This window comes from Cryobacterium sp. Y57, assembly GCF_002929505.1.
Taxonomy (GTDB): domain Bacteria; phylum Actinomycetota; class Actinomycetes; order Actinomycetales; family Microbacteriaceae; genus Cryobacterium.
The window spans coordinates 173,014-230,684 of the sequence record NZ_PJJL01000071.1 but is presented as its reverse complement, the minus strand read 5'-3'; the positions used below and the strand labels follow the sequence as shown (position 1 = coordinate 230,684).

The 57,671-nt window shown below is 64.5% G+C and carries 54 protein-coding genes (2 of these 54 only partly in view); 41 read left to right on the top strand and 13 right to left on the bottom strand.

The features are described 5' to 3' along the window. Positions 1-58: the beginning of a hypothetical protein gene (locus CXY72_RS15205; protein WP_104128500.1), read on the bottom strand. 215 nt of this gene lie to the left of the window's left edge; only the first 58 of its 273 coding nucleotides appear in the window; its start codon is at positions 56-58; its stop codon lies beyond the left edge, outside the window. A 208-nt stretch (positions 59-266) separates the two neighbouring features. Between CXY72_RS15205 and CXY72_RS15200 the strand changes: the two genes are divergently transcribed. From CXY72_RS15200 to fdhD, 7 genes are all read left to right on the top strand, one after another. Continuing rightward, the gene (locus CXY72_RS15200) at positions 267-1,469 is read left to right on the top strand and encodes a sugar diacid recognition domain-containing protein (protein WP_158252597.1); all 1,203 of its coding nucleotides are present in this window, start codon (positions 267-269) and stop codon (positions 1,467-1,469) included. A gap of 75 nt (positions 1,470-1,544) precedes the next feature. Next, positions 1,545-2,717 carry a glycerate kinase gene (locus CXY72_RS15195; protein WP_104128498.1) on the top strand — a complete coding sequence of 391 codons (1,173 nt, stop codon included), beginning with the start codon at positions 1,545-1,547 and terminating at the stop codon, positions 2,715-2,717. A 35-nt stretch (positions 2,718-2,752) separates the two neighbouring features. Then, positions 2,753-4,111, top strand: a complete 1,359-nt coding sequence (locus CXY72_RS15190; protein ID WP_104128497.1) for a GntP family permease — start codon at positions 2,753-2,755, stop codon at positions 4,109-4,111. Positions 4,112-4,244: 133 nt separating this feature from the next. After that, the gene (locus CXY72_RS15185) at positions 4,245-6,350 is read left to right on the top strand and encodes a PhoX family phosphatase (RefSeq protein WP_104128496.1); all 2,106 of its coding nucleotides are present in this window, start codon (positions 4,245-4,247) and stop codon (positions 6,348-6,350) included. A 178-nt stretch (positions 6,351-6,528) separates the two neighbouring features. Continuing rightward, positions 6,529-7,746, top strand: coding sequence for a formaldehyde dehydrogenase, glutathione-independent (gene fdhA, locus CXY72_RS15180; protein WP_104128495.1), 1,218 nt, complete (start codon positions 6,529-6,531; stop codon positions 7,744-7,746). A 234-nt stretch (positions 7,747-7,980) separates the two neighbouring features. Beyond that, entirely contained in the window at positions 7,981-8,997 is a 1,017-nt protein-coding gene (moaA, locus tag CXY72_RS15175; RefSeq protein ID WP_233197880.1) for a GTP 3',8-cyclase MoaA, read from the top strand. Positions 8,998-9,045: 48 nt separating this feature from the next. Beyond that, positions 9,046-9,897: a formate dehydrogenase accessory sulfurtransferase FdhD gene (fdhD, locus tag CXY72_RS15170; protein WP_104128493.1), complete on the top strand. Its 852-nt coding sequence runs from the start codon at positions 9,046-9,048 to the stop codon at positions 9,895-9,897. Positions 9,898-9,966: 69 nt separating this feature from the next. Here fdhD and CXY72_RS15165 read toward each other — a convergent pair whose 3' ends face one another. Further along, on the bottom strand, positions 9,967-12,267 hold the full coding sequence (locus CXY72_RS15165; RefSeq protein WP_104128492.1) for an FdhF/YdeP family oxidoreductase: 2,301 nt from the start codon (positions 12,265-12,267) through the stop codon (positions 9,967-9,969). Between the two features lie 208 nt (positions 12,268-12,475). Here CXY72_RS15165 and CXY72_RS15160 point away from each other — a divergent pair, with 208 nt between their 5' ends. The 3 genes from CXY72_RS15160 (at position 12,476) to CXY72_RS15150 (ending at position 17,914) form a co-directional block, all read left to right on the top strand. Beyond that, a complete protein-coding gene (locus CXY72_RS15160) occupies positions 12,476-13,870 on the top strand; it encodes an OFA family MFS transporter (RefSeq protein ID WP_104128491.1) in 1,395 nt (464 codons plus the stop codon). 400 nt (positions 13,871-14,270) lie between these two features. Beyond that, a complete protein-coding gene (locus CXY72_RS15155) occupies positions 14,271-16,604 on the top strand; it encodes a glycosyltransferase (RefSeq protein WP_104128490.1) in 2,334 nt (777 codons plus the stop codon). After that, positions 16,601-17,914 carry a nucleotide disphospho-sugar-binding domain-containing protein gene (locus CXY72_RS15150; protein ID WP_104128489.1) on the top strand — a complete coding sequence of 438 codons (1,314 nt, stop codon included), beginning with the start codon at positions 16,601-16,603 and terminating at the stop codon, positions 17,912-17,914. The genes CXY72_RS15155 and CXY72_RS15150 overlap by 4 nt, the downstream gene beginning before the upstream one ends. Positions 17,915-17,926: 12 nt before the next feature. Here CXY72_RS15150 and CXY72_RS15145 read toward each other — a convergent pair whose 3' ends face one another. The 4 genes from CXY72_RS15145 to CXY72_RS15130 form a co-directional block, all read right to left on the bottom strand. Next, positions 17,927-18,607 carry an NTP transferase domain-containing protein gene (locus CXY72_RS15145; protein ID WP_104128488.1) on the bottom strand — a complete coding sequence of 227 codons (681 nt, stop codon included), beginning with the start codon at positions 18,605-18,607 and terminating at the stop codon, positions 17,927-17,929. A gap of 47 nt (positions 18,608-18,654) precedes the next feature. Further along, entirely contained in the window at positions 18,655-20,067 is a 1,413-nt protein-coding gene (locus CXY72_RS15140) for an amidohydrolase family protein (protein ID WP_104128487.1), read from the bottom strand. 114 nt (positions 20,068-20,181) lie between these two features. Further along, positions 20,182-22,998 (bottom strand): molybdopterin-dependent oxidoreductase, encoded by a 2,817-nt coding sequence (locus tag CXY72_RS15135; RefSeq protein ID WP_104128608.1) that lies wholly within the window; start codon positions 22,996-22,998, stop codon positions 20,182-20,184. Positions 22,999-23,033: 35 nt separating this feature from the next. Continuing rightward, positions 23,034-23,855, bottom strand: coding sequence for an FAD binding domain-containing protein (locus tag CXY72_RS15130; RefSeq protein ID WP_104128486.1), 822 nt, complete (start codon positions 23,853-23,855; stop codon positions 23,034-23,036). Positions 23,856-24,118: 263 nt separating this feature from the next. On the opposite strand from CXY72_RS15130, the gene CXY72_RS15125 reads away from it, so the two are divergent. Next, positions 24,119-25,612, top strand: a complete 1,494-nt coding sequence (locus tag CXY72_RS15125) for an NAD(P)/FAD-dependent oxidoreductase (protein WP_233197865.1) — start codon at positions 24,119-24,121, stop codon at positions 25,610-25,612. Here CXY72_RS15125 and CXY72_RS15120 read toward each other — a convergent pair. Both CXY72_RS15120 and clpS read right to left on the bottom strand, forming a co-directional pair. Then, positions 25,594-26,136: a DUF2017 family protein gene (locus CXY72_RS15120; RefSeq protein ID WP_104128485.1), complete on the bottom strand. Its 543-nt coding sequence runs from the start codon at positions 26,134-26,136 to the stop codon at positions 25,594-25,596. The two genes, CXY72_RS15125 and CXY72_RS15120, sit on opposite strands and share 19 nt — an antisense overlap. Next, positions 26,133-26,417, bottom strand: a complete 285-nt coding sequence (clpS, locus tag CXY72_RS15115; protein ID WP_104128484.1) for an ATP-dependent Clp protease adapter ClpS — start codon at positions 26,415-26,417, stop codon at positions 26,133-26,135. Before clpS ends, CXY72_RS15120 begins: the two co-directional genes overlap by 4 nt. Before the next feature lie 95 nt (positions 26,418-26,512). On the opposite strand from clpS, the gene CXY72_RS15110 reads away from it, so the two are divergent. After that, positions 26,513-27,853 (top strand): aminotransferase class V-fold PLP-dependent enzyme, encoded by a 1,341-nt coding sequence (locus CXY72_RS15110; protein WP_104128483.1) that lies wholly within the window; start codon positions 26,513-26,515, stop codon positions 27,851-27,853. Further along, the gene (gene sufU, locus CXY72_RS15105) at positions 27,850-28,329 is read left to right on the top strand and encodes a Fe-S cluster assembly sulfur transfer protein SufU (protein WP_104128482.1); all 480 of its coding nucleotides are present in this window, start codon (positions 27,850-27,852) and stop codon (positions 28,327-28,329) included. Before CXY72_RS15110 ends, sufU begins: the two co-directional genes overlap by 4 nt. Before the next feature lie 47 nt (positions 28,330-28,376). Here sufU and CXY72_RS15100 read toward each other — a convergent pair whose 3' ends face one another. The 5 genes from CXY72_RS15100 to CXY72_RS15080 form a co-directional block, all read right to left on the bottom strand. Then, entirely contained in the window at positions 28,377-30,158 is a 1,782-nt protein-coding gene (locus tag CXY72_RS15100; protein ID WP_104128481.1) for an HNH endonuclease signature motif containing protein, read from the bottom strand. 149 nt (positions 30,159-30,307) lie between these two features. Further along, positions 30,308-30,703 carry a flagellar assembly protein FliW gene (gene fliW, locus CXY72_RS15095; RefSeq protein WP_104128480.1) on the bottom strand — a complete coding sequence of 132 codons (396 nt, stop codon included), beginning with the start codon at positions 30,701-30,703 and terminating at the stop codon, positions 30,308-30,310. Next, positions 30,700-31,602 (bottom strand): flagellar hook-associated protein FlgL, encoded by a 903-nt coding sequence (gene flgL / locus CXY72_RS15090; protein WP_104128479.1) that lies wholly within the window; start codon positions 31,600-31,602, stop codon positions 30,700-30,702. Before flgL ends, fliW begins: the two co-directional genes overlap by 4 nt. A gap of 3 nt (positions 31,603-31,605) precedes the next feature. Further along, positions 31,606-33,054 carry a flagellar hook-associated protein FlgK gene (flgK, locus tag CXY72_RS15085; protein WP_104128478.1) on the bottom strand — a complete coding sequence of 483 codons (1,449 nt, stop codon included), beginning with the start codon at positions 33,052-33,054 and terminating at the stop codon, positions 31,606-31,608. Between the two features lie 40 nt (positions 33,055-33,094). Beyond that, positions 33,095-33,580, bottom strand: a complete 486-nt coding sequence (locus CXY72_RS15080; protein WP_104128477.1) for a flagellar protein FlgN — start codon at positions 33,578-33,580, stop codon at positions 33,095-33,097. A 290-nt stretch (positions 33,581-33,870) separates the two neighbouring features. Here CXY72_RS15080 and CXY72_RS15075 point away from each other — a divergent pair, with 290 nt between their 5' ends. The 28 genes from CXY72_RS15075 to CXY72_RS14940 all read left to right on the top strand — a co-directional run. After that, positions 33,871-34,695 carry a sigma-70 family RNA polymerase sigma factor gene (locus CXY72_RS15075; protein ID WP_104128476.1) on the top strand — a complete coding sequence of 275 codons (825 nt, stop codon included), beginning with the start codon at positions 33,871-33,873 and terminating at the stop codon, positions 34,693-34,695. A gap of 191 nt (positions 34,696-34,886) precedes the next feature. Continuing rightward, positions 34,887-36,041 (top strand): flagellin, encoded by a 1,155-nt coding sequence (locus CXY72_RS15070; protein WP_104128475.1) that lies wholly within the window; start codon positions 34,887-34,889, stop codon positions 36,039-36,041. 163 nt (positions 36,042-36,204) lie between these two features. Further along, the gene (fliD, locus tag CXY72_RS15065; RefSeq protein ID WP_104128474.1) at positions 36,205-37,584 is read left to right on the top strand and encodes a flagellar filament capping protein FliD; all 1,380 of its coding nucleotides are present in this window, start codon (positions 36,205-36,207) and stop codon (positions 37,582-37,584) included. Positions 37,585-37,589: 5 nt separating this feature from the next. Then, positions 37,590-38,024, top strand: a complete 435-nt coding sequence (gene fliS / locus CXY72_RS15060; RefSeq protein WP_104128606.1) for a flagellar export chaperone FliS — start codon at positions 37,590-37,592, stop codon at positions 38,022-38,024. After that, complete coding sequence (locus CXY72_RS15055) at positions 38,017-38,376, top strand: hypothetical protein (RefSeq protein ID WP_158252596.1); 360 nt, start codon at positions 38,017-38,019, stop codon at positions 38,374-38,376. The genes fliS and CXY72_RS15055 overlap by 8 nt, the downstream gene beginning before the upstream one ends. Positions 38,377-38,533: 157 nt before the next feature. Beyond that, positions 38,534-38,875, top strand: coding sequence for a flagellar basal body protein (locus CXY72_RS15050; protein WP_104128472.1), 342 nt, complete (start codon positions 38,534-38,536; stop codon positions 38,873-38,875). After that, the gene (locus tag CXY72_RS15045; RefSeq protein ID WP_104128471.1) at positions 38,872-39,261 is read left to right on the top strand and encodes a flagellar basal body rod protein FlgC; all 390 of its coding nucleotides are present in this window, start codon (positions 38,872-38,874) and stop codon (positions 39,259-39,261) included. Before CXY72_RS15050 ends, CXY72_RS15045 begins: the two co-directional genes overlap by 4 nt. Further along, positions 39,261-39,575 (top strand): flagellar hook-basal body complex protein FliE, encoded by a 315-nt coding sequence (gene fliE, locus CXY72_RS15040; protein WP_104128470.1) that lies wholly within the window; start codon positions 39,261-39,263, stop codon positions 39,573-39,575. The genes CXY72_RS15045 and fliE overlap by 1 nt, the downstream gene beginning before the upstream one ends. Then, the gene (gene fliF / locus CXY72_RS15035; RefSeq protein WP_104128469.1) at positions 39,575-41,191 is read left to right on the top strand and encodes a flagellar basal-body MS-ring/collar protein FliF; all 1,617 of its coding nucleotides are present in this window, start codon (positions 39,575-39,577) and stop codon (positions 41,189-41,191) included. Before fliE ends, fliF begins: the two co-directional genes overlap by 1 nt. Further along, a complete protein-coding gene (gene fliG, locus CXY72_RS15030) occupies positions 41,188-42,204 on the top strand; it encodes a flagellar motor switch protein FliG (protein ID WP_104128468.1) in 1,017 nt (338 codons plus the stop codon). The genes fliF and fliG overlap by 4 nt, the downstream gene beginning before the upstream one ends. Then, entirely contained in the window at positions 42,194-42,811 is a 618-nt protein-coding gene (locus tag CXY72_RS15025) for a FliH/SctL family protein (RefSeq protein ID WP_104128467.1), read from the top strand. The genes fliG and CXY72_RS15025 overlap by 11 nt, the downstream gene beginning before the upstream one ends. Then, positions 42,808-44,145, top strand: coding sequence for a FliI/YscN family ATPase (locus CXY72_RS15020; protein ID WP_104128466.1), 1,338 nt, complete (start codon positions 42,808-42,810; stop codon positions 44,143-44,145). Before CXY72_RS15025 ends, CXY72_RS15020 begins: the two co-directional genes overlap by 4 nt. Continuing rightward, positions 44,142-44,606: a flagellar export protein FliJ gene (locus CXY72_RS15015; protein ID WP_104128465.1), complete on the top strand. Its 465-nt coding sequence runs from the start codon at positions 44,142-44,144 to the stop codon at positions 44,604-44,606. Before CXY72_RS15020 ends, CXY72_RS15015 begins: the two co-directional genes overlap by 4 nt. Next, the gene (locus tag CXY72_RS15010) at positions 44,603-45,271 is read left to right on the top strand and encodes a C40 family peptidase (RefSeq protein ID WP_104128464.1); all 669 of its coding nucleotides are present in this window, start codon (positions 44,603-44,605) and stop codon (positions 45,269-45,271) included. The genes CXY72_RS15015 and CXY72_RS15010 overlap by 4 nt, the downstream gene beginning before the upstream one ends. After that, complete coding sequence (locus CXY72_RS15005) at positions 45,268-46,851, top strand: flagellar hook-length control protein FliK (RefSeq protein ID WP_104128463.1); 1,584 nt, start codon at positions 45,268-45,270, stop codon at positions 46,849-46,851. Before CXY72_RS15010 ends, CXY72_RS15005 begins: the two co-directional genes overlap by 4 nt. A gap of 12 nt (positions 46,852-46,863) precedes the next feature. After that, positions 46,864-47,346, top strand: coding sequence for a flagellar hook capping FlgD N-terminal domain-containing protein (locus CXY72_RS15000; protein WP_104128462.1), 483 nt, complete (start codon positions 46,864-46,866; stop codon positions 47,344-47,346). Between the two features lie 80 nt (positions 47,347-47,426). Then, positions 47,427-48,638, top strand: coding sequence for a flagellar hook protein FlgE (locus CXY72_RS14995; protein ID WP_104128461.1), 1,212 nt, complete (start codon positions 47,427-47,429; stop codon positions 48,636-48,638). Between the two features lie 163 nt (positions 48,639-48,801). Next, complete coding sequence (locus CXY72_RS14990) at positions 48,802-49,035, top strand: flagellar FlbD family protein (protein ID WP_104128460.1); 234 nt, start codon at positions 48,802-48,804, stop codon at positions 49,033-49,035. After that, complete coding sequence (locus tag CXY72_RS14985) at positions 49,035-49,901, top strand: motility protein A (RefSeq protein WP_104128459.1); 867 nt, start codon at positions 49,035-49,037, stop codon at positions 49,899-49,901. Before CXY72_RS14990 ends, CXY72_RS14985 begins: the two co-directional genes overlap by 1 nt. Beyond that, positions 49,898-50,755: a flagellar motor protein MotB gene (locus tag CXY72_RS14980; protein ID WP_199184056.1), complete on the top strand. Its 858-nt coding sequence runs from the start codon at positions 49,898-49,900 to the stop codon at positions 50,753-50,755. Before CXY72_RS14985 ends, CXY72_RS14980 begins: the two co-directional genes overlap by 4 nt. 72 nt (positions 50,756-50,827) lie before the next feature. Further along, complete coding sequence (locus CXY72_RS14975; protein WP_104128458.1) at positions 50,828-51,739, top strand: flagellar motor switch protein FliM; 912 nt, start codon at positions 50,828-50,830, stop codon at positions 51,737-51,739. Next, positions 51,736-52,443 (top strand): flagellar motor switch protein FliN, encoded by a 708-nt coding sequence (gene fliN, locus CXY72_RS14970; RefSeq protein WP_104128457.1) that lies wholly within the window; start codon positions 51,736-51,738, stop codon positions 52,441-52,443. Before CXY72_RS14975 ends, fliN begins: the two co-directional genes overlap by 4 nt. Continuing rightward, positions 52,444-52,905 (top strand): flagellar biosynthetic protein FliO, encoded by a 462-nt coding sequence (locus CXY72_RS14965; protein ID WP_104128456.1) that lies wholly within the window; start codon positions 52,444-52,446, stop codon positions 52,903-52,905. Positions 52,906-53,024: 119 nt separating this feature from the next. Continuing rightward, positions 53,025-53,753, top strand: a complete 729-nt coding sequence (fliP, locus tag CXY72_RS14960; RefSeq protein WP_104128604.1) for a flagellar type III secretion system pore protein FliP — start codon at positions 53,025-53,027, stop codon at positions 53,751-53,753. Continuing rightward, the gene (gene fliQ, locus CXY72_RS14955; protein WP_104128455.1) at positions 53,750-54,025 is read left to right on the top strand and encodes a flagellar biosynthesis protein FliQ; all 276 of its coding nucleotides are present in this window, start codon (positions 53,750-53,752) and stop codon (positions 54,023-54,025) included. The genes fliP and fliQ overlap by 4 nt, the downstream gene beginning before the upstream one ends. A 1-nt stretch (position 54,026) precedes the next feature. Then, positions 54,027-54,785: a flagellar biosynthetic protein FliR gene (locus tag CXY72_RS14950; RefSeq protein WP_104128454.1), complete on the top strand. Its 759-nt coding sequence runs from the start codon at positions 54,027-54,029 to the stop codon at positions 54,783-54,785. Continuing rightward, positions 54,786-55,925 (top strand): flagellar biosynthesis protein FlhB, encoded by a 1,140-nt coding sequence (locus tag CXY72_RS14945; RefSeq protein ID WP_104128453.1) that lies wholly within the window; start codon positions 54,786-54,788, stop codon positions 55,923-55,925. It begins immediately after the preceding gene. After that, positions 55,922-57,671 carry the 5' portion of a flagellar biosynthesis protein FlhA gene (locus CXY72_RS14940; protein ID WP_104128452.1) on the top strand. 302 nt of this gene lie beyond the right edge of the window, so only the first 1,750 of its 2,052 coding nucleotides appear in the window; the start codon lies at positions 55,922-55,924; the stop codon falls past the right edge of the window. Before CXY72_RS14945 ends, CXY72_RS14940 begins: the two co-directional genes overlap by 4 nt.

Below are 57,671 nucleotides of genomic sequence, written 5' to 3'. Positions count from 1 at the left end.
GCGGGTCGCCGTCGGGGGACAACTCAACGTCGACCGGTGCATCAATAATTTGGGGCAAGGTATACTCCCTGGGCTCGTGACGGGTGATAATGATAAAAACCTGATGAGCGATGGTTAAAAAAACCTGCAATGAGTTCGAACAAAATCTCGTTGAAACCAATCACTATCGAATATCTCTTCTAAGTAAAAGTGTATGTCACCCCACCGACATGCGCCATGGGCGATTGCCTGCAGCCCAGCTGACGCTCGCGATCTACGATGGCCAGATGATCGAAGTAACACCGAACGCAACTGCACCGAACGGCACTGCACCGAACGGCACTGCACCGAACGGCACTGCACCGAACGGCAGTTCACCCGGCGCAGCGCAGATCTCCAGGGAGCTCGCCCAGCGTCTGGTCGAACAACTTGCGCCGAGCCTGGTGCACAACGTGAACATCATGGATGCGACCGGCATGATTATTGGCTCGATGGACGCCGCCCGCATCGGCACCCGGCACGATGGAGCCCGGGAGGCGGCGTTCCGCGGCGACGCGGTACACATCGCCCCCGGTGACGAACACCAAGGCACCCGGCCGGGCGTGAACATTCCGCTGATCCTCGACGGCTACGTCGTCGCGGTCGTGGGGGTCACCGGAACCCCCGCAGAGGTTCTGCCGGTCGCGCAGGTGCTCGTGCTGACCGTTCACATGCTGCTCACCCAGGAACGACTGCGCGACAACGCGTCGTGGCGAGAATCTGCGACCCGGGACATCCTCTCGACTTTGTCGCTGGGCAAACTCACCGAAAGCCGTCTGATAGCGGGATTGCGGGGCATTGACATGCCCCTGCAGCCGCCGTGGAACCTGACCGGAGTTTTCAACACAGCGCCCGGCGCGAACTTGTCGGTGTCGCTGCTGCGTCAGCTGCGCGAGCTCTCCGGGGTGGTGGCCGCCGATATCAACGGCGCCGTCTGGGTGCTGAGCGGATCGTCGACGGCGATCGGCCTGTCCCTGCTCCGGCACCGCCTGCAACAGTCCCGCGCGCAGCCCCTGTGGTTTCTGACCGGGCAGGTCGGCGCGACGATGCCGCAACTCACCGGTGACGCGGAGCGCCTCGGCACGCTGCTGGCCCGGCCCGGACTGCTCGTCCCATTCACCACGCGGGCCAGCCCCGAGATTCGGCTCGACTCACTGGGGCTCGAACTTGCGATCGCCGGCTTGTCCGACGCCATGATCGACGACCTCGCCGCGTCGGTACTCGCCCCGCTCAGTGCCACCCTGCGCGAAACCGCCCGGGTGTTTCTCGGTAACGAACTGTCGATCGCCGGCGCTGCGCGAGCGCTCGGCGTGCACCGCAATACCGTCGTGCAGCGACTCGACCGCATCGAAGTGCTCACGACCCTCAACATGCGGCATTTCAGTTCCGCCGTCTCAATGCGGGTCGCACTGGCGGCCGACGACGCCCTCTATGTGTACGATGCACAGTAATTGTCTCGCAACTCAACGAAAAATATGGGTTCACTCCACCTGAATATGTGCGCGATTGTGACCTAGCCTGAATCAATGAACGATCGCCCGGCAGTGAAGCCGCTCACAATAGTCATCGCGCCGGATTCGTTCAAGGGAAGCCTCAGTGCCGCCGCCGCCGCCGCCGCCATGGCCGACGGGGCCCGCGACGCCGCCATCGCCCTCGGTCTGCCGCAGGCCCAGATCACGCTCTGTCCGATGGCGGACGGCGGTGAGGGGACCCTCGATGCCATCGCCGCTGTCTGGGGCGTCGAACCCCGCGCCATGCCCACCGTCGATGCGCTTGGCCGCAGCCGACTGGCCCGCTATGCCCGGTCAGCCAATGGCCGGGTCGGCCTGATCGAGGCAGCCGAGTCCAATGGTTTGCCGCTGGTAGCGGATACCGCACTCCAGCCCCAGCGCGCCGACACCTTCGGCGTCGGTCTGCTCGCCGGGGAATTGCTCGACCAAAATGTCGAGGAGATTCTGCTCTGCATCGGCGGCTCGGCCAGCACCGACGGTGGAACCGGCCTGCTCGCCGCGCTCGGCGCACGCTTCCTTGATGCGGCCGGTGAAATCGTCGCTCCCGGCGGGGCCGGTCTGGCGCAGATCGAGTCGATCGACCTCGCCGGATTACACCCGCACGCCCGCGCCGTGCGCTGGCGTGTCGCCGTCGACGTGAACAATCCGCTCTGCGGCCCGACCGGCGCCGCCGCGGTGTTCGGCCCGCAAAAGGGTGCCGCGCCGAGTGACGTTGCCCAGCTTGACGCCGGTCTGGCCCACCTCGCCGCCATTGTTCTGGGCGAAACCGGCACGGACATGACCGACCGGCCCGGTGCGGGAGCAGCCGGCGGTATGCCGGCCATTCTGGTGCCGTTGCTTCACGCCGAGCTGGTTCCCGGCTCCACCCTGGTAGCGGATGCCGTCGGCCTCGCCGACAAAATCGCCAACGCCGACCTCGTGCTCACCGGTGAAGGCAGCTTCGACTCCCAATCCCTCGGCGGCAAGGTAGCCGTGGCTGTCGCTCGTCTGGCCCCGGCAGGATGCCCGGTCGTCGTCATCGCGGGACGGGTGTCACTGCCTGCGGCCGACACCGCAGCATCCGGGGTCACCGCCGCCTTCTCGATCGCCGGGGGACCGGCGACCCTCGACGACATGCAGGACCACGCGGCCGAACGTGTGCGCGAGACGGCAGCACACGCTGTTGCCCTCTTTCTTCAGTCCCACTAGCTCCCGCTCCACCCAGAAATAGAAAGATCGTCTCAATGCTGAGCATTGCCATCCTGGTGACTCTTGTCGCCGCCATCGTCTTCGCCACCACCAAGCTGAAGATCAATCCCTTTCTCGCCTTGCTCGCCGCCGCCTTAATCGGTGGTTTCGCATTCGGGTTGCCGGTCGACACGATCGCCTCGACCATCACGACGGCCTTCGGCGCCACTCTGGGCAACATCGGTCTGATCATTCTGTTCGGCACCATCATCGGGGTGATCCTCGAGCGCACCGGCGCCGCCATCGCGATGGCCGAAGCCCTCATTCGGGTGTTGGGCACCCGGTTCCCGACCCTCACCATGAGCGTCATCGGCTTCATCGTATCGATCCCGGTGTTCTGTGACTCGGGCTTCGTCATTCTAAATTCGCTCAAGAAATCGCTCGCCGCCCGCGCCAAGGTGTCGCTGGTGGCGATGACGATTGCGCTGATGACCGGCCTGTACGCCACCCACGTGTTCGTACCGCCGACCCCCGGACCGCTCGCCGCCGCCGGCAATCTCAACGTCATCGACCAGCTCGGACTAATCATCGGATTCGGCCTGATCGCCGCTGCGGTTTCTGCGGTGGCCGGGCTGCTCTGGGCGAACCGGTTCCTGAAAAAGAACATCGAGCTCATGCCGGAAGTGGCCGGGGAAGAAGATGAGCAGGACTACGACAAGATTCGTGCCTCCTACGGCAAACTGCCCAACGCGTTCATGGCCTTTTTACCGATTCTCGCGCCGATCCTGCTGATCTGCATCGCCTCGATCGCCAAGCTTCCCAACCGACCGTTCGGTGAGTCCGGCCTGTACATAGCCGTCGTCTTTCTCGGCACCCCGGTCATCGCCCTGGCCGTCGGCTTGCTCGCCTCTGTGTTTCTACTGCGGGGCAAGGGCAAGCTCGACATATTCGGCGAACACGTCACAGAGGGCATTCGCATCTCGGCACCCATCCTGCTGATCACGGCTTCCGGTGCTGCCTTCGGAGCCGTTCTCGCCGCCTCCGACCTCACCGACTTCCTCGGCAGTTCCCTGTCGACCCTCGGGCTCGGGCTCGCTGTGCCGTTCCTGATCTCGGCCGCGCTCAAGACGGCCCAGGGCTCATCTACGGTAGCGATGGTGACCACCTCGGTGTTGCTGTTGCCCCTGCTGCCGGCGCTCGGCCTTGATTCTGACTTGGGCAAGGTGCTCTCAGTGCTCGCGATCGGAGCCGGCGCCATGGTGGTCTCGCACGCCAACGACAGCTACTTCTGGGTGGTGTCGCAGCTCAGCCGTATTCCAGTAGCGACCGCGTACCGCACGCTCACCCCGGCCACGGCAATTCAGGGTGTCGCCGGTTTCGCCGCCGTCTGGGTGATCGGCCTCATCGTTCTGTAGGCCTGTGTGACTGTAAGCCCGTGTGCCCGGCGACACCGAGCGTTCATGTTCGGTTAACCCTCGAGACACCGCGCGGCGGGAGGGTAGACTCACCCCCAGTTCGGGGCTCACCCCAACTATGAGGAGCGCTCGCATGTTGAATCGTGAATCCACCGGCCCCCGCCAACACACAACCGACCGTGATCGGCCATTGCTGCCGCTGCTGCCCATGGAGGGGCACACGCTCGGCAAGCGCAGCGCGGTCACCTGCCACCTCAAGTGCGCGGATGCCTGCTTCCACCCGGTGCCCAACGAGAGCAAGAACGACTACTTTCGTGACATCGTCGGCGCTGCACTGAGCCGCCGTTCCCTGCTCGTGGGCGTAGGCGTCGGTGCCGCGGCGATCGTACTCGGGTCGGGCCAGTCGGTACCCGCGCTGGCGGTACCCGGCGGTCCGGCCAGTCGTGGCCTCGCATTCACGCCGATCGCGCCCGTTCCGGCCGCCGTCGACGCTTTCTCGGTGCCAGCCGGCTACTCCTGGAACCCCATCATCCGCTGGGGGGACCCGCTGTTCGCCGCCACTGATCGGTTCGACCCGGAACACCAGACGGCCGCCGCGCAGGCGCGCCAGTTCGGCTACAACAACGACTACCTCGACATCCTCGAGGGTCCGGGGCGTGAAGGGCGGGACGGCATCCTCGTCACCAACCACGAATACACCAATGAGAACATCATGTTCGCACCCGCCACGACACCGGCCGAGGCAGATGAGCAGCGTCGCATTGCCATGATGGCCCACGGTATGTCCGTGGTCGCCCTCGAACGAAAGCGCGCCGGGCAGCCCTGGACCTACCGGGTGGGTGACCGCCTCAACCGGCGTATCACCGCGAGTACGCCGTTCACCGTCACTGGTCCGGCCGCCGGCAGTGATCTGCTGAAGACGAAGGGTGACCCCACCGGCCGCACCGTGCTCGGCACCCTCGGCAACTGCGCCGGTGGCACCACGCCCTGGGGCACGGTGCTCTCCGGCGAGGAGAATTTCAACGGATACTTCCGCACCAACGGCACCAGCACAGCTGATGCCCGCTACGGCCTGGCCAACCGCCCCACCGGTCGGCTCTGGGAGCGGATCGACGACCGCTTCGATGCCACCGTCGCCGGAAACGAGAACGAGCCCAACCGATTCGGCTGGATCGTGGAGATCGACCCGGAAGCACCGAACGAGCCCCCGGTCAAGCACACTGCGCTCGGCCGGTTCAAGCACGAGGGCGCCAACGTGATCGTGGGAAAGACCGGCCATGTCGCCGCCTACATGGGCGACGACGAACGCTTCGACTACCTCTACAAGTTCGTCTCCCACGACCGCTTCGACAAGAAGAAGAGCCCGAAGGCGCGCACCCACAACAAGACCCTCCTCACCAGGGGCTCCCTGTACGTGGCCCGGTTCACGGGCAACTCGCCAGCCGCCGAGATCACCGGCACCGGCCAGCTGCCCGCCGACGGGCAATTCGACGGTACCGGCCAGTGGGTGGCCCTCGTCATCGACGGCGTCTGCCAGGTTGCAGGCTTCACCACGGATGATGCGCTCGTGAACACCCGCCTGGTCGCGGATGCCGTCGGCGCGACCAAAATGGACCGCTGCGAAGACGTCGAGCCGAGCCCGGTGACCGGCAAGATCTATGTCGCCTGCACCAACAACAGCGATCGCGGCCGGCTCGGTAAGGAGGGTGCCACCGAGGCCAACCCACGGACGATCAACCGTGACGGTCACATCGTCGAGATCACTGAAACCGGATCCGACGCGACCTCGGTGACCTTCGACTGGAACCTGCTGCTTGTCTGCGGCGACCCGAAGACCAACACGAGCACCTACTTCGCCGGTTTCCCGAGCGACAAGGTGTCGCCCATATCCTGCCCAGACAACGTGGCCTTCGATGCCGAGGGCAACCTGTGGATCTCCACCGACGGCGCACCGAGCACGATCGGATTCTGCGACGGACTGTTCAAAGTTCCGCTCGCCGGACCCGAGCGCGGGCGGGTGCAACAGTTCCTCGCGGTGCCGCGCCAGGCGGAGACCTGCGGCCCGGTCATCCGCTCGGAGCAGTCGATGGTTTATGTTGCCGTGCAGCATCCGGGGGAGGACGGCAGCTGGGCCGCCCAGGCCAGCCGATTCCCGGACTATGTTGCGCCGGGGGCGACCGCTCCCGCTGGCGCGTGGGCCGGGCCGCGGCCATCCGTCGTGCAGGTCTGGAAGCCCTGAGTCGTTCCCCGTTCTGGTCGTTTCCTAAACCAGAACGGGGGCCACGAACTGGGAGTTTGCTGATTGTAATTTCTGAGATTCGTGGTGAAGTAAAAGGGCTGCAGTCAACGGCAGCGCTCACCCAGTGTGGAGAAGGTCGTCTGGCCTGCTCCGCGAAGAAAAACGAGGAAGGTAATTCATGACGGGGAACAGAGCAGTTGCCTACAAAAGTGCCGGAGTCGTCGAGGTCATCGACATCGACTATCCCACGTTCGAACTCAAAGATGGACCGGGTGTCAACCCGGCCAACATCGGCCGGAAGGTGCCGCACGGCGTCATTCTCAGAACGGTGACCACAAATATTTGCGGCTCAGATCAGCACATGGTGCGTGGCCGCACGACCGCACCGGCGAACCTGGTGCTAGGGCACGAAATCACCGGCGAAGTGGTCGAAACCGGCCCCGACGTCGAATTCATCAAGGTGGGCGACATCGTGTCGGTACCGTTCAACATCAGCTGCGGTCGCTGTCGCAACTGCAAGGAACGCAAGACCGGCATCTGTCTCAACGTCAACCCGGACCGTCCGGGTAGTGCATACGGTTACGTCGACATGGGCGGCTGGGTGGGAGGCCAGGCCGAGTACGTTCTGGTTCCCTACGCCGACTGGAACCTGCTGAAGTTTCCCGATCGGGACCAGGCGCTCGAGAAGATCATGGACCTCACCATGCTGTCCGACATCTTCCCAACCGGATTCCACGGGGCCTACACCGCTGGTGCCGGTATCGGATCGACCGTCTACGTCGCCGGAGCCGGCCCGGTGGGCCTCGCGGCCGCCGTCTCGGCGCAGCTGCTGGGCGCGGCCGTCGTCATCGTCGGTGACATGAACGCGGAGCGCCTCGCGCAGGCCCGCAGCTTCGGCTGCGAGACCATCGACCTCAGCAAAGGCGAGCCGGGGGAGCAAATCGAACAGATCCTCGGCGTGCCAGAGGTTGACGCCGGCGTCGACGCGGTGGGCTTTGAAGCGCGTGGCCACGGCAAGGACGCCGACCACGAGGCTCCGGCCACCGTGCTCAACTCGCTCATGACGGTCACAGCGGCCGGAGGTGCCCTCGGCATTCCGGGCCTCTACGTAACGGGCGACCCGGGGGCCAAGGAAAAGGCCGCCCAGGTGGGCTCGCTGTCGATTCGTTTGGGACTCGGCTGGGCTAAATCGCTGTCATTCACCACCGGCCAGTGTCCGGTTATGAAATACAACCGCCAGCTGATGATGGCGATCCTGTACGACAAGGTACACATCGCCAAGGCCGTCAACGCCCAGGCGATCAGCCTCGAAGATGCCCCGCGTGGCTACGCCGCATTCGACGCCGGTGCGGCAACGAAGTACGTGCTGAACCCCAACGGTTACGTCAAGGGCTAGCAGCAGGTAAGCGAATGGCCCGCCCGGGGATTCTCTCGGGCGGGCCATCCCGTTGTCTCGGAATTAATCAGCATCCGCTTCGATCCGGTGTTCTGGGCATCCCCGTGCGGGGCGCGGGGTTAGGCTGGAAGTATGACCGGCGCCGACTTTGCACAATCAGCTCCGCGCTTCTATCGAGAACGCGCGGACATTCCGTTGAACCTCGAAACGCCCACAGGGACCGTGACCGACCGGATGAACCGGCCGTTGCATGACCTGCGCCTGAGCGTCACCGACCGCTGTAATTTTCGCTGTGTGTACTGCATGCCCAAAGAGATTTTTGGTCGCGACTTCGCGTTCATGGAGCACGACGAACTCCTCAGCTTCGAGGAGCTGACCCGGCTCGCGCGCATAGCCGTCGCTCACGGCGTTGAGAAGATCCGACTGACCGGCGGAGAGCCGCTGCTGCGTAAGGGGCTCGAAGATCTCATCTCCCAACTGGCCGAGCTGCGCACTCCCGACGGCCGTGAGATTGACATCGCGCTCACCACGAACGGGTCGGCGCTGGCCGTCAAGGCGCAGGCACTCAAGGATGCCGGACTGAAGCGCGTCACCGTGTCACTCGACTCGCTCGATGACACCACTTTTCGCACCATGAACGACGTGAAATTTCCCGTTGCGAAGGTACTGCACGGCATCGACGTGGCCGAAGCGGTCGGGCTCGGCCCGGTCAAGGTCAACATGGTGGTGCAGCGCGGCAAGAACGACCAGGACATCGTGGCCATGGCCCGCCACTTCAAGAACACCCCCTACATTTTGCGGTTCATCGAATTCATGGACGTCGGCACCAGCAACGGCTGGGAGATGGGCGCGGTCGTACCGTCGAAGGACGTCATCGCACGTATCCATGCCGAGTTGCCACTTGAAGAGATCGCCCCGAACTACAGCGGTGAAACCTCTAGACGCTGGCGCTACCAGGATGGCGGCGGCGAGATCGGCGTTATCTCGAGCGTGACCCAGTCGTTCTGCCAGTCCTGCTCCCGCGCCCGCGTCTCCACCGACGGCAAACTGTTCACCTGTCTGTTTGCGACCGAGGGCCACGATCTGCGGGCACTCATGCGCGGCGGCTGCTCCGACGCCGAACTGTCCACCGTCATGGCCCACCTCTGGCGGGAGCGCACCGACCGCTATTCACAGCTGCGGAGCGCGAAGACCAGTGAGTTACGGGCATCCGGTGCCAAGAAAATCGAAATGTCCTACATCGGCGGTTAATCAACAGCGCTGGGTGCGGTAACAGCACCAGCGTGGGAGACTTTAAGAATGAACAGAATTACCGCGCGACGCAAAATTACCCGAATCACCGTCGGTGCCCAGCCTCTGGCTGGCGAGGACCTACTGGCGGTTGAAGAACCCCTGGAAATTCGAGTGAACGGCCGCCGTCTCGCCGTCACGATGCGCACTCCGGGCAACGATATCGACCTTGCGGCTGGGTTTCTGGTCTCGGAGGGCGTCATCACACAAGGTGACGACTTCAATTCGGCCCGCTACTGCGCCGGAGCGATCGACGGCGTCAACACCTATAACGTGCTCGACGTCACCCTCGGTGCCGGCGTCGCCCCACCGGCACCCAGCCTGGAGCGCTCCCTCATCACCAACAGCTCCTGTGGCCTCTGCGGCAAAGAGAGCATCGATGCCGTGCGCACCAAATCAGTCTTCGAGATAGCCGATGACGCGGTGCACGTAACTGCCGAATCGCTCACGACTTTTCCTGACAAGCTGCGCGCCGGGCAGAACGTGTTCGAGAAGACCGGGGGCATCCACGCTGCCGGACTGTTCGATGCCGCCACCGGCGAACTCCTGGTGCTGCGTGAAGACGTCGGCCGGCACAACGCCGTCGACAAGGTCATCGGCTGGGCAGTCAAGGAGAACAGGCTGCCGCTGACCGGCACGGTTCTCATGGTGTCGAGCAGGGCCAGCTTCGAACTCACCCAGAAAGCCCTGATGGCGGGCATTCCGGTGCTCGCGGCAGTCTCGGCGCCATCGTCACTGGCCGCGGAGTTCGCCGCTGAGGTTGGCATGACCCTGGTCGGTTTTCTCCGCGGCAACTCCATGGTCATTTACGCCGGGGGCGACCGGATCATCGGCGCACAGCATGACGAGCAGGCCGCCTGACCCAGGCTAGGCGCCGCAGGCGACCCGGTCATCGACGCACAGCGTGATGAGCAGGCCGCCTGACCCGGGCTAGGCGCCGGCGCCGGCTGGAACGAAGCGCACGGTCATAGCCTTGTAACCGGGTGTGTTCGATTCACGGGCCACGAGCTCGCGGTGCATGAGCGCGTTCGCCTCCGGGAAGTACGCCGCCGCACAGCCGCGCGGTGTCGGATAGACCACGAGGCGGAACGTGTCGGCTCGGCGCTCAACGCCCTGGAACGTGCTGATCACATCGACCATATCGCGGTCGGCGAAGCCCAGCTCGGTGACGTCGTCTTCGTGGATGAGGATGACGCGACGACCGTTCTTGATGCCGCGGTAGCGGTCGTCAAGCCCGTAGAACGTGGTGTTGTACTGGTCGTGGCTGCGGATGGTCTGCAAGATCAAGTGGCCCTCTGGCGCCGACAAATACTCGATCGGGCTCACCGTGAAGCGGGCCAGACCAATATCGGTGGCAAAGCTGCGTGTATCACGCGGAGGGTTGGGCAGCACGAAGCCGTTCTTGGTCTTGAGCCGAACGTTGAAATCGGCGAAGCCGGGCACGACGCGGGAGATGTGGTCACGAACGATGTCGTAGTCATCCGCCATCGCCTTCCAGTCGACGGCGTGGTCGTCCCCGAGTGTGGCGTGGGCCATGCGGGCGATGATCACCGGTTCGGCAAGCAGGTGCTCCGACACCGGCTCGAGGCGTCCCTGAGTGGTGCGAACGACCGACATCGAGTCTTCCACCGAGAGCATCTGACGGCCAGACGGATGCTTGTCATCGGTATCCGTACGGCCGAGAGTCGGCAGAATGAGCGAGGTCACACCGTGCATGACGTGCGAGCGATTGGGCTTGGTGGAGACGTGCACGGTGAGACCGACGCGCTGCATGGCCTTCTCCAGCAGGTCGGTATCGGAGCAGGCCAAGGCGAAGTTGCCGCCCATGGAGACGAACACGTCGACGCGGTCGTGCACGAAGGCATCCACTGTATCGACGGAGTCGAGGCCGTGTTCTCGCGGGGATACGATGCCGAACTCGGCGTCGAGAGCGGCGAGCATGGGCTCCTTCGGCTTCTCCCACACACCCATGGTGCGGTCGCCTTGCACGTTGGAGTGGCCGCGCACCGGGCACGCGCCGGCGCCAGGCTTGCCGAAGTTGCCCTGCAGGAGCAGCAGGTTGATGATTTCCTTGAGGGTGTTCACCGAGTGTGGCTGCTGGGTCAGTCCGAGCGCCCAGCAGATGATGGTGGCTTTGCTCGCGATGAGCAGCTGCGCCACGGTCTCGATTGCGGCACGGTCCAGGCCGGTGGCTTTCTTCGTCTCGGCCCAGTCGATCACCGATCGGGCTGCCCGATAGGCCTCGATTCCGTCGGTGTTCGCGGCAACGAACTCATGGTCGATGACCGACCCTGGCACGCGCGCTTCTTCTTCGAGCAGCAGGTGGCCGAGCGCCTGGAACAGGGCCAGATCGCCCCCGACCTTGATCTGCAGAAACTCATCGGCCAGGTTGGTGCCCTTGCCGACGACGCCCTTCGGGGTCTGTGGGTCCATGAAGTTGAACAGTCCGGCTTCGGGCAGCGGGTTGACGGCCACAATCTTGCCGCCGTTGTCCTTGCATTCGGCTAAAGCCGACAGCATGCGCGGGTGGTTGGTGCCCGGGTTCTGCCCGACCACGAAAATGAGTTCAGCCTGGTGGATGTCTTCGAGCGAGACCGTACCCTTGCCGATGCCGATCGTGGGGTTCAGCGCTGAGCCCGACGACTCGTGGCACATATTGGAGCAGTCCGGCAGATTATTGGTGCCGATCGACCGTGCGAACAATTGGTACATGAACGCCGACTCATTGGCGGTGCGGCCGGACGTGTAGAAAACGGTGCGGTCAGGCACGGTGGCGCGAATCTGCTCACCGATGAGCTCGAATGCATCATCCCAGGAGATCTGCGAATAGTGCGTGTCGCCCGGGCGAATGACGACGGGGTGCGTAATGCGGCCCTGGTTTCCGAGCCAATACTCGGTTTTCGTAGCCAGCTCGGCGATGGAATGCTCCGCCCAGAACTCGGGCGTCACCGTGCGCAGCGTGCTCTCTTCAGCGACGGCCTTCGCGCCGTTTTCGCAGAATTCCGCGGTCTTGCGATGTCCCTGAGATTCCGGCCACGCGCATCCGGGGCAGTCGGTGCCGTCGCGCTGGTTCAGGCGCAGCAGCGACCGCGCGGTGCGCAGGACACCAGCCTGGGCGATACCTCGATCGAGCGCCACCACTACGGCTCCGACACCCGCCGCGTGGGTCTTAGGGGCGGTTACAACGAGATTATCTTCGTTGATGTCTTCGATGGGAGCTGAACGTGTCATATACCTATCCTGCCTTGCCGCACAGGGGAATTCCCCCGAAATATGAAATGGGTATAAATTGGGGGACGAAATTTGCACGGTGAATCGTCTAGGATTTACTCCGCAGACTATTCAATCTATCCGTTTGCGGAGTACGTCCACGGCCATCGTGGACAGCCGAAACGCACAGCAGAGTCGCTATCGCCATACCGGCAGCAAGGATATCTCCATGAGCTGGCTCGACCGAGACCGCACCATCGCCCCACCTGGATTCAACCGTTGGCTGATTCCGCCCGCAGCACTGGCCGTACACCTCTGTATCGGTCAGGCCTACGCCACGAGTGTGTACAAGACGGCGCTCGTGGCGCACTTCGACGCCAGCCTGGTGCAGGTCGGGGTGATCTTCTCGATCGCCATCGTGATGCTCGGCCTGTCGGCGGCCATCATGGGTACCTGGGTCGACACCAACGGGCCGCGCAAGGCCATGTTCGTCGCGGCTCTGTTCTGGTCGGGCGGATTCCTCATCGGTTCGCTTGGAATCTTTTCGAACCAGCTGTGGCTGGTCTACGTCGGCTACGGCTTCATCGGCGGCATCGGGCTCGGCATCGGCTACATATCGCCCGTTTCGACCCTCATCAAGTGGTTCCCAGACCGCCCGGGCCTCGCCACCGGCATGGCCATCATGGGCTTTGGAGGCGGCGCCCTCATCGCCAGCCCAGTGTCGACGGCGCTACTCGGCTTCTATGACCCCAACTCCGGGGCAGCGAACTGGGTGGCGAGCGGCGATTCCGTGGGCAAGCTTTTTCTCACCCTCGCCGTGATCTATCTCGCCTACATGATGTTCGGAGCTTTCACGATCAAGGTTCCAGCCGCTGATTGGGTACCGGCCGGATTCGATGCGTCCAAGGTGCGGGTCAAGGCCCTCGTCACGAGCAACCATGTTTCAGCCAAGAACGCCATTCGCACGCGTCAGTTCTGGCTACTCTGGGTCGTCTTGTTCTGCAACGTCACGGCCGGTATCGGCATTCTCGAGCAGGCCGCACCGATGATCCAGGACTTCTTCCGGCAGAGCGACGGCAACTCCTTGGTCTCGGCGGCCGTTGCCGGAGGTTTCGTGGGCCTGTTGTCGCTCGCTAACATGGGCGGACGATTCGCCTGGTCGGCTACGTCGGACAAGACCGGACGCAAGAACATCTACATGGTCTACCTCGGCGTTGGCACGGTGTTGTACGTGCTGCTGGCCCTCGTCGGGTCAAGCACGACAGCGCTCTACGTTGTTCTGGCCTTCATCATCATTTCGTTTTACGGTGGCGGTTTCGCTACCGCTCCGGCCTACCTGCGGGACCTGTTCGGAACCTTTCAGGTGGGGGCCATCCATGGCCGCCTGCTGACGGCCTGGTCGGCGGCCGGTATTGCCGGTCCGCTCATCGTGAACTCGTTCCTGGATGCGCAGGGAGCTCCGGGTGCGTTGACGGCAGCGGCCTATCAGCCGGCCCTGCTCACCATGGTCGGGCTGCTCGTTGTCGGTTTTGTGGCGAACCTGTTCGTGCGACCCGTTCACACCGACTTTCACGAACCTGAAAAGCCGCTCGTCGGTGCACAAGCAAAGAAGGCGCACGCATGAAGGTCCTAAAAGTCATCCTGGCCTGGGCGCTGGTGGGAATCCCGCTGGCCTTCGGCATTTCTCAGACACTCGCGAAGGTAACAGCGCTGTTCGGATAAACCCGGCATTTGCAGACCTAAACACAAAGAGCCACGCCCCAGTCACTGGGGCGTGGCTCTTTTTTGCGTAGTGAGCGCTCGACGCCGATTGCGGCACTCTGTCAGCCCGGGTGCTCTCATTCATGCAATGATGGCGAGTGGGGAAGTTGCTAACCTAGCTAGCTAAACCTGATTCGTGCGCCTTCGTGTTCGGGATCCTCGATGTTTTTTGAACCGGAAGTACCGAAATTCACCCATGTTCACTCGTGGCAAACCCAAATCGCCACGATTGATCCGCGGAGTTTCACGACAAGGAGCAGCCGATGGCTACCCACACCGCACTCGACGATCAACGATCCGCCGCAACGCTGCTCGAGGGAATTCGACGCGCCGACGACCTCACCGTGGCAGCCAGCCGCGATGGGGGCGCCCGCGCTGTGCGACTGCTCGCCCAGGCCGCGACCGATTTGAGCGACCAGCTCACCGCTATCGCCGCCGTTCACGCCCTCGCCCAGGTCTTCGACGACTCTGCCGATGAGGTGCTGGTGGCTCTGCTTCACCACGACTCAGCTTTTCTGCGCGAGCATGCCGCATGGGCCTTTGGCACCCGGCTGCCGCGCTACGACGCGATCGCCGGCCTGGTCACCCTGGTTCGGCAGGGTGGCTTTTCCGGCATGCTCGCTCAGCGCACCCTGGAACAGTGGGGTTCTTCGGCTGCGGACCAGGTGGCCCTGCTGCTGGAAGGTTCGCTGCTCGGCATCTGTGAAACGGATGCCCGCGCACGCCTCATCGAGACCATCGGCCTGATTCCCGGCCGCGTTCCCGAACGCCTGCTGCGTGGGGTGGCCACCGACAGCACCGAGAGCCTGGATGCTCGTACCGCCGCAATTGCCGGCCTCGGCGATCGATCCCCGAGCGAAGCCGTGCTCGGGTTGCTCAACGTTCTCGCGCAAGACAACGTCGCGTCCGGCGACGAGATCGAACTCGCAGCTGTAGCCCGGCTGGCACTATTCGATCTCACGGCGACGAGTGCGCCGCGGCCGAAATGGAACCGAGGCACCACGATCGCCCAGCTGTTCCTCCACGCCGATATCGACGGTGAACTCTCACAGGTGGGCGTCGGCGACAACGGCGGCATCGCGACCCTGCTGGTACGGCTCGGTGACGCCCTCGTTGCCCGGCCAACTGGCCGGCCAGGCGGCGGAACGCAGAACGCCGCAGCATCCGCTCTTCGTGCGCCGTTCGTCGGCCGCCGTTTCACCGCTGGCCGCGCGGAAGAAGGAGAATCGGTAGAACGGGTCATCACCATGTCGCGTGGCACACACGAGTCGGCGCTGAGCGGCCTGGCCACTATCGGGAAGACCCGGCGTGGGCACTCATTCGCGGCGATTCCATTCGTTGGCGGCGCGGTCCCGTCGATCGATGCGTGGCCTCGGCGGGTTGCCGCGCAGCGCGGCATTCGGCGCATCCTCCGCGCGGCCGGTGTGGTCGATGCGATTCACCTGCGCATGGCCGATGTCGGCAGCCTCGCCGCTGCAACGGTGGCGCGGGACCTGGACATTCCCGTCGTCTTCACCGTCGCGCCAGATCCGCACGGAGTGATCGACTCCCTCGACGCGAGTGGCGCGCTCACCCGGGCCAACTTCGGCACCGTCGATGCCGTCGAGCATTTTTGGTTTCGCGCCCGTCTCGTGCAGCGGCTCGCCGCGGATGCCGCTCACACCGTTCTGTTTCCGCGACCGCGACTACAGCAAGATATTGAACGTCTGACGGGAATCGACATTGACGCGCACCCGGAACGGCACTCGGTCATTCCCGAGGGAATCGATCTCGCGGTGATCGAACGCTCCCGCACGGATGCGCTCGGATCTCTCGGACTGACCGGCGGAAGTCTGCTGGTTTCTGCCGATGCGCATACCCGAGCAGCAGCGGAACCCGCAGCGGTGGCCTTCACCCAGCTCGACACCCTGCTCGGGACGCTTCCGAGCGCTCGGCGAGGCCTGCCACTGCTGATCAGCGTCGGTCGGCTGCACCGCGTGAAGGGTATGGCCAGCCTGGTCGAGGCGTGGAACGCTGACTCCGAACTGCGAGCTCGCTGCAATCTGCTGATTGTGGGAGGTGACCTGGAGCATCCGTCGTGTGATGAAGGCATCGAGCTGCAGCGCATGACCCGTATCCTGGCCGGCGGCGCCCTGGCCGATCTGGCTGCCCGGGGCCTGCTGCTGGCTGGTCATCGCCCCAATGACACCGTCGCTCGGTGGCTGGCTGCCGTGCGCTACGGCCGCCCGGGCCTGGCGGCACCGTTCGGGGTGTACGTCTGCGCGAGTATGAAAGAGGAATTCGGAATCGCTCTACTCGAGGCGATGGCCACCGGACTCACGGTGGTCGCGCCGAATGGGGGCGGACCGGCCACGTACATCGAGCAGGGAGTGACCGGCATTCTCGTCGATACCGGTGACAGCGCCGCTCTCGCTCGCTCCATGGCAAAAGCCCTGGACCTCGCTGGCAGCGCGCAGGGGGGCGCCAATGCGGCACGAGCCCGCAGCATGGTCACGAACAAGTTCACCATCGAAGCAATGGCGTCGGCACTCGGTGAGGTTTACCACGGCGTCGCCGTGGCGACCGAGCCGGTCGCCTGGGAACTGAGCGTTTCGTGACGCTGCTGATCATCAGCCCGGACTACGCCTCGCACCTGTACCCACTCGCAACGCTCGGCGTTGCCTGGGCGCAGGCCGGCGAACGCGTCGTGGTGGCGAGCGGGCCGGCCACGGCCGACATCGTGACCGCGTTCGGGTTCGAACGAGAGCATCTCCAACTGGGCCGCGGCTCCAACCCCGGCACGATCCGGGCCGAGCAGCAGCCCGCTGGCGAAGACGACGCCCTGCGGGGTTTTTTCAACGCGACCCGCCGAGGAATGGTTGACACGTTGCAATTTCAGGCCGAGGCGCGCAGCAGCGATCTGCTCTACAACCCGGTCGTCATCGCTCGCGAGGTGCAGCGCATCGTCGCCCGGGTGCAGCCAGACCAGGTCATCGTCGACCACTTGGCCTTCAGCGCACGGCTGGGCTTGCTCAGTGCCGGCGTCGCGCACGCGGATGTCGTACTGGGGCATCCGTCTGCGCTGCCCGTAGCCGCCGAGGTCTACGGTTACCCGCCGGCCTGGCCCGCCGTGTTCTCGCCCGCCACCTCGGAACTGGCCCTGCTCCACGGGCAGTGCGCGGCCGTGCGCGACACCTTCACGGCCCAGTGGAACACCGCCCTGCACGAGCTCGACCCACACGCCGAGCCAAGCCGGGACGCCTTTCAGGAATCGGGCGACGTGCTATTGCTCAACTACCCGGGCGAATTGCACGCACCGGCGCGAACGAGGCTGCTGCCGCCCCACGTGTTTCTCGGGTCTGCCGTGCGCTCCGAGGCCGTCGACCCCGAGGTCGAGGCCTGGCTGGCAGCCGATTCGCTGCCCGTTGTCTACGTCAGTTTCGGAAGTTTTCTCTCGGTGCGTGGTGACGTGCTCGCCCGCGTCGTCGCCGCCCTCGACGGCCTTCCGGTGCGGGTCGCCATCGCCGCCGGGGCGACCGACCCCACCGAGTTGGGGGCCTTGCCCGCCGCCTGGCTGGTGCGCGCGTTCCTGCCGCAGGTTCGCCTGCTGCAACAAGCCGTGCTCGCCGTCACCCACGGCGGCAACAATTCGGTCACCGAGGCGATGACGGCCGGAGTTCCGCTCGTCGTGCTGCCGTTCTCGACCGACCAGTTCGCCGGCGCGGCCGCCCTCGACGAGGCGGGCTTCGGCACCTCCTTGCCGCCCAATACCGCTACGGTTCTCGACCTGCGGGCCGCCTGCGAGCGGATGCTGCGCCTTGGCGCTGACCCGCGCGCCCGCCTCGACGCGCTCGCGCTGTCGTTGACCCGGCAATCCGGGGCCGAGCGGGCCTACGCCGCTCTCACCCGAATGCCGGCCCGGAGTTAGGCGAGGAACCGGTCAGTTCGGCCGGTCGACGTCGACACCCGTTCCCAAGTCACCGCATTCGATGTGTTCGACCGGGTGCGCGCGCAGGTACGGGCGGGCACCGGTGTCGCCGGCGAGGGTATCCAGGAGGGGCGTCCAGTGCTCCCGGCCGATCACGACGGGATGCCCCGACCGGCCGGAAAACCGGGCCTGGCGCAGAGTGCTGGCCGAGAAAACGGTCGCGCCCGGCGCAGCCGTGGTGCCGAAATTGGTGCTGAAATTCGTGCCAACCATTCGCGCGACCGTGGCAGCGTTCAGATCGGGCACGTCCACCGGGATGACCGCGACCGCCGTGAGATCGGGGTATTCGATGGCGCAGCGCAGACCGGCGCGCAGGGACGCGGAGAGCCCTTCGGCCCAGTCAGTCGCCTGCACGATGCGAACGGATGCCGGTAGCCGGTCCCTGACCCAAACTGGCGCACCGGTGGAATCATCATCACCAGCGTCGAGCAAGGCCGCCGCCTCGGCCCCGCGGGCGCCGAGCACGACGATAACGGGGGAGCATCCGGCCTCGGCCAGGACATCGACGGCGCGTTGCAGCCAGGAGCGCCCGGCGCCGTCGCGCACGAGGGCTTTGGGCATGCCATAGCGCGAACCGGCACCGGCGGCAAGCACCAGCCCAGCCACGCGGCTGGGCGACGGCGGAAGAAACATGACTGTCATCGTAGAGTTTTGCGGCGGCCTGCGAAACCCAGCCCGGCCTAGTCCACACTCACGCGGCGACCCCGCACATAGACGCCGGTGATCGCGGGCTCGCGCAGGGCCAGCAGCAGAGCGAACAGGGTCTGTTCGGCCGCCAGCGCGGCGTCGTCGGCGCGCACAGCGTTCTCCAGGACGAGCGCGAGGGGTTCCCAGCAGCCCGGGTCGATCAGCAGGAAGTCCGCATCCTTGCCGAGGTCGAAGTTGCCGAACCGCTCCTCCATGTCGAGGGCGCGCGCCCCGGCGAGGGTGCCGGTGAACAACAGCGCGGCCGGATCGAGTGCCGCACCGGCATCTCCCGGCTCGGACAGGTGCGATTTGTAGCAATCGTTGAGCACCCGTGAAACGAGCCATTCGTCGCCGCCGCCGACATCCGTTCCGATCGCGACGTTCACTCCGAATTGGGTAGTGCGGCGCCACGGCATGGTGCCCGACCCGAGGAACGCCTGCGAGGTGGGGCAGTGCGCGATCGACGTGCCGGTGTCGGCCAGACGGGCCAGCTCACTGTCCTGGCAGTGCACGGCGTGGGCGAGAATGCTGCGGGGACCGAGCAGGCTGGAGCCGCCGCGAAGCGAGCCCGGCAGGAAGTAGCCGTCATACGTGTCGAGGTAGGTCTTCGTGCCGAACACCGAGCGCACGGCGTCGATCTCCCCGGAGCCTGGCCGATCGTTCTCGTTGAGATGGCTGTGAAAGTACACCCCGCGGCCGCGCACCGAGTCGTAGAGCTCACCGAGCCCGGCCAAGGTCGTCGGCGTCACCGACAGGCTGAAGCGCGGCACGATCGCGACCTGCAGCAGCGCGGTGTGGGCGTCACCGGTATCAACAGCGTGCCAGCGGTCTATCTCCGCCATGCTGAGCTCGATCGCCGCCTGCTCGCTTGTGATGAGCGCGCGAGCGGAGTCGGTGCCGACGGTCTGGATGCCGCGTCCACTCACCAGCCGCAGGCCGGCCGCTTGCGTTTGTTCAAACAGGGCATCCTGCGCGGGCGCAAACGCCGACCCGAACACGAGGGCGCTCGTTGTACCGACGGATACCCGCTGCCGCGTGAAATCGCGCGCCACCTGGCGCGCAAACCCCGGGTCTTCCAGCCGCGACTCGGCCGGGAACACGCACTCATCGAGCCATTCGAGCAGCTGGCCGCCGCCATAGGCATCCGTGGTGTACGTCTGCGGAAAATGGATATGGGTGTCGACGAAACCCGGCAGGATGAACCCGGTCCGGGTCACCGGCAACTGGGCGAACGCCGCCGGCAGCTGGGCATACGAGCCGACCCAGACAATGCTCCCATCTTCACCCGTGATGAGGGCGCCGTCGGGAATCGAGACGAGGTGTTGGCGAGCCTCACCGACCGTCGGAGCGCCAGCAATGTGAAAGATATGGCCGCGAAAGACTTCGTGACCCGCTGATTCGTACATATCTACGTAGAATATCCTCATTCACGGGACACAGCGGACAATTGCTTCCGTTTCGGCGACACTCTCCACACCAGCGCTGCCGGTCAGCGCTGCCGGCCGACGCGCGGTGTCTACTTAGCCGTGCAGCAGCCGCCAGATGCGGTCGCGCGACATCGGCAGCTCGGTCGGGCGAATGCCGATCGCGTCGCGAATCGCATTGGCCAACGCCGGCGCGACCGGGTTGTAGGTCGATTCGCTCATCGATTTGGCACCGTAGGGCCCGAGCACGTCGTGGCTCTGCGCAAAATAGACCTCCGTAACCGGCAGATCCGCGAGCTGGGGCACGTGGTAATTACGCAGCACCCGAGTCGTCACGGCCCCGGCGCCATCGAGGACAACCTCCTCGAACAGGGCAGTGCCGAGCGCCTGAGCCACCCCGCCCTCGATCTGTCCGCGACACTGCTCGGGATTCATGACGAAGCCGGCATCCGCGGCCTGGATCGACTGCAGAATGCGCACCTCACCGGTGTCGGTGTTCACCGCCACCCGAAACGTGTGCACGTTGAAGGCCAGGGATCGCAGCGCACCGTTTTCTCGCCGCGTGGCGGTCAGGTCCACGTCGTTGGCCGCGGCCCAGAGCGCCAGGTCGTCAAGCGAGAGAAGCCCGGAGCCTGCTCCCACGGCCCGGAGCCCGTCGCGCTCCAGCTGCCAGGCCACCGCTGAGTCAATTCCGGTGCATGACGCCGCGGCCTCGCCGAGCGATTCGGCCAGCGCCGACGCCGCGGCCAGGACGGCCTTGCCGGCAACGACGACACCGGCCGAGCCGAACGCACCCGAGTCGTACCCGGCGGCGTCTGTATCGGAGTGCACCAGATCGATTCGGTCGATCGTCGTGCACAGCGCCGTCGCGGCGATCTGCGCGTGCACGGTCGTGGTGCCGTTGCCGAATTCGGTCGTGCCGACCCGCACCAGGTAACGGCCACCGGGCATCAGCGAAACGGATGCCTGCGAGCGGTGGCCGCGCGGCGGTGTCGTGGCGATCATCGACGATGCCATGCCGGTACCGAACCGCCACTGTGACCCGGCCGGTGGGACGACCCGATTGCCGCGCTTCAGAGCCGCTTCAGCGAGGTCGAGACACTGGTCGAGGCCATAGCTGCCGAAAACGAGGTCAGGGCCTTCTTCGTGGGTGACGACGAGCGGATCTCCGGGTTGCACCGAGTTGAGCCGCCGCAGTTCGAACGGGTCCACAGCAAGTTCGCGGGCCAGCTCGTCGAGGGCGCATTCGATTGCGAAGGTGATCTGGCCGAGACCGTAGCCGCGGAAGGCACCCGATGGAGGATTATTCGTGTAGACGCTCTGGGCATCCACTCTCTTGTTGGGCACGTTGTAGAGCGCGACGGATTCGCTCGTACCGTGAAAAATCACGCCGGGTGCGTGGTTGCCGTAGGCGCCCGTATCGGCGAGCACGTCCAGCTTCAATGCGGTGAGACGGCCGTCCCGCCCTGCCCCGAGAGTGACGTCGATCGTCATCGGATGTCGTACCGGGGCGATGGTGAACTCGTCGGTGCGGGTGAATGCGTACTGCACCGGGCGGCCGGTTGCGAGCACGGCGAGGGTGACGAGGTCTTCCGTGAGTAGCTCCTGCTTGCCGCCGAAGCCGCCGCCGACTCGCGCGGTGAAGACGCGCACCCCGGCCGGGTCGAGGTTGAACAAGCGGCAGATCTCCTTCTGCACCAAGAACGGAACCTGCGAGCTCGTGCGCAAGACCAGTCGGCCGTGGTCGAGCCAACCGATCGTGGCGTGGGTCTCGAGGTGGGTGTGCGCGATGCGCTGGGTCTGCCAGCTGCCCGACACGACGGTAGTGGCCTCGGCCAAACCGGCCTCGACGGAGCCGTATTCGCCGTGCAGCTCAGTAACGAGGTTGCGTCCGGGATCTGCCAGGCGTGAGACGACCGGATCTTTGTCGCCGTGCACGAGGGGAGCCCCCGGTTGTCGGGCCAGCTTCGGATCGAACACGGCGTCTTGAAGGTCGTATTCAACGTCGATCAATCGACAGGCCGCCTCGGCGATCGCCACCGAATCGGCCACGACTGCCGCCACCCGCTGGCCGCGAAAGCGCAGGATCTGGTCGAAGACCCGGGTGTCGTCGGGGTCGTCGAACCTGCTCTCGTGCCGCGCGGTCGAAAACAGGGTGCTGGGGGAATCGGCATGGGTGAGCACGCGGTGCACGCCCGGCAGCGCAGCAGCTGTGGCCACATTCAGAAATCGGATGCGTGCGTGGGCGTGCGGACTCCCCAACACGGCCAGGTGCAGCAGGCCGGGGACGGCCACGTCGAGGGTGTACGGCTCCAGGCCGCTCACCACGCGCTCCCCGGCGATCGCGCCGGGGGAGGTGCCGACCAGGCCGACGGCCCGGGCACCCCCGGTGCGCCCGGTCGCCCGCACCGGTCCGAGGCTCGACGTCTCGGCGTGCTCGCGCCCCGGTGCGGTGTGGCAGGACCCGTCTAACGGGGTGTGCTCGCCGACGATCGAATCGGAAATCGAGCGGTAGCCGGTGCACCGGCAGAGATTGCCCTTCAAGAGACGGGGCAGGTCGTCGACGCTCAGATCGGTACTCGCTTCGATGGCGGTGGCGGTGACGATCATGCCCGGGGTGCAGAAGCCGCACTGAAAGCCAGCGGAGTCGACGAAACGTTGTTGTAGGGGGGAGAGGGTGCCCGGCTGGCCGAGGCCGGACGCCGTCGTGATCTGCTTTTCCGCGGCTCGGTACGCGGGAAAGATGCAGGAGTGCACGGGTGTGCCGTCGACCTGCACCGTGCAGGCACCGCAGTCGCCCGTATCACAGCCTGTCTTCACATCGAAGTGTTCGTGCTCGCGCAGGAGCGTGCGCAGGCTCTGACCAGGATGCGGCGTCGCCTCGACCCGGGTGCCGTTGACCTCAAAGGTCATGGCGTCGACAGCCTCGATTTTCGCCTGTTCCAGCGTCATTGGCGGCCTCCGGCCAGTTCGAGTTCGAGGCGAATCTCTTCGCCGAGCAGCAGGCCCATCGCGCGCCGCCAGTCGGCGGCGCCGTGGGCGTCCGTGAACCAGCAGTCGATCGCGGTGATATCACGGGCGAGAACGTGAGCGGCGGGTAGCGCCGGGTAGCGCAACTGCACCGGTCGCAGCGTCGCTGCCGTCACCGTGAGCACGAAAGCACCGAGCACGTCGAGCCGGCCGGCGAGCACTGCTCCCGAGCGCCCGAGCGGCGACAGGGCAATCTTGCGGTAGGCCGTCTGCGCGTGCAGCGAGGCGAGCGGCACGTGAATGGAGCGCAACACATCGCCGTCGGCGAGGGCGTTGGTCATGTTGCCGGTCACGAACGAACGGGCCGGCACGATGTCGTCGCTACCGTCAGCCCGCCAGACCAGCAGTTCGGCGTCGAGGGCGACCGCGAGGGTGATCATGGGGCCGGCCGGTAGCGAGGTGGCCAGGTTGCCGCCGACCGTCGCAACGTTCCACACCTTGAAGGAGGCGAACAGGGCCGTGCAGCACTGATAGAACAATGGATGCGCCGCCCAGCCCGCCCGCATCGGCAGCCGGGAAAGCTCGGCGAAGGTGCATGTGGCGGCAATCTCGAAACCATCCTCGGTGATCGTGAGCGCCGGCCACCCCAGAGTCAGCAAATCGACGAGTGCCGTGAGGTGGGCGCGCGGGTCGGCGAACAGCTCGGATCCGCCAGCCAGCGGCACGACGGTCGGCCCGAGCGCGATGAGGTCGCTGCGCTGCCGTGCTGCGGTGATGTGGGTCAGGGTGCTGAGGTCCATGTGTCTTCCGTCGCATGTCGTGAAGCCAACGTGATAGGCGGTGGCGCGTCCGCGCGCGGCGCTGACACAGGGTTTGTGACCCAGGGACGAACCAAACGCGGTAACAGATGCCCCACCGGGTTGCGACCAGACTACCTGTGGAGGCTCGGGATTAGCAGAGAAGAGAGCACCCTCCCAACAGGGGCGCTTCGGCTACTCGGGCGCAGGTTGATTCCCAGCCGACACTGTCAGTATTTCGTCGATTACGACGGTGGGAGACCGAGATGACCGCTGCCCCAACCCCCGAACACACGATGCCGTTCGAACAGCAGGATGCTGATGTGAGCGGGCTCGTTCCTGATCATTTCGATGTGGTCGTGATCGGTGCCGGCCCGGCTGGAACCGCTGCAGCCCTGCGTGCGGCCGAGCTGGGCGCATCCGTCGCCGTCTGCGAATCTGACCGCCTGGGCGGCACGTGCGTGAACACCGGATGCGTACCCACCCGCGTGCTGGCGAAAACGGCTCGGCTCATGCGGGAGATTCGCACCGCCGACGCCTATGGCATCTCAGTGACTGAACGCCCGATCGACTGGCCGGCCACGGTCGCCCGCGTTCAGCAAACAGTCGACCGGGTGCGTGTGATGAAAAATGAGGCAACGCGGTTCGCTGACGCCGGTGTGGAACTCATTCTTGAGGGGCGCGCCAGGTTTCTGGATGCCTCCACACTCAGTCTGGAGTCTGGGCGCCGGGTGACGGCCGGTGCCGTGCTGGTGTGCGTCGGTGGTCACTCCCGGCGGCTGCCGGTTGCCGGAGCCGAGTTGGCTACGGTCCCAGAGCACGTGCTCGATCTCCCGAGTGTTCCCGCTCGCCTGGCCGTGATCGGTGGCGGAAACACCGGTGCCCAACTGGTCACTACGTTTCGTTCCTTCGGCTCGGCGGTGACCCTGCTCGATGTTGCAAGCCGCGTGCTCGCAACGTCTGACGAGTCCGTTTCGCAGGCTGTCGCCCAGGCTTTCGTTGAGCAAGGTGTCAGTGTCCGACTGGGCATTGACGGTATTGACGGACTTCAACGCGCCCGTGACGGCTCGATCACCCTCACCTGGCGTGAGAACGGACACGAAAGCGCGGGCAGCTTCGACGTTGTGATCATGGCAACCGGCTGGCCGGCGGATATCGGTGACCTCGGACTCGAAAATGCCGGTGTGGTCACGACGAGTTCGTCCATTCCCGTCGATGCGAATTTTCGGAGTTCGGTACCGCACATTTTCGCCGTTGGTGACGCCAACGGCCAAGACATGCTCGTGCAGGCCGCACAATTCGAAGGAGAGGCCGCAGCCGAGAACGCCGTGTTGAATGCCAACCGACGAACCCCGCACCACCTGCTTCCCTCGGGTGGGTTCACCGATCCGGACTACGCCGGCGTCGGCCTGACCGAGGTTGATGCCCGGAGTCGCGACGAGCTGTGCGTCGTCACGGTGGTGCCCTATTCGGTGCTGGATCGGGCGGTGATCGACGATCGCCAGCGGGGATTCCTCAGGCTCATCGCCGACCGCCGGTATGAGTTCATTCTCGGCGCCCACGCGGTCGGCGAGAACGCCGTCGAGGTCATCCAGTCCGTCACGACGGCGATGGCCGCCGGGATCGACCTGGCCACGCTGGCAAACGTGCGATTCGCCTACCCCACCTACAGTGCCGTGATCGGGCTCGCTGCCCGAGCCCTGTTGGCCGAGCAGGCCGATAGCGCCGTCACGCTGGATGGTCAGACGTCGATCGCGTAGACCAGTTCTTCCTGCAGCATGCCCAGCCATTCATAGAGTTCGCGTAGAAACGGAGTGTCCTCGGTGGCGAGGTGCACGACGCCGTCGGAGGAGATCTGCAACCGATCGGCGAGGGTCAGGCGCAGGTCGGTGAGGCTGCGCAGCCAGGCCTGCACGGCGTCGGGGTCGACACTGACCATGACCATGACCGGCTGGCGATCCTCGCTGTCGAGCGTGGCGGTATCCGGTTCGCTGGCACCCAATGAGTCCAGCACGATCTGGGCATTCTGGGCTTTGCGTTCGAGCAGGCCGGTTGCCGTAAAGCGGCGAAACTCGGCCGCCGCTTCGTCGTCATCTCGGTAGGCGTCGGGCAGCAGCCGGCCGAAGACTCCGTCGCTCGCGGCGAGGTGCGGATCGGTGGTGCCAAAGTCGAGCATTTCGAGAAGCTGGGTGGTGGCCAGGCGTAGAAGGTATGCTTCGATCGGTTCGAAGCGGCCGAGCAACAGGCCGTCCCGCTGCGGCGTGAAGCGCTGTCGGACGCTCATTCGTCGGCCATCGCGAGTGTCGCCCAGAGGCCGTAACCGTGCATGGCCTCGACATGGCGCTCCATGGATTCGCGATTGCCGGTAGCCACGACGGCCCGGCCGATGTTGTGCACCTGCAGCATGAGTCGTTCGGCTTGCTTGGGGGTGACACCGAAATAGCTGCGAAAAACGTAAGCGACATACGACATGAGGTTGACCGGGTCGTCCCAGACCAGGGTCACCCACGGTCGGTCGAGTGACACCTCCTCGCGCAGCTCGGTGTGTTCGGCAGTCTTGGTCACCCCTCAAGCCTCACACGCTACCGCCGGGTTTTCCACCGCTTGTCATACTCCGCTTTGCGGTACCCACGTTCGGGGCGAGGGAATATCCTTGGGCTATGACGTCTTTTGCCCCATCGTCCGCCATTTCCCCAGCCCTTGCCGCCCAGCACCCAAAATTGGCCCCGCTGACCAACATTGACGTTGAACGCATTCGCAACGACTTTCCGGTGCTGCACCAGACGGTGAATGGGCATCCGCTCGTGTATCTCGACTCGGGAGCGACCTCGCAGAACCCGATCAGTGTGATGGAGGCCGAGCAGGAATACTATGAGCAGCGAAACGCCGCAGTGCACCGCGGCGCTCACACTCTCGCCGTCGAGGCGACGGAGGGGTTCGAAGCCGCCCGCGACAAAGTCGCCGCGTTCGTCGGCGCAGAGACCGATGAGATCGTCTGGACCTCCAACGCCACCGAGGCCATCAACCTGCTCGCCTACAGCTTCTCCAACGCCTCGCTCGGCCTCGGCGGCCCGTCCGCGCGGCGGTTCAGCCTGGGCACCGGCGACGAGATCGTGGTCACCGAGATGGAACACCACGCCAATCTCATTCCCTGGCAGCAACTGGCGCTGCGCACCGGGGCCACCCTGCGTTTCATTCCCGTGTTCGATGACGGCAGCCTCGATCTGCTGGCCGCAGCGGCTATCGTCGGTCAACAGACGAAGCTCCTCGCCTTCACCCACGGCTCGAACGTCACCGGAACCATCAACCCGGTCGCCGAACTTGTGGCGCTGGCGCGTAAAGTCGGGGCACTGGTCGTGCTGGACGCCTGCCAGACCGTGCCGCACCTGCCGGTCGACGTGAAGGCGCTCGATGTGGACTTCGCCGTCTTCTCCGGCCACAAGATGCTCGGCCCCACCGGCATCGGCGCGCTCTATGGCCGGGCCGAGCTGCTTGCCGACATGCCGCCGTTTCTGACCGGCGGATCGATGATCACTACCGTGGACATGCACGCTGCCGAGTTTCTTGCGCCACCGCAGCGCTTCGAAGCCGGTACTCAACGCATCTCGCAGGCGATCGCGCTGGCGGCGGCCGTCGACTACCTGAGCGAAACCGGTATGGATCGGGTCGCTGCCTGGGAAGCCCAGCTGGGCCAGCGCCTGGTCGCCGGGGTCGCCGAGATCTCCGGCGTGCGTCTGCTCGGCCAGGGGCTCGGCGTGGAACGGCTGGGGCTCGCCGCCGTCGACGTTGCCGGAGTGCACGCTCACGATGTCGGGCAGTTTCTTGACGATGCCGGCATCGCCGTGCGGGTGGGCCATCACTGCGCCCAGCCGCTGCACCGCCGGCTCGGTGTGACCGCATCCACCCGAGCAAGCACCTACCTCTACAACACCACCGACGAGGTCGACCTGTTTCTGGCCACCCTCGCCGAAGTCGCCCCCTTCTTCGGCGTCAAGCCATGAGCGACCTGCAGCAGCTCTACCAGACGATTATTCTCGAGCACGCGAAAGCCCGCCACGGGGCGGTTGACCTCACGCCGCTGGCCGACGCCGTAGCGCTCGGCGACGCGAGCGGCCTGCGGGTGGCCGAATCGCACCAGATCAACACGACCTGCGGTGACGAGGTCACCCTGCGAGTCTCGCTCGACATCGAAACGGTCACGGATTTGGTCTGGACCGGTGAGGGCTGCTCGATTTCGCAGGCATCCGCTTCGATTCTCACCGATACCCTGCGCGGCCTGAGCACGACCGAGGCACGCGCCCTCCTCGACAACTTTCGCGAGATGCTGCGCTCCCGCGGCAAGATCGAGCCCGACGAGGAAGTTCTCGGGGATGCCGCCGCCTTCGGGGGAGTGTCGCGCTACCCCGCCAGGGTCAAGTGCGCCATGCTGCCCTGGGTCGCCTTCGAGGCTGCCCTGATCGAGGCGGAGTCGCACTAGCAACAGACGGGTGGCCGCCTCACCGGGCGAAGGGTTCGGTGAACCGGTTAGAACGGGGCGCTGTAGCCGTCTTGGTGAGGGTTGGCGAGTTCGGCCCAGACGTCGACGGGTCGCGGCACGGTATCGACGGCGGGGTCGCGTTCGCGTGAGGCTGAGTGAGGTCCGAGTCGGGTGGCGGGGTGGGTGGCGTAATGCTTGCCGGCGGGGCTGGTCCAGTGCAGGACGCCGTCAGCGGTTTGCCGTGCGGTCCAGCCGGACTCTGTCTTGAGTCGGTGGCCGCGTTTGCAGAGGTGGGCGAGGTTGTCCCAACGGGTTTCGCCGTTGTATTGCCAGTCGTGGGTGTGGTCGATTTCACTGTGACGGGCCTGGCGGGTGCAGCCGGGAAACCGGCAGGTTCCGTCGCGGATCTCGAGCCATTTCTTCAGGTCGGCGGGTACCTTATAGCGAGTTTTACCGACGCTGAGAACCGCGCTGGTCTCGGGGTGAATCAGGATGCGGGTGAAGCTTTTCGCCGTGGCGGCGACGCGGCGAACGGTTTCGGCGTCGATGGGGCCGAACCCGTCGAGGGTGCCGGGCTCATCACTGAGGCCCATCAGCGTCAAAACCGGCACGGTCACGTTAACCAGCCCCTGCACCCCGGCGCCCAGACCGGTTTCGGTCACCCCGGTAAGGAGCAGGTCGACGGCGACGTCGAGGCGTTGCTGGCCGAGGGTACGGGTGTCGACGGGATCTTGCTGGGCGGCGTTGTGCAGGCTGCGCGCGAGGGTGTCGACGCGATCGCTGATGGCGGCGGCGTCTTCCTGGCTGAGGGTGAGTTCGAGGCAGGCCATGCCGTCGCGGCCGGGCATGACAAAGAAGCAGCGCTGACTGAGCGCTTTCTTGTGGCGGGTGACTATGGATTCTGGGTGGGAGAGTTCCCGAACGGTGATCGCCTGCTTCTTCAACTGCCCGACCGTGAGGTTCTCGATCCCGGCGAGCACCTCGGTTTCGAACGCGGACCAGGCATCGTCAGGCAGCGACAGGGCGTTGTCAACGATGACCTCCACGTGCCGGTAGCTGATCAGCCCCGCTTCTAGCTCGGCACGGGTGGCGGGTAGGTTGTGCTGCAACTTTCTGCTGGTACAGAGCAGGTTGCGGGCCGTGTTCTCGTGCACGCGCAGAAGACAGCTCAATTCGGCGACGAGGCCTTCTTCTGCGGCTTGTTTCTCTGACCAGCGCTGCAACGGCCTGCCCTGGTCTCCGGCAGCTTGTGCTTCCTGAGTCAGCATCACGCGGGGCACCGGTCGTCCGGTCATTGCCGTACTGGCCACCCACTGGGCGAGGTCGTCAATCGCGGCCGCCCGCGCGGCATAGGCCGAGTTGATGGCGAGGTCGCACTCCCGCACTGCGTCGAGCAGCCGCACCTGCTCCGCATCGGCGGGGCGCGACTTCCAATCCTGCAGGGATGCCGCGACCACATAATGCAACGCCTGCACCCCCGACACCGTCTTGCGCCCGGCCGACCTTCGCGTGGGCGGGGGCTTGCCGGGGACAATTCCCGCCGCCGCCATCTCAGCCGCCCACTCCGCCCGGGCGGCCGCATTGTGCGCTGAGCGAGCGTCAGCCGCAGCATTCTCCACAGCCAGTGCGTCAGCCGTAGCGGGCCCCGCGACTATAGCGTCGGCGGTGGATTCGGCCGCGGCGCGTGTGTCGGCGGCGGACTCCGCACTGCTCGTGCGAGGCCTAGCATCGTCGGCACGCTTGTGAGCGGCTTTATCGGTGCCTTGAGCAGCTGCACGGTTTGCGCGTGGAGGCTGCGAATTTGGAGGTGGATCGTCGGTGATCGCCATACAGCAAGTATCTCACAGATCGAACACAAAAACGATCTTAGCTCAGGTTTTATTGGAAGTTATCGGCTCGAAGTTCGTAGATAACTGCGATTTTTACGATCTTGCTATCCCGGGTCAGATCGTCTGCTCAGGCTGGAACGGCGCAAAAACTAGTTTTTGCCAGCGCCGAGCTCGGCGTGCAATGGCCAGTCCTGATCATCGAGGATGAGCTGGGCGCAGGTGCCGGTGCGGGCGTTGACCACGATGGGCGCCATCAGGTTCACCGTGGTGCGCTCGTCGGGGTTGACGACCACCAGCACGAGGGCGTCGTCGGGCGTCGTCAGCGACAGTGCCGCGGACTGCTCGTTGGAGATGACCGGGGTGTAGCTCGGCAGAAAGATGGCTGCGTCCAGCACGAACAGGCGCGTGGTCGGCTGGGCGAATGCCTGCAGCGAGTACAGACCAGCGGCCCCGTCGATCTCGTCGAGCACAAAGTCGGTCAGCGGAGCCAGCCCGGGCGGGGGAGAGACAAAGCGCAGAGTCGGACTGGTGAGAGTACTGCTCATGCGAGAAAGTCCATCAGGGTCGGTTGGAGTACACGGGCAGTGACAGCGAGCGCGGCCTGATAGGTCATTTCCTGAAGTTTCAAATCGAGGATGACCTGGCCGAGGTCGGCGTCTTCAATGCCGGAGCGCTGGGCATCCAGTGTGCCGGCTTTTTCGAGCAGGGTGGACTGGGCGCGTTCAATTTGCACCTGACGGGCACCGATTTCTGTGTGCTGACCAACCATGACTGCCATCCGTTCATCAATAGTCGTAAGCCGTGCTCCCACATTAACGGGCGTCGGGGAACGCAAATCTGTCACGATGTTGTCGATCAGATCGAACACCGAGCCGGAGCTCTTGCTGGTCGGAGCATCGAAGATGGCTCCGCCGTCGGCGTCGACCCGCACGGTGCTGGTAGCGCTGATGCGTCGGTCGACGCTGCCCGTACCACCCACATACTCGTATGTCTCCGGGTTAAATGCCGTGGCATCATCCGAATTACCGGCGAAGACGCTACGGCCGAGAAACGTCGTGTTGGCCTGGGTCACGAGGTCGGTCTTGAGACCCTCCAACTCCACGGCGATCGCCTCCTTCGCCGCAACCGTGAGCGCTCCGGAGTTCGCGCCCTGCACCGTGAGGTCGCGCACGCGGTTCATAATGTCGGTGGCCGATGACAGGGCCGAGTCGATCGTGGTCAGCCAGTTGTTGCCGTTGTCAGCGTTGGCACTGTACTGGTCGACCGCGCGTATCTCGGCCCGCACCGACATCGCGGCCGCGGCGGCGGTCGGGTCGTCCGAGGACCGATTGATGGTCTTCAGCGTGCTGGCTTGTTCCTGCAAGTGCGCCAGCTGGCTCAGGTTCTCTTGAAGATTGCGCTGGGCCGCGCGCATCTGGGTCTGGTTGGTCACTCGATCGACCATGATCTACCTCCCCACCAATCCGGTGCGGTTGATCAGGGTGTCGAGCATTTCGTCGACGGCCGTCATCATGCGAGCCGCCCCCTGGTACGCGTGCTGGAACATGAGCAGGTTCACGTTCTCTTCGTCGAGGTCGACCGAGGAGTTGGCGAGTTGTTGGTTGGCGGCCCCCGACGACGTCGAGCTGGCCAGCGCTGCCGATTGCAGCTCGCTCTGCGTGAGCACGCCCGTCTTCGTCACGAAGTCTGACCAGACCGTGCTCGGTGAGACGATGACGTTGCCATCCGGGGCGAATCCGGCGCCCAGCTGTGCGATTGCATCCGCTATCGTGCCGTCATACGCGCCAGAATCCTGTGATGCGCGAACGGCCATATCAGCGGATGCCTTCGGCTCAATACTGAGAGCCTGCGCGGTGGGTGCCCCCGACGCGACGGCGAAGAAGACCTGGCCGTCTTTTCCCGCTTGTGTGAATCCGTCCTTATAAATTTCGTTGACCTTTTTTGCGAGGTCCTGGGCGAACGCATTGTAGGCATCTGCGGCTTCGGCCAAAGCACCACCCGTGGCCAGGGTGTCTTGACTGGCCGGGCCCAGCAATGACAGCGCGCCGGCGATTTCGCCGCCATCTATTGAGACCGGTGTGCGAGCGCTGCCTCTCCACTCAAGCTGTACGGACACGTTGTCCTGCATGACCCGTGCACCAGTGACGTCCAGCTGATGAGCCGTTTCCCCAGAGACGAGCGCGTTACCTCCGACGAGCACGTTCACGGTGCCGTCGGCCTGCTCGGTGACGGTGGCTCCGGTGAGGGCGGCGATCGTAGTGGTGAGGGAGTTGCGCTGGTCGAGCAGTTCGTTGGCCGTACCGCCCGTGGCGAGGCTCTGGCGAATCTGCACGTTGAGCGCGGCGACCTGAGTGGCCGCGCCGTTGAGTTCGGAGACCATATTGTTTAGGTCGGTGCGCACCGAGGTCCACTCGGTCGAGACGGCCCGGTAGCCCTCCGAGATCTGCGTGACCAGCTCGCCGGCAGTTCCGAGCAGCAGCGCGGCGGGGGCGGCCGTATCCGTGCCATTGGAGAGTGTCTGCCAGCCGGCCCAGAATTCGTCGAGCTTGGCGGAGATGCCATTCTCGCCGGGTTCATTCATCGAGTCTTCGACCGAGGCGAGTGCATTCGCACGTACCGCCGTGTAGCCGGCGGTTGCGGCAGTCGCTCGCACCCGCGAGTCGAGTTGGGTGCTGGCGATGCGTTCGATCCCGACCATGGCTACCCCTTCGCCGACCCGGGCGCCCTGCGAAAAGACGCCGGTCGAGGCCGTGGCGCCGAGAGCAGAGGTTGACACGCGCTGCCGGGTGTAGCCATCTGTATTGGCGTTGGCGATGTTCTGCCCGACCACGTTGAGGCCTTGCCGCGCGGCGACGAGGCCGGTGTACGCGGTGTTCAAACCGCCGAACGTGCTCACCGGGTGGTCCAGTCGTGTCGCTGATAGGTCATGAGGTGCCTCACAGGTTGCGGTCGAAGATGCGAGCGGCGGTTTCGGGAGCGGCGTTTGCGCCACTCGCGTCGTAGGTACGGGAGTTGACGTTCAACGTGCTCAGGGTCTCCTGAGTGGAGCGAACCGCTGCACGGATATATCGTTCGTTCGTGTCTCGCAGCGCCCTGATCTGCAGGGTGAGATCGCCCATGGCCTTGAGGTGAGAGGCGAAGATTTCGCCCCACGGGCCGGCCGGGGAGTGTGCAGCGAGTTCACTCAGGGTGGCGTCCTCGGAAGTGCCCCACTGGGTGGCCAGCGCAGCGACTTCGACCGTGCGGCCGAGGCCTGCCTCCCGTACCAACATCAAAACCTGTTCGACTTCCCGTGTGGCGTACTGCAGCCAGCGCGATTTGCCGCCCTGGAGCAGCAACTGCTCCTCTTGGAGTTTGAAGATGAGAAGCTCCAACAGCTCGCGTTCGCGCCACAGCAGCGCAGACAGTTCATTGGCGCCCATGACTACTCCACCCATCATTTTTGGCCTAGGCCAGCGTCACACCGATGCGTGCCGTCCAGTTCATTCGTGACCACTATCGGCCACCCTGTCATGCCGGTTAGAGAATTCACGGTGAAAATAGCGAGCGTGTCCTCTAAAAAGAGGACGAAACTGTGCCATAAATGGGCATTGAATGGTCCCCATTTGCCCATAACTGGGGTAGCTTTGACACTGAGGCCGATGTGCCTTGCGTTGGGGTGATCAGGTCATTTCCCCGCGCTGGAGACACGTGACATGTTTCGGGGGCCGCTGTGAATCGGAAAGACCGTAATGCGCTCGTCGTGGAGAACCTGCCGCTTGTCGGCTACCTGGTATCGGAGGTCTGGGCCAAGGCTCGTCACCTGTCCCGCGACGACCTCGCGTCGGCCGGCGCCCTGGCGCTGATTACATCAGCGGATGCCTTCGATCCCGCTCTCGGAGTTCCCTTCGGTGCCTTCGCCCGCCGCCGCATTATCGGGGCTTTCGCCGACGACATGCGCTCGAGCGACTGGGCCACCCGCTCGGCTCGCCGTCGCATCAAAGAAACCCTCGCCGTGCAGGACACGCTCTCGGCAGCACTAGGGCGCACCCCCCGTGTGAACGAGATCGCTGACGCTCTCGGCGTCGACCGCGACACCGCAGCGGCGGGCCTGGCCGATGCGGCCCGCACCCTGTCAGCCCTCGACGACACAACCGCCGAGTTTCTCGTGGCCGATACCGCCATGCCAGAAGAATCACTGCTCTCCACCGAACGCCTGGTCTACCTGCGCGCAGCGGTCGGCGCCCTGCCCGACAAGATGCGTGCCATCGTCGAACAGATCTATTTCGATGATCGCTCGGTCAAGGACATCGCGACTGAGCTTGGCACCACCCACTCTGCCGTGTCGCAAACGCGTGCCGAAGCGATTCGCCTGCTGCGCGACGGGCTGGTCACGCACTACTCCGACGAGACCGTGGCGGAGTTCAAGCCGGAGTCCCGCATCGCGCCGGCCCGCCGCAGCGCCTACCTGTCCCGCCTCGCCGACCTGGCGAGCGTGGGAATGACCCGCACCGCGCAGGAACCCCAACGTCTCGACACCGCCCGCGCCGCATCCTGACTCTTTCTTGACGCTGCACGTCGGCGCCTGCGGTGGCGCTGCAATCAAGCACGCTCACCAGTAAGCACCACGCACGGTGCTGACAAAACAGTCCCTACGGATTTCTAACCAGCCTCGGGAAGTGGCCGATAGCTCAAAGTGCTGGCCCATGGATGGGCCGGTGTATTCGACCCAATCACGGAGGATTCATCATGGCCATGCAGGTAAACACAAACATTGCGGCGAACAACGCGTACCGCAACCTCGCAACAACACAGAACGACCTGTCGAAGTCGCTGGAAAAGCTCTCCAGTGGTCTCCGTATCAACCGTGCAGCGGATGACGCAGCCGGCCTCGCAATCTCGGAAGGCCTGAAGTCGCAGGTCGGTGGCCTCACCGTCGCCGCCCGCAACGCCCAGGACGCCGTCAGCGTCATCCAGACCGCTGAGGGTTCGCTTAACGAGGTGCAGTCCATTCTGCAGCGCGTTCGTGACCTCGCCGTTCAGGCCGGTAACGACTCGAACAACGCGGACTCACGCCAGGCGATTACGACCGAGGTAGATGCGCTTCGCGAGGAACTGGTTCGTATCAGCGCTTCGACCAACTTCAACGGCACCAAGCTCCTCGCAGGTGGCGCCGACCTCAGCTTCCAGGTCGGAGCGAACGGCGACGCGAGTAGTCAGATCGCCGTCAAACTGAGCACTGCGAACGTCAACACTGTTGTGAACGCGCTTAACGGGAAGGACGCGGCTGGGGCTGCATTGGTCGGCGCCGTTCAGCTCAATGGGTTTACGATCGACACGACAACTCAAGTGTCTGTCGTAATCGGTCAGGGTGGTGGCGTAACCAAGCCCAGCATCGCATTGGCTGCTAACGACAATCAAGCCACAGTCTTGGCAAAGCTTCAGGCTGGCGTGGGCCAGGACTTCACCGTGACATACGATACGACCGCATCAAAGTTCAGCATCGAGTCGAATGACAGCGAACTTACCTCTAAGACTGTCAACGCAATTTCTGTAAGCGGGTCGGCAAATGGCGTTGCAGGCAACGCCGTCGGGGATGTTGCCTTGGACTTCTCGACTGCAGACGGAGCCGCAGCCGCGATCGGCGTATTGGACAAGCAGCTGACAAGCGTCTCGAGCGCCCGTGCAGACCTCGGTGCTTCGCAGAACCGCTTCGAGAGCGTCATCAAGAACCTGGCCGTCTCCAAGGAGAACCTCACCGCTGCCGGTTCGCGTATTCGCGACACCGACATGGCTGAAGAGATGGTCAAGTACACTCGTGCGAACATCCTGTCGCAGGCCGGTACCGCCATGCTCGCGCAGGCGAACCAGAGTAACTCGGGCGTTCTGCAGCTTCTCCAATAACACCCGCTCAACCGCACGACCAGATCGATCCTGATCTGAGCTTGGTGGTGGCCGAGGCGCGTTTTGGATACGCGCCTCGGCAGCCCCAGGCTTTTTTCACACAAGCACGGGCATCTGCTCTGTCAGAATGCACCAGAGCACTAAACCAAGAGAAGGTCACGTAATGTCTCTCGCAGTCGATGGCCTGATCAGCGGCCTGGACACCACTTCGCTCATCAACTCACTGATGACCCTGGAGGCCGGCCCGCAAAATCAGCTGAAGGCCAGGGTTTCCAGCTCCAACGCCCTGGCAACGGCGCTCCAGGGGTTGAACACCTCGATCGCCTCGCTCGCCACGCTCGCCAACAAGAGCGCCACCATCGACTCCCTCGATATCTACGCTGCTACGAGCAGCTCCGCGACGGTGACGACCTCCGCGTCGAGCAACGCCGCCACCGGCTCGCTCGACATTGTCGTCGACCAGCTCGCGCAGGCCCAGTCGGGCGTCACCGCCGCGATGAGCGAAGCTTCGACCGTCGACTACACCCTGGTCGCAAACGACGGTACCGAAACAGCAATCATCGCCGCCACGACCGCGCTCGACGACGTCGTCATGGCCATCAATGCGGCAGAAGCCGGCATCACCGCCACCAAGATCGCCTCCGGCACCGACGCCGCGGGCGTGACGCAGTACCGTCTCCAGCTGGTTGCCGACGAGACCGGCCGGGGCGGCGCCTTCGCGCTGCATGCCGGAACCTCCGCCATGGTGGCCGATGGCACCTCGACCAACATGCTCACGGCACCCGGTGCCGCGCTGATCCGCACCGCCCAAGACGCCTCGGTCACCCTGTGGAAGGGCACCGCCGCTGAGCAGGCGATCACGTCGTCCACCAACACCTTCGCCGACCTGCTGCCGGGCGTTGCGGTCACGGTGTCGGCCGTGTCGGTGGACCCGGTAACGGTGAGGGTGAGTCGTGATGATGCGGCGGTCAGCTCGCTCGCCAAGGGCCTCGTCGATTCACTCAACGGTGTCTTCGCGCTCATCTCGACGAAGTCTGCCGTTGTGAACAGCACCGACAGTACCGGAAAAGCTATCGTCTCGGGCGGCGTGTTCAGCGGCGACAGCACCGTGCGCGATGTCAAGCAGCTCATTCTGAACGCGGCGTCGGCTCCGGTCGACGGCCGCTCACCGAGTGAAATCGGCATCAGCATCACCAAGACCGGCACCTTGGAATTCGATGCCGACAAGTTCGCCACGGCGATGAAGAACGACCCCGAGTTCGTCAAGCTGGTGCTCAGCGAGATCTCCAGTCGCGTCGCCACTGCTGCCACGAGTGCCTCCGACAAGTACGACGGCATGATCACGTCGAAGATCACCGGGCAGGAGTCTCTGGTGAAGAGCCTCGGCACCCAGATCGACAGCTGGGACCTTCGACTGGCATCGCGCCGGTCCACCCTGGAACGCACCTACGCCGCGATGGAAGTGCAGCTCAGCAACATGAACGCTCAGTCGGCCTGGCTCACCGCCCAGGTCAGCGCCCTGACCAGCTCCACCTCGAAATGATGACGATGACCATGAGTGCAGGATCCAACGCCCAGCGTTCGCGCTACAACCGCGACGCGGTGCTCTCAGCCACCCCGGTTCGGCTGCTCACGATGCTCTACGACCGCCTGCTGCTCGATTTGAACCGCGCCGAAGCGGCCCAGCAGCGTCAGGACTGGCAGACAGCGTCAGACAATCTGCTGCACGCCCAAGCAATCGTGTCGGAGTTGAGCACGTCACTCATCGTCGAGGCGTGGGACGGCGGCGAGGGGCTCTTCTCGCTCTATACCTATGTCTCCACCGCTATGGTCAGCGCGAACACCAGCCGCAACCCCGCCCGCACGCACGAGTGCATCGTGCTGCTCGAGCCGCTGCGGCAGACCTGGCACGAAGCGGCTGATCTGCTGCCGGCCACGCCGGCGCCAGCCGCAGGCCGAAGCGGTGAGCTCGGCATTGGCTAAGACCGCCACAACGGATGCCGCCGCTCGCGTCGCATGGGTGGCCGCCCTTGACGCGCTTGAACTCTCGCTTGACGCAGCGGCGCGAACCATGGCGGCGCGAACCACGTCAGGGTCAACCAGCGCGGAGGGGGAACTCGCGTCGGCACTGACGATCTGGACACCGCCGGTCGGCCTCGGCACCCTGCCTGCGGACTTCGCCGTTCGAGCCAGTGATTTGCTCACCAACCAGCAAAAACTCATCATCGAACTCGAACAGGCGCGAAGCGTCACACTGAAACACCTCACGGCCGTACGGTTGGTGCCTTCGGATCGCGACGCGCGGGCATCCGTGTATCTGGATGTTGCCGGGTGAACAACCGCTATCACCCGTAGCGCAACAATCCCAGAGAATGTTCTCCCGAACTGCTTACGCTTCTGTCGGGCTGACCGATAGCAAGTTGTGAGCACGGAGTGCTCACAATCAGGCCACGGATCGGCCGTCGTGTTTTTCGTCGACGAAGCGGGTACGCATGCTTGATTCCGTGACCTCTCTAGCCCTCACTAGTGCATTGGACGGTCTGGCCCTGCGCCAGCGCACGATCGCGAACAACATCGCGAATATCAATACGCCCAACTATCACGCCAAGGTCGTCTCCTTCGAGAACGCTTTGGCCCAGTCAGTCGCCGATGGCAGCGGCCTGGCGGCGGCCACAACCGAGCGCTCACTTGATCCCACCCTGCTGAACGGCAATAACGTCAACCTCGACACCGAGACCCTCGCCAACATCGATGCGTTGTTGCGCTACCAGTTCGCGGCTCGGGCAGTCGAGGGGCCGGCCACGTCAATGCGCGTCGCGATGAAGACCGCCTGATGGTCGACGCCATCGGTATCGCCGGAAGCGGAATGACCCTGCACCGCAAATGGCTCGACGCCATCGCCGACAACCTCGCCAACGCCAATACCGCCACGGCAACCAACGACGCCGCCTTCCAGGAACGCTATATCGTGGCGCAGGAAGGTGTCGGCAACGTCGGAGCCAGCGCGAGCGCCGCATTTGGCGGGGCTGAGGGAACCCTCGTCTACGAGCCGGAGCATCCTTTGGCCGATGCCGACGGTTACGTGCGGTACCCAGAAATCGACCTGGCGAAGCAGATGGGCAACCTCATCATGGCCCAACGTGGCTACCAGGCCAACGCCGCCGTCGTCGACCGGGCCAAGACTGCCTACGAAGCCGCACTACAGATCGGACGTGGCTGATGCCGCTCAGCGCTATCAACGCAACCACCGCCGCAACATCGCTCTCCGGCGTCATGGGCACTTCTGCCACGACGGGCACGCAGCGCATTGATGGCTCCGGCTTCGGCACCGCGCTCTCGGGCGCCGTCGACAACCTGCAGCAGCTGCAAGGAACGTCGAACGCCCTCGCTATTCAGGCCGTGACCGGTGACCTCAATGACATTCACACCGCCACGATTGCGTCTACTCGCGCGCAGGTGACCATGGAACTCGTCGCCGCCGTGCGTAACAAAGGCGTCGACGCGTTCAACGAGATCATGAGGATGCAGGCCTGATGCCCCGGCAGGTCACCAGCGTGTTCAAGCGCTTCGGAAACGCCATTCGCGAGTTCACCATTGCCCAGCGCACAGTCGCCATCATTGGCGTCGCGGTACTCGTACTCGGCATCGCCGCGCTCAGCATGTGGGTGACCAAGCCGGCTTTCACGCCCCTGTTCTCCGGTCTCAGCGGCGAAGACGCCAATAGCATCGTCGAACAGTTGAGGGCTGACGGCGTCGAGTACCAGTTGGCAAATGGCGGCGCCACCATTCTGGTGCCCGAAGCGAACGTCTACGACGAACGCATCAAGGCGGCTTCGGCGGGCCTGCCTACGTCGAGCACCGGGGGATATTCCCTGCTTGACACCATGGGTGTCACGTCGAGCGAGTTTCAGCAGTCGGTAACGTACAAGCGCGCACTCGAGGGAGAACTTGCCAAGACCATCGGTGCGCTCGACGGCGTTCAAATTGCTTCGGTACGGCTGGCGATCCCTGAAGACAGTGTGTTCGTGTCGGAGAAGAACGACCCGACGGCATCCGTTTTCGTTGAAACTGAAAACGGCGTTTCGCTCTCCAACGACCAGGTGCAGGCGATAGTCCACCTGACGAGCGCGTCGATCGACGGCATGGCCGCAGCCGACGTGGCTGTCGTCGACTCGACCGGCGCGGTTCTCTCGGCCGTCGGAATCGGCGCCACGGGGGGTGCGGAGCAACAGGCCTCTGACTACGAATCTCGTGTCGGTAACGCCGTGCAGGCCATGCTCGACAAGGTCGTCGGTGCCGGCAACGCCACCGTCGTCGTTGCTGCCGACATGAGCTATGAATCGGCCGAACGGGTGGAAGAGTCCTTCACCGCCCCGATCGAGACTCCGGCCCTCAACGAATCCGTTGACACGGAAACCTATACGGGAACCGGGGGCAACGCCGCCGGTGTACTCGGGGCAGAGGCAGCCGTCGCGGCCGATGGTGCCTCCGACGGCACGTTCGCGAGCGAGTCGACCACCCGCAACAACGCGGTCAATAAAGTGACCGAGAGCCGAATTATCCCGGCCGGGGCAATCACCCGGCAGACGGTCTCTGTAGCCGTCGACGCGGATGCCGCCGCCAATCTCAACGTGGCGGACATTACCTCCCTCGTCACCTCCGCCGCTGGAATCGACGCCATTCGCGGTGACGCAGTCACCGTCGAGGTCATGGCCTTTGACACCGCCGGTGCCACAGCAGCAGCAGCAGCGCTCCAAGCAGCAGCGGATGCCGCGGCCGCCGAACGGTTCGCCGATATTCTGCGGGTGTCTGTGATTACCGCCGGCATTGTCATCACGCTCGTTGTCAGCCTCATTCTGTACGCACGTCGATCACGGCGCCAGAGCCGGGAATCGGTCGAGATCGGTGACCTGACGCAAGTGCAGGATGCGCTCGGTGAAGTACCGACACCGCTGTCGGTCACCGCGTCACGGGCAACCCTGTTCCTTGACCAGGGCAACGACACCCCGACCAAGATCCTCCCGACCGTGGCGTTCGTGCCCAGCGACACCGACCTCCGTCGTGCAGAAATCGATGCGCTCGCTCAGAGCGACCCGCGGGGCACCGCGGAGTTCCTGCGCGGACTCATGGACGACAGGCAGCCAGCATGAGCGATGTACTCACGGTATTGAGCGGCACCCAGAAGGTGGCCGTCGTGCTCATGAACATGGACCGTCAGCGCGCGACCGAGGTCATGAAAGAGTTCAGCGATATCGAAGCCGAGGTCATCGCGGGCGAGATCGTTCAACTGCGTAACGTCGATCCGGCACTGGCCGAAGCCACGCTGAACGAATTTCACGAAATTAGCCGCAAGGGTCGCCGTCTGTCCAGGGGCGGGCACGACTTCGCGATCGGCCTGCTCGAGGCTTCCTTCGGCGCTGAACGCGCGGCCGGCGTCATGAACCGGGTCGCCACCTCGATGGCCGGCAAGGCTTTCGAGTTTCTAGACCCATCAGAGCCCGGCGACGTACTCACCCTGCTCGATGGCGAAATGCCCCAGACCGTCGCTCTCGTTCTGGCGCACTTGAGGCGAGATCAAGCATCGGCGGTTCTGGCCGGCATGGAGACCAGTTTGCGCACCGACGTAGCCCAATGCATCGCCACGATGGGCAGTGCTACCCCCGAGGCCATCCGCATCGTCACGGACACACTCAAACTGCGCACCGGCAAGATCGTGGCGCGCGCCAGCGCAGAAGTGATCGGCGGTATCCAGCCGCTCGTTGACATCATCAACCGAGCGGATGCCGCCACCGAGCGGGCGCTTCTGGAAAGTCTCGAAGAACGCGACCCGGCCCTCGCGGAAGAGATTCGTTCACGCATGCTCACCTTCGCCGACATCGTCAAGCTCGAAAGCCGGGACGTGCAGCAGGTACTGCGCGGAATCGACACGAATGTGCTGGCCCTGGCGATGAAGGGCAGCACCGACGCCGTCGTCGAGGTCATTCGGGCCAACCTTTCCGAGCGCAACCGCGATGTGCTCGACGACGAGACCACGAGCCTTGGTCCGGTGCGCATGCGCCAAGTCGAAGACGCCCGCGCCGAAATCGTGCGCGCTATTCGCGATATGGAAGCGCAGGGGAGTATCACGGTGCAGCGCGGTGCCGAGGACGAATATGTCAACTGACACTGGGTTCGGTCGGATGGCCTTTCCGCGTCTGCACGACGAAGAACAGGACCGTGCCGCCGAGCAGTCGCGCGCAGTAGGCCACGCCGCCGGCTATACCGAAGGGCTGCGCTTGGCCGCAGGGGATGTTGCGCGCCGCGCCGAAGAGATCAACGCCGAACATGCCGAAAATGAACGCTACTTCGAAACGCAGATCGACCACGCGGTGCGTTTGCTCGTCGCCGCCGCCCGGGCCCTCGACGAACGCAGCATCCCACTGATTCAGCAGGCGGAATCCACTCTCGTGAATACGTCGCTCGAACTGGCCGAAGCCATTCTGGGCTGCGAACTCAGCCACACCGAGCCGTCGGCTCGCCGGGCTTTGGAACGCGCTCTGTACCAGCCCGACCAACTCGATCGCAGCGAGGTCCACAGCATTCGCATGCACCCGGAGGACCTGGTCGTGCTGCACGCGCAGACGCGGACGCTGGAGAGCATCCGCTTCGTCGCCGATTCCGAGCTCAAGCGCGGAGACGCCATCACGGAATTCAGTGACGGGTTTCTCGACGCACGCATCAGCACGGCGTTCGCCCGCGCGAAGGCCGCCCTTGCCGAGGTCGAAGCATGATCACAGCCTGGCGCCCACGCACCGCACGGCTCGCACAAGCGATCGAAGCCGGCCGCCCAGAGCGGGTCGGTATCGTGTCGTCCATCGTCGGGCTCGGCGTGGAGGTGCGTGGCCTGCGCTCGGCAATCGGCGACATTGTCACTCTTGACGCCCGTCCAGGCCACGAAGGAATCGATGCCGAGGTCGTCGCCACGACCCAGACCAGCATTCGGTGTATGCCGCTCGGCCGTATCATCGGGTTGCAGGCGGGGGCCCGGGTGCGATCAGCCGGTTCGTCCCTGCTCGTGCCTACCGGTCGCGGCCTGTTCGGGCGCGTCATCGACGGTCTCGGCCGCCCGATCGACGGCAAGGGGCCGCTCGATTCCGACGGTGCCGTTTTACTCGAACATGACAGCCCGTCGGCCATGCACCGGGCACGTATCATGACCCCGCTGCACCTGGGCGTGCGCGTTCTCGACACGCTCACGACGGTCGGGCGTGGCCAGCGCATGGGGCTGTTCGCTGGTTCCGGCGTGGGGAAGTCGTCATTATTGTCGATGATTGCCCGGGGAACGGATGCGCAGGTATCGGTCATCGCGCTGGTGGGGGAGCGCGGGCGTGAGGTACGGGAGTTTCTCGAAGACGACCTGGGCCCGGAAGGCCTGGCTCGTTCCATCGTCGTGGTCTCCACCTCGGACGAACCCGCAATGATGCGGTTGCGCGCCGCGTTCACCGCGACCCGCATCGCCGAATCGTTTCGCGATCAGGGCGCCGACGTCATGCTCATGATGGACTCGCTTACCCGCGTCGCCATGGCCCAGCGCGAAATCGGCCTCTCCGTCGGCGAACCGCCGGCTACCCGCGGCTATCCACCGTCGACGTTCTCGGTGCTTGCCCGACTCCTCGAACGCGCCGGAACCGGGGAAACGGGCTCGATCACGGGAATTTACACCGTGCTCGTCGACGGCGATGACCACAACGAACCGATCGCAGACGCGGCGCGGTCTATTCTCGACGGTCACGTCGTGCTCGACCGTAAGCTCGCCATCACCGGCCATTTTCCGTCGGTCGATGTGCTCGCCTCCATTTCTCGCGTTGCCGCGCGGGTGAACAGTCCGGAACGAAACGCGATCGCGACGGCCCTGCGCACGGTGATGGCGGCCCGTCAGGGCGCGCAGGACCTGCTCGACGTCGGAGCGTATCGGGCCGGCACCAACCCAATGGTCGATGCGGCCGTTGAGAACGACTCGGCCATCAAAGCTTTTCTTCAGCAGCGGATGAACGACCAGACTCCCAGCGAGCAGGCCTGGGCCGAACTCACCCGACTGACCCGTGCGTTTGGAGCTGTCGCATGAGCCGCCTCTTTCCTCTCGCCGGACTGCTGCGCCTGCGCAAGCTGCAGCAGGACCAGTCTGCCCTCGACCTGGCCGAAGCGAACGCGCGGGTGGCGGCGAGCGAGGCCCGCCATGGGCGCGCCCGCACCGCACTCGGCGCCCTCGGCAATTCCCCGCAGACCATTGCCGCACTCAACGCCATGGCCGCAGCACGGTCCTCATCGCGCAGCATGCTGGCCGAGCTTGAAGCCGTTAGCCGCAACCACCAGGAGAGCCTGGATTCGGCCCAGAAAACGTTCAACGCGGCCAGGGCCGAGTCGGTCGCGCTCGAAAAACTGCACGAGCGGCACGCTGCCGCCCTGCTGGCGCAAGACCTGCACGCGGAGCAGACCGTGCTCGACGAAATTGCCGGGGCACGCTGGCATCGCTCACATACCGCCACGAGCGATACCACCACAAGGAACGAGGAGGAGACACCATGACGATGATCGCGGCCATGGGGCGAATCAGCCAGATCCAGGCCACTCTGCAGCAGCTCTCCGGTGCGCCTGCAGACCGGGTAACGACAACGGCCGCAGCGGCGACGACCGCTGCGGCGTCCGCCTCGGCTGGGAGCTTTGCCGCGACTCTCGCGGCGGCACTCGGCACCGCCGGCACCACCGCAACCAGCGCGACCGGATCGGGCACGGGCGCAACCGTCACCGACGTGGTCGCCTCCGCGGAGAAGTACCTTGGGGTGCCCTACGTGTTCGGTGGTGAAGATTCGAGCGGAATGGACTGCTCCGGACTCGTGCAGACCGTCTATGCCGATATCGGAATAGAACTGCCGCGACTCGTGTCGGGGCAGATGAAGATGGGAACCGAGGTCGCTTCCCTTGCCGAAGCCCAGCCTGGCGACCTCATCGTCACTGGCGGTGGCGACCACATTCTTATCTACGCCGGCGATAACAAAGTCATTCATGCGCCGTATCCAGGCCGTACCGTTTGCCTGCGCGAGGCATATATGACGGATGCCGACATCACCACCATCCGCCGGATCATTCCGACCGACACCGCTGTCACGGGCGCCGGCTCTGCCGACAGGCTCAACGCTGCTTTTGCCGCTTTCGCCCAGCAGAACTCAACAACTACGGGAAGCGCACTATGAGTCTCACTCTCGGTCAATTTCGGATAGCTGCAGCGCCGCCCGTGCCCTCTGCTCCGCGCGAGACGAAGTCGGTTTCGCCGGGCGCCGACTCCTTCGGGGCGATCATGGATGACACCCTTGCGGCGGACCTTGACGCTTCTTCGGCTCCGGTGTCGACGGAGCCGCCGGTGTCGACGCAGCCGACGGGGGGTCATGCTGCGGATTCCACAAACGGTTCGACGACGTCGTTGTCCGTAGTGCACCCTGATCCTGTCGCAGCAGATGCAACCATTCCACTGGTCCCGGCGTCGTTCCCGGCGGCTTTTGCGTGGGTCAACACGGCCGCAGTGGTAGCCGACGGTACTGGCCATTCGGTAACCTCCGCTTTCGGTGCCAACTGGAGCGCACTCGATGCGGCGGCACCTCTCACGGCGGCCGTTGCGGCACTGGCCGCAACGGCAGGTACCTTCGGTGTCACGGCGGGTTCAGCGGCCTCGATTGCTTCGGCCGCCGTGGCAACGATCCCCGCACTGCGTACCCCCGACCCAGCAGCGAGAACTATCGCTGTTGTACTCCCCACCGGCGATGCGGGCGCAGCAGACCCGACCACCACGACGTTCGCCTCCGTCGTCGCCGCAGCTTCGACCGCTGCGGCTCAAGCGGCGCCGGCCTCGGGCCGCGCCACCGTCCCGGCTGATGCCGGGGCTGATGCCCTACCCACGGCGTTCGCCACGGCCGATGCCGCGGCTGATGTCACAGCATCTGTCACAGCAACTGTGGCAACGCCGACGACTCCGCCGTCCGCCTCAGCAATCGCCGGAGTGGTAACTGCGTCACGTGTCCCGGCAACTGCGGTAAACGTCCCGGTAACTGCGGTAGACATCCCGGCAACTGCGGCAGGTGTCCCGGCATTGGTTGATGGGGTGCAAGCCGGTGCGGTGAGAAACACTGCCACGCTGAACACCGCGGTGACCATCGCGGGGGCGTCTGGCTTCGCGGTGCCCGACTCCGTACGGCTGACCGGGCGAGGCGCCGTTGCCGACGCCGTCGCGCACTCGGCATCATCGACTTCATCAGCGCCCGCGGCATCCGCCCTGCCCACTGCTGGGCCCATCGGGTTGCCGGCCGTGGTGTCGACCCCCACAACTGCTGTAGTGGCTGCGCCCGCTTTGGTCAACGCCATGCCGCTCACCGCCCAGATCATGAAGCCACTGTTCTCGCTCGCCACTGCGGCTCCCGGCGAGCACGTGCTGACCATCAGCGTGTCGCCCGACAATCTGGGACCGGTCACCGTGCGGGCGCATGTGACGGGGGAGGGTATTCGGGTGGAGCTGTTCGCTCCTACAGACCTGGCCCGCGACGCCCTGCGCGTAATTTTGCCCGACCTACGTCGTGACCTCGCCGGTTCCGGGCTGAGCGCCCAGCTCAACCTGTCGTCCGACAGCCAGGCCGGCGATCCGAGCGCTACCCGTCAGCCGCGCTCCGAGGCTGACGGACGCAATAGCGACGCTCGGAGCCCAGACGGCCGAGCACCGGATATTCCGCGCGAGCAACGACCACCCCAATTCGGATCTACCCACACCATTGACGTACTGGCTTAGAAGGAGAAAACCGTGACTATCGACGCCCTGGCGGCCACTGCCGCCGCTCCGACCGGAATGTACTCGTCTACAACCACGACGCGCACCCCCAAACAGTCCATGGACTCGGAGGTGTTCATGTCGCTTCTGGTGAAGCAGTTGCAAAACCAGGATCCCAGCTCTCCGATGGATACCAACGCGATGATCGCCCAGACTACCCAGCTCGCCATGATGGAAAAGCTCACCGAAATGGCCACCGCGAGCGAGGAGGGCTTCTCCCTACAGATGCGCACCTCGGCGACAGCCTTGGTGGGGGAGACGGTCACCTATACCGACGCCGACGGCGTCGAAATCACGGGGCTCGCTTCGTCGGTATCGTTCGCCGGCCCCGTTCCCACGGTCACCGTCAACGGTGAACCGGTGGCCCTCGACGTCATCTCCGGCGTGACCAGCCCCACGGACACCGACGACACCGCCGTCGCTCCAGACCCCGCGGAGTCGACCACCGCGGCCTGACCCCCGACCCCAAGCCCAGCGATCCCGCCACTTCACCAACTTCACCACGTACTCCTTCTTTCACGAAAGGCTTGCATCTCATGCTTCGTTCTCTTTACTCCGGTATCTCTGGCCTTCGTTCACACCAGACCATGCTCGACGTGACCGGCAACAACATCGCCAACGTCAACACGACGGCGTTCAAGGCGTCTGCCACTCAGTTCCAGGACACCCTGTCGCAGCTGACCGAGGCCGCCGGCGGCGCCACGGCCACCACCGGTGGTACCAACCCAGCCCAGGTCGGCCTCGGTGTGCAGGTCGCTGGAATCTCCACGAATTTCGCCCAGGGCTCCGCGCAATCCACCGGCAAGACTACCGACCTTATGATTTCCGGCGATGGCTTCTTCATCACGTCTCTCGGCGGTGAAAGCCTCTACACCCGCGCCGGTTCTTTCAATTTCGACTCGGCCGGCCGACTGGTCTCGCCCGACGGCGCGATCGTACAGGGTTGGGGCGCCGTCAACGGCGTCGTCAACGCTGGCGGAGCGGTCAGCAACATCACGCTACCCGTCGGCGCGATTGTTCCCGCGGTAAGGTCACAAAGCGCGACCTTCACCGGAAACCTGCCAGCGGATTCCCTGCCTGAAGAGTCCCTTGTGCGCACCGTCGATGTCTACGATGACCTCGGAAATTCCCGAACGGTGTCACTGACGTTCACCCGTACCGGCGCGCCCGGCGTTGACGGCTGGACCGTCGGCCAAACACCCGCGGCAGGGGGCACGACGCCAACACCGCTGCAGCTCACCGCTGAGGTCGACGCGCAAGGCAAGGCCACGGGTAATTTCACCAGCTTGAACAACCTGACGGTTGACGGAATCGCCATGGACCTGAGCGCCCTCAAGGGCTTTGCCGGTCTCCCCACCGTTGCCGGCACCACCAACGACGGCAGCGCGGCTGGCACGCTCAACAGCTACACGCTCGGTGCCGACGGCACGCTCATCGGCCTGTTCAGCAACGGCGAACAGCAGGCTATCGGTCGCATAGCCCTGGCCACCTTCGTCAACCCCGGCGGGCTCGAGAAGGCTGGCTCCTCCGCGTACCGCGCGACCTTCAATTCTGGTGGCGCCGAACTGGGCACCCCGGGCGCGGCTGGCCTCGGCTCCCTCACCAGCGGTGCGCTCGAGATGTCCAACGTCGATTTGTCGCAGGAATTCACCAACCTGATCGTCGCCCAGCGCGGCTTCCAGGCCAACGCTCGAATCATCACCACCTCAGACGAGGTCTTGCAGGAGCTCACCAACCTGAAGCGGTAATCGCCCTATGCAACGTCTCTGGCCCCGCACCTGTCGGGGCCAGAGGTGTTTGTGCACGCAAGCGGCCGACGAACTGGCCTGCCGCGCTAGCTAACATGATCCGCGTGGCAGCCGATGGTACACAATGACGTCTCCCTTGAGTCGTTCGAGACAGGATGAGCACATGATCGTACTTACGCGGCTGAATGACAGTCACTTTGCGATTAACCCGGACCTGATCGAACGCATCCACGTCAACCCGGACACCACCCTGGTCATGGTCGACGGCGCCAACTTCATCGTCACCGAATCCATGGAAGACGTGATCGAGAAAATCGCAGGCTACCGTGCCCACGTCATCGCGCTCGCCTACGACCCGAGCGCCGGGGACCTGCCACGAGGCCCCAGGAAGATCTAGTGGATCCCGCAACTCTGATCGGCCTGGTACTCGCCTTCGGTGCCCTCGTCGCCATGATCACCCTTGAACATTCTTCTGTCATGTCCATCCTGCTGCCCGCGCCCATGGTTTTGGTTTTCGGTGCGACCATTGCGGTCGGCCTTGCTGGCGGTACGATCAAGGACTTCACGTCTGCCTTCAAGGCACTACCCGGAGCGTTCCTCGGCAGGACCACGCCGCCGCAGTCCGTTATCGACCAGGTCGTCGGACTGGCCGAAACCGCCCGCAGTTCCGGCCTGCTCGCGCTCGATCAGGCAGCCGACGAGATCAAGGACCCGTTTCTGCGCGGCGCCCTGCAGAACATCGCCGACGGCACCGATGGAGAAGAACTGAGGATACTCCTCGAGGACGAGATCGCGACGGCGACTCGATCGAATCGGAACGCCGCCAAATTCTTCACCGGTCTCGGCGGGTACGCCCCAACGGTTGGCATCATCGGTACGGTCGTATCGTTGACCCACGTTCTCGAAAACCTGGACACGCCCGCGACACTGGGACCGATGATCGCGGCCGCCTTCGTCGCAACTCTGTGGGGCCTGCTCTCGGCCAACTTCATCTGGCTGCCGCTCGGCTCGCGCCTGCGCCGCTTGGCTGACCTCGAGGCCGACCGCATGACTCTCGTCATGGAAGGCGCCCTGGCCGTGCAAGCCGGCAGTCAGCCGCGACTGCTCGGAGAACGCCTGCGTGCCATGGTTCCCGCCGAGCTGCTGCCGAAAGTCGGCGCCAAGGGCAAAGACGGCGCTGCGGATACCGCCGGGGTGGCCGCCAAGACGAAGAGCAAGACCAGAGGCAAGGGGAAGGACAAAGACCTTCCCGAAGCAGCATGAGCGTGCGGGCTAAGCGCCGCAAAATGGTTGACGAGGAGGACGTTCACCCGGACGAACGGTGGATGGCTTCCTACATGGACATGGTTACCGTGCTTATGTGTATGTTCATCGTATTGTTCGCCATGTCGACCGTCGACCAGGACAAATACGAGCAGCTGGCCAACTCCCTGGCCACCGGTTTCGGAGCGGTGGATGCGGGTATGGTCGACACCGCTGAGGGAGTCGTTGTTCCGGCTGACCTTGTCGACAACAAGGGCGAATCACCCACGGAAGTCACTCACTCAGCCGATGCTCTCGATCCGGCCGAGGCGACGGCCCAGGCACAGGCAAACGCCGAAGCCGCCACGCAGGAGGTCATGAAGCTTGATCAGCTCGAGAGTGCCGTCACCGCTAACCTAACTAAAGCTGGGGTAGCCGACCTGGTGGAATTTCACATCACCGACCGTGGTCTGACCCTGGGGCTGGTGGGCAGTGAAACATTCTTCGCACCGGACAGCGCTCAACTCACGGCGGCCGCGATCACGGTGCTCGATGCCGCAGCACCAGCCTTCGTGGCGACCGCGCAGAAAATTTCGGTGGAAGGGCATGCCGACAAACACGGCCAATCGGCCACCTTCGACAGCGACTGGGAATTGTCGGCAAGCCGGGCTACCCAGGTGTTGCGGCGCCTTGTCGAGCAGGGCGGCATCGCCGGAGGGTTGATATCTGCCGTCGCCTTTGGATCGGCCCAGCCGGCGAACACCGGTTCCACGCTTGCTGACATGGCACAGAATCGCCGGGTCGATATCGTGTTGCTCTCAGATCAGCCGGATAGCGTGCGGGCACTCATTCCCGGCGTGGCCGCCGAGAACTGACCATAAACCGACGCGGCGCAGCCGCTAGCTGAGACGTCTTACCTTTCAGCCACTTCGGTCGATAGTCCCAACGTGACAGTCCAGGATCAGGTCAGCAGCAGTGCGCTCGCTAAAGCGGCAAGAAGTGTTGAGCTCTACGACTTTCGGCGGCCCACCACCCTGGCTCGTGAACACTCCCGCGTTCTGGAACTGGCATTTGAGACTTTTGCGCGGCAGTGGGGCACCCAGCTGACCGCACGCGTACGCGTGCTGTGCATGGTGACCTGCGAGCAGGTACTCATGGCCACCTACGACGAGTATGCGGGTTCGCTACCGCCGAAGACCGCTATGGTGCTGTGCACGGTTGCGGGCCTGGAAGCCCGTGCGGTCATTCAGTTTCCGACCACGTCGGCCCTCACCTGGGTGAACCATATGCTCGGCGGCAACAGCAGCATCCCAGTGCTCGCTGAACGCAACTTCACCCAGATCGAGCTGGCTCTGATTCGCAAGCTCATTTCGGAAAGCCTCGAAGACCTGCGTTATTCCTTTGGGCCGTTGATCGTCGACGAAATGGGGGTCGAGGCCATTCAGTACAACTCCCAGTTCGCGCAAGCTGCGGCAACCGGCGACCTCATGGTGGTCGCGACGTTCGCAATTCGAGTGGAAAAGGTCACGGCTACGGCAACGGTAGCGATTCCCGCCACAGCACTGATGCCGCAACTCGGCGAAGCGAACCCCACGAGCACCACGTCGAACGCTGCCGAATTTCTGCAGGCCCAGATCGCGGCCGTACCGGTGGACGTATCGCTTCGACTCGAGACCGCCCACGTACTGCCCAGTCGCATTCTGTCGCTGGCGATCGGCGATGTTCTCCACATTCCGCATCCCCAGCATCGTCCGCTCAATCTGACCGTTGACGGCCAGTCGTTGGCCCGCGCCGCCGTCGGGGCCAACGGTTCGCGGCTGGCCTGCATCGTCACTGATACCGAGGAAACAGCCCAATGATTTCAACCCGATCTATTCCCGAAGTCGCCGTTGACGCGCTCATTCGCGTGTTGCCCACGACGGTACCGCTACAGGCATTGCCACACGTCGTCAGTGCCGAATTGACATCGCGCGTCGGTTCGGCAGTGGTGGCCTCGTTCGTGGGGACGACATCCGCTGACCTGGCCGTTGTGCTCACCGACTCCGCGTCACTCGACGCCGCTGCCGGGGCGAACTCACGGCTCGTTTCCAGCCGGGACGTTCTCCGTCCGGCCCTGGAGAGCGCCTCGGCGGTGCTCGGAATCGGCGTGCTCGGCGATTCCCGGGTCGAAGACGCCTCAGCACTGTTCGCCGCCGCAGAGACCGAGGTTTTCGAACTGAGCGCGGGCGGGGTAGTGACTGGTTGGTTTGCCATTCGCGTTCGCCAGAACGGAGTTGTCGGCGGGCCAGGATCGGCGCTAGAGCGCACACCCCTGGGCAACCTCGGGCGTATCAGCAATGTTGAAATGTCGTTGACGGTTGAAATCGGGCGTACCCGCATGTCCGTGCGTGACGTCTTATCGCTCACACCGGGTGCCGTTATCGAGCTGGATCGCTCCGCGGGAGCGCCGGCCGATATTCTGCTCAATGGTCGCCTGATTGCCCACGGCGAAATCGTCGTCGTCGACCAGGACTACGCCGTGCGCATCACCCAGATTCTCGATGTAGCGGATGGCCTGTCGTAAGTGGACACCCTTATTGTTGCGGTGCGTGTCGCCCTGTCATTGGGCGTGGTTCTCGCACTGCTCTGGTTCCTGCAGCGACGCCTGTCGCGCGGAGCGCGTGCGTTGGGTGTCGCTAACCCGGTGACCGTCGTTGGACGTCAGACCATCGGACAGAAGGCCTCTGTTGTCGTCGTCGAGGTCGACGGAACGCGCCTCGTTCTCGGCGTCACCGAGCAGACCGTGACCGTGCTGCACGAGAGGTACCTTGCGCCCGCGACAGTGTCGAGCCTTGACGCCGCCATTTCGGTGCTGGGCGGGTCGCAATCGGCGCCAGCGACGGCGTTCGCCCGTTCCCTGGCCGCAGCTGAAGCGGATGACGCGGCTCGTGTAGCGCAGCCCGCCCCCTCCGCTCCGCTGGCCGGATCGATCCTGTCGCCGTCGACGTGGCGCCAGACCGCCGCACTGCTTCGGCAGGGACGGTGAATACCGCCCCATCTCGAATCGGCTCCCGGGCCTTTTTCGCGCGCCTCGGCCTCTTCATCATTCTCATCGTGGTGACCACGACGGTGCTGCTCTGGCTGGGAGCGACGGCCAGCCATGCCATGCCGATCGATCCGACGCCTCCGACCGATCCGACCAATCCGACCGACCCCGGTGGCGGTGGCCTCACCGTCGACATCAATGGTCCTAATGGCGCGCCCTCATCGGCGATCGTCACCCTGCTGGGCATTACCCTGTTGTCGGTCGCACCGGCACTGCTGCTGATGATGACGAGCTTCACTAAGATCTTCGTGGTACTCGCCATGACCCGCAACGCCCTCGCGCTCCCGTCGATCCCGCCGAACCAGGTGCTCGCCGGACTGGCCCTTTTCCTGTCCCTGTTCATCATGGCGCCCGTGCTGACCGACATCAACAACATCGCGTTGCAGCCGTACCTCGACGGTTCGCTGAACTTCACCGATGCGCTGAATCTGGGTTCGGAGCCCCTGCGTCAATTCATGCTCGCCAACACGCGCGGCGAAGACCTGGCGCTGATGACCCGGGCTGCCGATCAACCGAACCCGGACAGTCCCGATGACGTCACCCTGCTGACACTCATTCCCGCGTTCATGATCTCGGAATTGCGTGCCGCGTTCATCATCGGGTTTGTCATCTTCATCCCGTTCCTGGTGATCGACATCGTCGTCTCCGCAGCGCTGATGTCGATGGGAATGATGATGCTGCCGCCCGTCATGATCTCGTTGCCGTTCAAGATCCTTCTGTTCGTGCTCGTCGACGGCTGGGGGCTCATCATCACGAGCCTCATCGGCAGTTACCAGATGGCCGCATGAACACCAATGCCGTGCTCGACATCGGCCTGCAGGCGCTCATTCTCGCTGCCAAACTGTCGGCCCCGGTACTCATCACCGCCCTCGTAGTGGGCTTTGCCATCTCGCTGCTGCAATCGATCACGCAGATTCAGGAAGTAACGCTGTCGTTCGTGCCCAAGGCCGTGGCCGTCGCCCTGGTCCTGCTTATTTGCGGCCATTGGATGATCGCCGAGTCGATCACATTCACCAACCAGATGTTCGAAAAGATTCCTTCCCTGCTCGGCGGAGGCTGACGTGGAGTTCACCCTCAATTTCGCCTGGATCGAAGCGGTCATGCTCGCGGGTGTGCGCATAATCGCTTTTCTGGTCATCGCGCCGCCGTTCTCCTATCGCGCATTCCCCGCACGCATCAAAGCCATGCTCGCCATTGGACTGGCCCTGGCCGTGTCGCCGCGGGTCACCGCCGACTACGTCTCCCAGGACACCGCCGGCTTCGTCGGTGCCCTGATTCTGGAGATTCTGGTCGGTGCCACTTTGGGCTTTTTGGTTTATCTGGTCTTTGCCGCCGTGCAGTCGGCCGGTGGTCTCATCGACATGTTCAGCGGGTTCCAGATGGCCCAGGGCTTCGACCCCCAGTCGATGATCAACGGTGCCCAGTTCACCCGCTTGTTTCACATGACGGCCCTTGCGCTGATGTTCGCCTCCGGCGCCTACCAGCTCGTGCTCGGCGGCCTGTTTCGCAGCTACACCGCCATCCCGCTCGGCTCTGGCCTGACCCTGGCCGCACCGGCGCAGACCATCATCGCCGGTACGACCCAGATTTTCCTCGCTGCCGTGCAGATCGCCGGCCCCCTGCTCGTCGTACTGTTTCTCGCGGATGCCGGCCTCGGCCTCCTCACCCGGGTCGCCCCCGCGCTCAACGCTTTCGCCCTCGGCTTTCCGCTGAAGATTCTCATCACGCTGATCCTCGCCGGAACCGTCTTCATGGCCCTGCCGCGCATCGTGTCCTCACTCACCGGGCAAGCCCTCGATGCCCTCATGGGGGTGAGGTAATTGTCCCAAACTGATTCCGGTGAAAAGTCTGAACCGGCCACCCAGAAACGCATGAAGAGGGTGCGCGAAAAAGGTGAGCTGTCCAAATCGCAGGATGTCACCGCCTGGCTCGGCGTTGGCGCCGCCGGCCTCATGCTGCCGCCCACGATCGCAGCGGCCAGCGTTGCGGGTACCGACCAGATGTATCTCATTCGTACCCTCGCCAACAGTCCCGACCCAAGCGTGGCGGTCGAAGCCCTCGCCAACGGGTTGGCGTCGCTCAGCGATATCCTGACACCGTTTTTTATCGTGGTGCTCGTGGTCGTGCTGGGCGGCGCTGCGTTGCAGGGCGGCATCCATTTTAAAAAATTCACCGGAAAGTACGAGCAGTTCAACGTCGTCAGCGGCATGAAACGCGTCTTCGGCACCCAGGCAGTGTGGGAGGGCGTCAAGGTGCTCGCCAAGACGGCCGCCGTCGGGATCGTACTGTGGTGGGTGATTCAGGGACTGATGCCCGTGTTGCTCACTGCGGGGGGGCTGCCGGTCTCGGAGCTGCTCAGTGCCGCCGGCAGCGGCACGGCCGCACTGCTGCAGGCAGCCGTTGCGGCCGGCCTGGTGCTCGCCGTCGCCGACATCTTCGTCATCATGAAACGTAACCGCAAGAAAACCATGATGACGAAGAAGGAGGTCTTAGACGAGAACAAGGCCGCCGAGGGTGACCCCCTGATCAAATCGCAGCGTCGCTCCCGCCAGCTGATGATGAGTCGCAATCGCATGATCGCTTCGGTCGCCGATGCCAACGTCGTGCTGGTCAACCCCACGCACGTGGCCGTGGCGCTCAAATACGAGCCGGGCAAATCCGCGCCGCGCGTCGTGGCCAAGGGAGTCGGTCACGTGGCCGCCCGTATCCGCGTGCAGGCCGAGACCGACCAGGTGCCCATTGTGCAGGATGTCACGCTTGCCCGGGCGCTGCACGCGGCGTGCGAGATCGGGGACGAGATTCCCACGGAACTGTATAACGCCGTTGCCAGGGTGCTGGCCTTCGTCATGGCCCTGCAGAAACGGGGCAGTACGGCGGGAACCCACACCATGAGCGCGCAGGCGACCGCGCCATCATCACCACCCACATCACCACTGCAGACTGCCGGAGGCCGTTCGTGAATCGCAATCTCATCAAGCTTGCCGTCCCAGTCGGCGTGGTCGGCATCATCCTGCTGTTGGTCGTGCCCATTCCAGCCGGCCTGCTCGACGTTTTGATCATTCTGAACATCATGCTGGGTCTGGTCACCCTGCTCACCACGATGTTCGTGAAGAAACCGCTCGATTTCTCGGTTTTTCCATCGCTGCTTCTGGTCGCGACCTTGTTTCGCCTCGGCCTCAATGTGGCCTCCACGCGACTGGTCCTCGGCGAAGGTTATGCCGGCCAGGTTATCGAGGCTTTCGGGCATGTCGCCGTTGGCGGCTCGATCATCATCGGCGCGGTCATCTTCATGATTCTCGTCGTCATCCAGTTCGTCGTCGTCACCAAGGGCGCCGAGCGTGTGGCCGAGGTCGGGGCCCGATTCACCCTCGACGCCATGCCGGGCAAGCAGATGGCCATCGACGCCGACCTCAACGCCGGCTTGATCACCGACGCCGAAGCCAAGGACCGTCGCGCCGAGGTATCGGCCGAAGCAGACTTCTACGGCGCCATGGACGGTGCGTCCAAGTTCGTCAAGGGTGACGCGATCGCCGGCCTGATCATCATCATCATCAACCTGGTCGGCGGCATCGCCATCGGCATGCTGCAGCGGGGCCTGGAGCTCGGAGAGGCGGTCAACACCTACGCGCTGCTCACCATCGGCGACGGCCTCGTCACCCAGATTCCGGCACTGCTCATGGCCGTCTCCACCGGCATGATCGTCACGCGCTCGAACGCGGAAACCGACATCGGTTCGACGGCATCCGCTCAGCTGATGCAGTCGCGCAATGCGCTGACCATCGCCGGCGCGGCCGCTGTGCTGATGGGGCTCATTCCGGGAATGCCGGTGCTGCCTTTCCTCATCGTCGGGATGGCGCTCATGCTGATCGCCCAACGCATCAAGGCCGGCGAGGTCACCAAACAGGCGAGTATCGCCGCCACCACCGCCTCGGAGCGGAGCGCTCCCAAGACCGACACGACCGAAGACCTGATCGAGCAGATGCGCGTGCATGCGCTGGAGATCATGCTCTCGCCCGACCTCGTCGACCTCGTCTCCGGTGCCTCTGACGATCTGCTGGCCCGGGTACGCGGTCTCCGTCGCAAAATCGCCATGGATCTCGGCGTGGTCGTGCCGCCGGTGCGCACCCGCGACAGCGTCGATCTGCCACCAGCGACCTACGTCATTCGCATTGCCGGTGTCGAATACGGGCGTGGCCTAGCCCCCGCCGGCAAGGTGCTGGCCCTCGGCGACGCGCTCGATACCCTGCCAGGACAGGTCACGATCGAACCGGTGTTCGGACTGGCCGGAAAGTGGGTGCCGAGCGAAATGCGGCACAGCGCCGAAATGACCGGAGCCACCGTGATAGATCGGGTCTCGGTCGTGGTCACCCACCTCTCCTCGATCATCACAACCAACGCCGCCCGGCTGCTCACCCGGGAAGACGTGCGGGTGTTGACGGATGGCGTCAAACAGGTCAATCCTTCGGCCGTCGACGATCTCATTCCCGGCTTGCTCTCCCTCGCCGAGGTTCAGCGGGTGCTCCAGGGGCTGCTGGTCGAGCAGATCCCGATCAACGACCTGCCGCGCATCTACGAGGCACTCTCCTTGCGCGCTAAGACTTCCAACGACGCCGAGGGCCTGGTTGAGGCCGCTCGCCAGGCCCTCGGCCCGGCATTGACAGCTCAATACCTCGATGGCACGCTGCTGCGTGTGATCATGATCGACC

What these genes read in the sequence shown, in the direction of transcription:
- CXY72_RS15200 (WP_158252597.1), top strand. Translation starts at nt 267, where the DNA reads ATGATCGAAGTAACACCGAACGCAACTGCACCGAACGGCACTGCACCG.
- CXY72_RS15195 (WP_104128498.1), top strand. Translation starts at nt 1,545, where the DNA reads ATGAACGATCGCCCGGCAGTGAAGCCGCTCACAATAGTCATCGCGCCG.
- CXY72_RS15190 (WP_104128497.1), top strand. Translation starts at nt 2,753, where the DNA reads ATGCTGAGCATTGCCATCCTGGTGACTCTTGTCGCCGCCATCGTCTTC.
- CXY72_RS15185 (WP_104128496.1), top strand. Translation starts at nt 4,245, where the DNA reads ATGTTGAATCGTGAATCCACCGGCCCCCGCCAACACACAACCGACCGT.
- fdhA (WP_104128495.1), top strand. Translation starts at nt 6,529, where the DNA reads ATGACGGGGAACAGAGCAGTTGCCTACAAAAGTGCCGGAGTCGTCGAG.
- moaA (WP_233197880.1), top strand. Translation starts at nt 7,981, where the DNA reads ATGAACCGGCCGTTGCATGACCTGCGCCTGAGCGTCACCGACCGCTGT.
- fdhD (WP_104128493.1), top strand. Translation starts at nt 9,046, where the DNA reads ATGAACAGAATTACCGCGCGACGCAAAATTACCCGAATCACCGTCGGT.
- CXY72_RS15165 (WP_104128492.1), bottom strand. Translation starts at nt 12,267, where the DNA reads ATGACACGTTCAGCTCCCATCGAAGACATCAACGAAGATAATCTCGTT.
- CXY72_RS15160 (WP_104128491.1), top strand. Translation starts at nt 12,476, where the DNA reads ATGAGCTGGCTCGACCGAGACCGCACCATCGCCCCACCTGGATTCAAC.
- CXY72_RS15155 (WP_104128490.1), top strand. Translation starts at nt 14,271, where the DNA reads ATGGCTACCCACACCGCACTCGACGATCAACGATCCGCCGCAACGCTG.
- CXY72_RS15145 (WP_104128488.1), bottom strand. Translation starts at nt 18,607, where the DNA reads ATGTTTCTTCCGCCGTCGCCCAGCCGCGTGGCTGGGCTGGTGCTTGCC.
- CXY72_RS15140 (WP_104128487.1), bottom strand. Translation starts at nt 20,067, where the DNA reads ATGTACGAATCAGCGGGTCACGAAGTCTTTCGCGGCCATATCTTTCAC.
- CXY72_RS15135 (WP_104128608.1), bottom strand. Translation starts at nt 22,998, where the DNA reads ATGACCTTTGAGGTCAACGGCACCCGGGTCGAGGCGACGCCGCATCCT.
- CXY72_RS15130 (WP_104128486.1), bottom strand. Translation starts at nt 23,855, where the DNA reads ATGGACCTCAGCACCCTGACCCACATCACCGCAGCACGGCAGCGCAGC.
- CXY72_RS15125 (WP_233197865.1), top strand. Translation starts at nt 24,119, where the DNA reads ATGACCGCTGCCCCAACCCCCGAACACACGATGCCGTTCGAACAGCAG.
- CXY72_RS15120 (WP_104128485.1), bottom strand. Translation starts at nt 26,136, where the DNA reads ATGAGCGTCCGACAGCGCTTCACGCCGCAGCGGGACGGCCTGTTGCTC.
- CXY72_RS15110 (WP_104128483.1), top strand. Translation starts at nt 26,513, where the DNA reads ATGACGTCTTTTGCCCCATCGTCCGCCATTTCCCCAGCCCTTGCCGCC.
- sufU (WP_104128482.1), top strand. Translation starts at nt 27,850, where the DNA reads ATGAGCGACCTGCAGCAGCTCTACCAGACGATTATTCTCGAGCACGCG.
- CXY72_RS15100 (WP_104128481.1), bottom strand. Translation starts at nt 30,158, where the DNA reads ATGGCGATCACCGACGATCCACCTCCAAATTCGCAGCCTCCACGCGCA.
- fliW (WP_104128480.1), bottom strand. Translation starts at nt 30,703, where the DNA reads ATGAGCAGTACTCTCACCAGTCCGACTCTGCGCTTTGTCTCTCCCCCG.
- flgL (WP_104128479.1), bottom strand. Translation starts at nt 31,602, where the DNA reads ATGGTCGATCGAGTGACCAACCAGACCCAGATGCGCGCGGCCCAGCGC.
- CXY72_RS15080 (WP_104128477.1), bottom strand. Translation starts at nt 33,580, where the DNA reads ATGGGCGCCAATGAACTGTCTGCGCTGCTGTGGCGCGAACGCGAGCTG.
- CXY72_RS15070 (WP_104128475.1), top strand. Translation starts at nt 34,887, where the DNA reads ATGGCCATGCAGGTAAACACAAACATTGCGGCGAACAACGCGTACCGC.
- fliD (WP_104128474.1), top strand. Translation starts at nt 36,205, where the DNA reads ATGTCTCTCGCAGTCGATGGCCTGATCAGCGGCCTGGACACCACTTCG.
- fliS (WP_104128606.1), top strand. Translation starts at nt 37,590, where the DNA reads ATGACCATGAGTGCAGGATCCAACGCCCAGCGTTCGCGCTACAACCGC.
- CXY72_RS15050 (WP_104128472.1), top strand. Translation starts at nt 38,534, where the DNA reads ATGCTTGATTCCGTGACCTCTCTAGCCCTCACTAGTGCATTGGACGGT.
- fliE (WP_104128470.1), top strand. Translation starts at nt 39,261, where the DNA reads ATGCCGCTCAGCGCTATCAACGCAACCACCGCCGCAACATCGCTCTCC.
- fliF (WP_104128469.1), top strand. Translation starts at nt 39,575, where the DNA reads ATGCCCCGGCAGGTCACCAGCGTGTTCAAGCGCTTCGGAAACGCCATT.
- fliG (WP_104128468.1), top strand. Translation starts at nt 41,188, where the DNA reads ATGAGCGATGTACTCACGGTATTGAGCGGCACCCAGAAGGTGGCCGTC.
- CXY72_RS15025 (WP_104128467.1), top strand. Translation starts at nt 42,194, where the DNA reads ATGTCAACTGACACTGGGTTCGGTCGGATGGCCTTTCCGCGTCTGCAC.
- CXY72_RS15020 (WP_104128466.1), top strand. Translation starts at nt 42,808, where the DNA reads ATGATCACAGCCTGGCGCCCACGCACCGCACGGCTCGCACAAGCGATC.
- CXY72_RS15015 (WP_104128465.1), top strand. Translation starts at nt 44,142, where the DNA reads ATGAGCCGCCTCTTTCCTCTCGCCGGACTGCTGCGCCTGCGCAAGCTG.
- CXY72_RS15010 (WP_104128464.1), top strand. Translation starts at nt 44,603, where the DNA reads ATGACGATGATCGCGGCCATGGGGCGAATCAGCCAGATCCAGGCCACT.
- CXY72_RS15005 (WP_104128463.1), top strand. Translation starts at nt 45,268, where the DNA reads ATGAGTCTCACTCTCGGTCAATTTCGGATAGCTGCAGCGCCGCCCGTG.
- CXY72_RS14995 (WP_104128461.1), top strand. Translation starts at nt 47,427, where the DNA reads ATGCTTCGTTCTCTTTACTCCGGTATCTCTGGCCTTCGTTCACACCAG.
- CXY72_RS14990 (WP_104128460.1), top strand. Translation starts at nt 48,802, where the DNA reads ATGATCGTACTTACGCGGCTGAATGACAGTCACTTTGCGATTAACCCG.
- CXY72_RS14980 (WP_199184056.1), top strand. Translation starts at nt 49,898, where the DNA reads ATGAGCGTGCGGGCTAAGCGCCGCAAAATGGTTGACGAGGAGGACGTT.
- fliN (WP_104128457.1), top strand. Translation starts at nt 51,736, where the DNA reads ATGATTTCAACCCGATCTATTCCCGAAGTCGCCGTTGACGCGCTCATT.
- fliP (WP_104128604.1), top strand. Translation starts at nt 53,025, where the DNA reads ATGCCGATCGATCCGACGCCTCCGACCGATCCGACCAATCCGACCGAC.
- fliQ (WP_104128455.1), top strand. Translation starts at nt 53,750, where the DNA reads ATGAACACCAATGCCGTGCTCGACATCGGCCTGCAGGCGCTCATTCTC.